Here is a 57,479-nt window from a genome sequence, read left to right as displayed (position 1 = left end):
GCCCGAGCTGCGGAACGAGGAGCGCGTCGATGGCCGTCACGGCAGCGATGTGCATGGCCGTCGGGAAGGTGTCGTTGGAGGATTGGCCCATGTTGACGTCGTCATTGGGCCCGACCGGCTGCTGGGTGCCGAGCGTGCCGCCGAGGAGCTGGATCGCCCGGTTGGAGACCACCTCGTTGACGTTCATGTTGGACTGCGTGCCGGAGCCCGTCTGCCAGACATACAGCGGATAATGGTCATCGAGCTTGCCGGCGATGGTCTCGTCGGCGGCCCGGACAATGGCGTCCTTCTTCCAGTCCGGCAGGCGGCCGGCGGCATGGTTGACGAGGGCACAGGCTTTCTTGACGTAGCCATAGGCATGATAGACCGCCTTGGGCATGCGGTCGTCGCCGATGGAGAAATGCTGGAGGGAGCGCTGGGTCTGGGCGCCCCAGTACCGATCAGCCGGAACCATGACCTGGCCCATGCTGTCGAACTCCTGGCGCTCGCCCGTGGCGTCGATGCCGATCGGCAGGTCGCGGAGAGTGGGAGTGGCGTTTCCGTCCATGGTCATTCCCCCCGGTCAGTCTTATCGACTTACCTACCACTAGCCGCACGCCCTTGCCATCCCCTCGGGGCGGCGGGACGGCGGGTGCAGCACCCGTTGGATCGATTCCGTGCCCGAAAGGCCGCGCGATCCGCCCCGCCGGATCAGGGCTGCAAGTAGAGCGTGAGCCGGGCGGCGGCATTCTTCAGGTGCGTCTCCGCGGCCGCCTGGGCCTTGTCGGGATCGCCGCCGGCCACGGCATCGAAGATCGCCTGGTGCTCGCGCTGCACCGCCTGGGTCAGGCCCTGCATGCGCGCGGTGTTGGAGCGGGCGGCGCGGATGAAGGTCCGCACCCGCCGGTCGAGAAAATCCGAGAGGTCGCGGAAGAAGGGATTGCCGGTCGCCTCGACGATGGCGCGGTGGAAGGCCACATCCTCGTCCACCCCCGGATCGCCCCGGTCGATCGCCGCCTGCATGGCATCGAGCTGCGCCTGGATATGCGTCAGGTCCTCGTCGCTGCGCCGCACGGCAGCATAGGCCGTCGCCCGGGATTCCACCGCCATCAGCAGCTCGACGATGTTGCGCATCTCGTCCTTGTTGCTGAAATCGGAGATGTCGAGACGGAAGGAGGAGATGGCGCTCGGCTCGGCGACGAAGGCGCCCGCGCCCTGGCGGGTCAGCACGAGCCCGTCATGCTTCAGCCGCCCGACCGCCTCGCGCACGATCGGCCGGCTGACGCCATAGGTGCCGGCCAGTTGCAGTTCGGTGGGCAGGCGCTCCCCGGGACGCAGACGGCCCGAGGAGATTTCCTCCCGCAGCCGCTGCGCCAGCACATCGGCGAGGGAAGGACCGCGCCCGATGATGTCCTGCGACCGGCTCATCCTGCTCCCCTGACCATGGCGCGAACCTCCACCGCCGACTCAACTTGCAATATACAACCCTCCGTTGACGTGCACCGTCTCTCCGGTCACGAAGCTGGCCCAGTCCGAGCACAGGAAGGCGACCACCCTGGCCACCTCCTCCGCCGTCCCGAGGCGCTTCATGGGCGTCTGGTCCATCAGTGTATCGCCTTTGCGCGCCATCAGGGGGCGCACCATGGGCGTGTCGATGAGGCCAGGCGAGACCGCATTGACCCTGATGCGTGGTGCCAGTTCGATGGCCAGCGAACGCGAGAAGGACAGCACCGCCCCTTTGGCGGCGGAATAATCCGCGTGGGCATAGCTGCCGCGATGGCCCGCCATGGAGGCGAGGTTGACGATGGCACCCCCCTCCCGCATCAACGGCACCGCCGAGCGGCAGGTGTAGAAGACGCCGTCGAGATTGACCGCGATGCCGGAACGCCAATAGGCGTCGTCCATGTCGGCGGCGAGGCGCTCGCGATAGAGGCCGGCGGAGGTCACCAGCATGTCCACGCCGCCGAAGCGCGCCTTGGCGAGGCCGAGCGCGCGCTCGGCCTCGCCCGGATCGGCGGCATCCTGCCCCGTGCCCACCGCCCGCGTGCCCGACGGATCGAGTTCGGCGGCGAACGCCGCCACCCCCTCGGCATCGAGATCCGTAAGCACGCAATTGGCGCCGAGATCAAAGAAGGTGCGCGCCACCGCCCGCGAGATGCCGCCGTTGGCGCCGGTGAGGAACAGGGTCTTGCCGGAAAAGTCGAACATGGACGCCCCCTGCCTCAGGTCATCAGCCAGCCGCCGGCCACGTCGCACACCTGGCCGGTGACGAAGGCCGCCGCATCGGAGGTCAGAAACAGGCAGACGGAGGCCACTTCCTCCGGCGAGCCGAGCCGGCGCAGGGGCGTGACCGCGCGCACCGCCTCATTGGCTTCCGGCGCCGTGCCGCGCATCAGCGGCGTGTCGATGCGCCCCGGCGCCAGCGCATTCACCGTGATGCCGAACGGGCCGAGCTCGCCCGCCAGATGCTTGGTGAAGCCCACCAGCGCCGCCTTGGAGGCGGCATAGTGCACGGCGACGATGTCGCAATAGGTCCGCCCCGCCACGGAGGAGATGTTGACGACGCGGCCCCGGCCAAGATCGCGCATGCCCGGCAGCACGGAGCGGGTGCAATTGAACGCCCCGGTCAGGTTCACGTCGATCACCCGGCGCCATTCCGCCGGATCCATGGCGAAGGCATCCACCCGGCGGTTGTCGGCGCCGGTCTTGGGCGAGATGCCGGCATTGTTCACCAGCACATCAATGGGCCCGAGGGCGGCAGCCGCCTCGGCGACGGCGGCGGCAACCGCATCGAAATCAGCGACGTCGGCGGACACCGCCACGGCGTTCACGCCGCGGGCGCGCGCCGCCTCGGCGGCGGTGCGGGCGAGGTCGGGATCATGGTCAAGATAGGCGACGGCGGCGCCGGCATCGGCATGGGCGTCGGCCATGGCGCGGCCGATGCCGCGCCCCGCCCCGCTGACAAGGACGACACGGGAAGCGTGGCTGCTCATTTGCCGGTCTCCAGCATGATCTTTCCGAGATGGGCGCTCGATTCCATCAGCGCGTGGGCGGCGCGGGCCTCCGCCAACGGGAACGTCGTATGGATGACCGGCCGCACCGTGCCGGTGTCCAGCATCGGCCAGACATCCCCCCGCAGATGGTCGGCGATCGCCGCCTTGAGCGCGACCGAGCGGGCCCGCAGCGTGGAGCCGGTAAAGGTCAGGCGCTTCAGCATCACCGGCATCAGGTCGATATCCACCCGGCTCGGCTGAAGGAAGGCGATCTGCACCAGCCGGCCCTCCAGGGCGAGGGCGGCAAGATTGCGAGCGATATAGGGGCCGCCCACCATGTCCAGGATCACGTCCACGCCCCGGCCATCGGTGAGCCGCTTCACCTCCGCGACGAAATCGGCGGCCCGGTAATCGATGGCGAAATCGGCGCCGAGAGAGGTGCAGAAGGCGCACTTTTCGGCGGAGCCGGCCGTGGCGTAGACGATGGCGCCGGCCTGCTTGGCGAGTTGGATGGCGGTCGAGCCGATGCCGCTCGACCCGCCATGAACCAGGATGCGTTCACCCGCCTGCAACCGGCCGCGCGTGAAGATGTTGTCGTAGACGGTGTAATAATTCTCCGGCAGCCCCGCCGCCTCCAGGATCGACAACGGCTTCGGCACCGGCAGGCACAGGGCCGCGTCGGCCACGCAATATTCGGCATAGCCGCCGCTGATCACCAGCGCGCACACCGCATCGCCGAGCTTCAATCCCGACACGTCCGGCCCGAGCGCCACCACGCGCCCGCCGATCTCCAGGCCCGGCACGTCGCTCGCCCCGGGCGGCGGCGGATAGCCGCCGGCCCGTTGCAGGCAGTCCGGCCGGTTGACCCCAGCCGCGACCACTTCCACCAGCACCTGGCCTGGCCCCGGCACGGGAAGCGGCGCGCTCTCCAGGCGGATGACCTCCGGCCCGCCGGAGCCGTCGAAGCGCACCTGTCGCATGGTGGGGGGAAGATCGGGCATGGGCGTCTCTCCGATGCGGTTCTTATGGGGATGGGTGACCGCAATGTTGGCGAGCCTAGCGACCTCCAACTTGTCAGGCAACTTGGTTATCTGCACTATCCCTCCCAAGGTCGCGTTCGAGCGGCCACGAACGTCGCCGGCCAAACGGCGTCGCATGGAGGAAACGATGAGGAAGATTGCGCGGGCGGCGCTGGCTGCCGCCGTGGTTCTGGGCGCGTCTCAGCTGGCCGGACTTTCTCCCGCCGCAGCCCAGCAGAACATCAAGTTCGGCGCCCTCTATCCGTTCTCGGGCGGCCTCGCGCTGCTCGGCGACGAGAGCTTCCGCGGGCTGGAAATCGCGGTCGAGGAACGCAATGCCGCCGGCGGCATCAACGGCAAGCCGATCACGCTGGTGAAGGGCGATGCGGTCGATCCCAACCAGGCGGTCGGCGAGGCGCGCCGCCTCACCTCGGTGGACAATGTCTCGGCCATCTTCGGCACCTACTCGTCGTCCTTGTCGCTTGCGGCGACCCAGGTGGCGGAGCTGGCGGGCGTGCCCTATTTCGAGCTCGGCGCGGTCTCCGACCCGATTACTGAGCGTGGTTTCAAGTACGTCTTCCGCACCAATGCCACCGCCAAGGACTTCTCGGTGCGCATGGTCGATTCGGTGGCCGAGGCCATCGCCCCGGCGCAGGGCAAGCAGCCGGGCGAGCTGAAGATCGGTATCATCTATGAGGACTCGCTCTACGGCCAGACCATGTCCGGCTACCAGAAGGCGCGGGCCCAGGAGAAGAAGCTCAACGTCGTCGAGACGCTGCCCTATTCGGCCAAGTCGGTGGACCTGACGCCCGTGATCCTGCGGCTGAAGAGCGCCAACGTGGACGTGGTGCTCCAGACCTCCTACCAGAACGATACCGTGCTGTTCTTCCGCCAGATGAAGGATCAGGGCTTCAAGCCCAAGGCGGTGATCGGTGCCGGCGGCGGCTATTCCCTGCGCGACACCATGCAGGCGGTCGGGCCGGAGAACATGGAAGGCGCGCTGGACGTAGACTTCACGCAATACCGCACCAATCCGAAGGCGGCGCCGGGCATCGAGCAGTTCGTGACCAAGTACAAGGCCAAATACGGCACCGATCCGCGCTCCGGCCACAGCCTCGCCAACTACATGGGCGCCAAGGTGTTCTTCGACGCCATCGCGGCGGCGAAGACGCTGTCGGCGGACGCCATCCGCGCCGAGGTGATGAAGGTGGACCTGCCGGTCGGCAGCACCGCCACCGGCTGGGGCGCCAAATTCTCGGAGCAGGGCCAGAACACCCGGGCGCTGCCGTTCCTCATGCAGTGGCAGAACGGGGACCTCGTGACCGTGTTCCCCGCCGAGGCGGCCGTCGCCAAGATGAAGGTCGGCGTCGGCACCAACTGAGGACGACGGGCCGCCCCGGCGGCGGCCCGTCATCTCGCCCGTCAAGACAGACGTCCGCGCCATCGCGATCGTCCGGCCCGCGCCGGAGCGCGGCCGCGCATCTCATCCTCGCCCTGCCCTGCGCCTGGAGTTCGCGCAATGGACATCTTCATCCAGCTCGTGATCAACGGCATCCTGCTCGGCAGCATGTACGCGATCATCAGCGTCGGCCTGACCCTGATCTTCGGTATCGTCCGGGTCGTGAACTTCGCCCATGGCGAGTTCCTGATGGTCGGCATGTACGGCGCCTATCTGCTCGCCGCCAAGTTCGGCCTTCATCCCTACGTGTCCGCCATTCCCATCGTGCTGCTGCTGTTCGCGCTCGGCGCCATCGTGCAGCGCTTCATCATCCAGCCGCTGCTGTCCGCCGACGAGCACATCCAGATCTTCGCCACCGTCGGCCTGTCCACCGCGCTCATGAACCTTGCCCTCATGGTGTTCGGCGCGGATCTCTATTCCGTGCCGCCCTCCGCCGTGCAGCATTCGATCGCGCTCGGCGGCTTCACCCTGGTGATCGGCCAGGTGGTCATGTTCTTCTGCGCCCTGGCTTTGGTGGCGGGCCTGCATCTCTTCATGCAGGCGACCCCGCTCGGCCGCGCGATCCGCGCCACCGCGCAGAACCGCAACGCCGCCCTGCTCATGGGCGTGCGGGTGGACCGCATCTATGTCATCGCCTTCGGCCTCGGGGCAGCCTGCGTCGGCCTCGCCAGCGCGCTGGTGATGCCGCTCTATCCGGTGTCGCCCACCATCGGCACCTATTTCGTCCTCACCGCCTTCGTGGTGGTGGTGCTGGGCGGCATGCGCAGCATGTACGGCGCCTTCTTCGGCGCCCTGATCATCGGCGTGGTGGACAGCCTGTCCGGCTACTACATCGCGCCCGACCTCAAGGAGGTCGTCTATTTCGCCCTCTTCATCCTGATCCTGATCTTCAAGCCGACGGGCCTGTTCGGGCTCGGCCGCGGGACGGAGTGATCCCATGACCATCGGCGAGACCTCGCTCCCCACCGCCACGGCCAAGCGCCCTTCCCCACTCATGCGCCTCACCCATCCCCGCGTCTACTGCTCGCTGGCCGCGCTGGCCCTGCTGCTGCTCATCCCGCTGGTGTCGGGGTCGCCCTTCGTGGTGCATGTCTTCGTCACCATCTGCGTGTTCGCCGCCCTCTCCACGGCCTGGAACATCGTCGGCGGCTATGCCGGCCAGCTCTCCCTCGGCCACATGGTGTTCTACGGCATCGGCGGCTACACTACGGCGCTGCTGATCCAGCATTTCAGCCTGTCGCCCTGGCTCGGCATGTGCGTCGGCGCCGCCCTTGCGGCGCTGGTCGGCGTCGGCATCGGCTATCCGTGCTTCCGGCTGCGCGGACCGTTCTTCTCGCTCGCCACCATCGCCTTCCTGGAGGTTGTGCGGCTGCTGGCGATCCATTTCAACGGCGTGACCGGCGGCTCCGCCGGCCTCATCGTGCCGCTGAAGCTCGGCTGGACCTGGATGATCTTCCGCGAGAAGATCAATTATCTCTACATCGCCTTCGGATTGCTGCTGCTGTGCGTGGCGGTGTCCTACGTCATCCGCAGCTCCCGCCTCGGCTATTATCTGACGGCCGTGCGCGAGCGCGACGCCGCGGCGCTCGCGGCGGGCGTCAACAATACCAACGTGAAGCTGAAGGCGATTGCCGTCTCCGCCGCCCTCACCGCCATGGTTGGCGCCTTCCACGCCATGTACATGACCTTCCTCGAGCCGGCGACGATGTTCTCGCTGTCCACCTCCATCGAGGTGGCCATGTTCTCGCTCATCGGCGGGCTGGGCACGGTGGCCGGGCCGCTGCTGGGCACCGTGCTGGTGGTGCCGCTGGCGGAACTCGCCCGCGGTTGGCTGGGCTCGGCTGCGAACGGCCTGCACGGCTTCGTCTATGGCAGCGTGCTCGTGCTCATCACCCTCACTTTGCCGGGCGGGCTGGTGGGCACCTTCGGCAAGCGCTTCGCCCGCCTCATCGACGCCCTGCCCGGCGGCGGGGTGCGGGTGCCCGACCGCGCGGCGCCCGAGCCGGCGGCGATCACGGGGACGCCCGGCGAACCCGTGCTGGTCGCGGACGATCTGGTGAAGACCTTCGGCGGTCTGGTCGCCACCGACCATGTCTCCCTCACCCTGCGGCGCGGCGAGATCCTCGGCGTCATCGGCCCGAACGGCGCCGGCAAAACCACGGTCTTCAACCAGCTCTCCGGCTTCCTGGCCCCCAATTCAGGCACCGTCTCCATCGTCGGGCGCAACGGCGCGCGGGCCACGCCCACCACGCCGGACGCCTTCGCCCGCCTCGGCATCGGCCGCACGTTCCAGATCGTGCAGCCGTTCGGCAAGCTGAGCGTGCTGGAGAACATCATGATCGGCGCCTTCCTGCGCCATGCCGGCGTGGAGGATGCCCGCGCGGCGGCGCTGCGCGTGGCCCGCCTGGTGGGACTGGAGGATGTGAAGGACGTGGAGGCCGGCACCTTGCCCATCGGTGGCCTCAAGCGCCTGGAGGTGGCCCGCACCCTGGCCACCGAACCGACCATCCTGCTGCTGGACGAAGTGATGGCCGGGCAGAGCCAGGCCGACACCCAGCGCATGGTGCAGCTCATCCGCACCATCCGCGACCATGGCGTCACCGTCATCGCCATCGAGCACAACATGCAGGCCATCATGAGCCTGTCCGACCGCATCGCCGTCATCGATTCCGGCCGCCTCATCGCCGAGGGCAAGCCGCAGGACGTGGTGCGCGACCGGCGCGTGATCGAGGCCTATCTCGGGGAGGACTTCGTCGATGCTCAAGGTCTCTGACATCTCGGCGGGCTATGGGCGCACGGTCATCCTCCAGGATGTGTCCATCCGCGTCGGCGCGGGCGAGGTGGTGACCATCATCGGCTCGAACGGCGCGGGCAAGACCACCCTGCTGCGCGCCATCTCGGGGCTGGTGAAGCCGAGCCGGGGCGCGATCACCTTCAATGGCGAGCGCATCGACACCCTCGCCCCGGCCGACATCGTCGGGCGCGGGCTGGTGATGGTGCCCGAGGCGCGCCAGCTCTTCCCGGTCATGACCGTGAAGGACAATGTCCTGATGGGCTGCTACCACCCGAAGGCGCGCGAAGGCGCCGCCCGCCGGCTGGAGGAGGTGCTCGACATCTTCCCGCGCGTGCGCGAGCGCCTCGACCAGCTCGCCGGCTCCCTGTCCGGCGGCGAGCAGCAGATGGTGGCCATCGCCCGCGGCCTGATGGCCAACCCCAAGCTGCTGATGCTGGACGAGCCCTCTCTCGGCCTCGCGCCCATCATCGTCCAGCAGATGTTCGACGTGCTCGACCGCATCTGCCGGATGGGCACCACCGTGCTGCTGGTGGAGCAGAAGGCCTTCCACGCCTTGAAGGTGGCCGACCGCGCCTATGTGCTGGAGAGCGGCCACATCGCCATCGAGAACACCGGCCCCGGCCTCCTGGCCGATCCGCACATCAAGACCGTCTACCTCGGCATCTGAGAGGCGCGAGCAAACCCATGAACGAAATCACGGGCCACACCCGGCTCTTCGGCATCCTGGCCGACCCCATCCACCATGTGCGCACGCCCCAGGCTCTCAACGCCCTGATGCAAGCGCGCGGCTACGACGGCGTTCTGGTGCCCCTGCACGTGGCGCCGGACGACCTTGCCACAGCAATTGCCGGACTGCGCCGGCTGCGCAACCTCGGCGGCCTCATCGTCACCGTGCCGCACAAGACCGCCATCCTCGATCTCTGCGACGAGGTCACGGACAATGCCCGCCGCATCGGCGCGGTGAACACCGTCCGCCGCATGCCGGACGGGCGGCTCGTCGGCGAGATGCTGGACGGGAAAGGCTTCGTCGCCGGCCTGCGCAAGGCCGGCATCGAGCCCGCCGGCCGCAGCGCCTATCTGGCCGGCGCCGGCGGGGCGGCCAATGCCATCGCCTTTGCTCTCGCCGAGGCCGGCGTGAGCCGCCTGACCATCGCCAACCGCACCCGCGCCAAGGCCGAGGATCTCGCCGGACGGCTTGCCGGCGCCTTCCCGGCCCTCCCGGTCACCATCGGCACGCCTGACCCCTCCGGCCACGATCTGGTGGCCAACGCCACCTCCCTCGGCCTGAAGGACGGCGATCCCCTCCCGCTCGATGCGGACCGTCTGTCCGACGACCAGATCGTCGCGGAGATCATCATGCAGCCGGAGACCACCGCCCTCCTCGCCGCAGCCTCCGCACGGGGCTGCCGGACCCACCAAGGCCATCCGATGCTGGCCTGCCAGCTCGACCTGATGGCCGATTTCGTGGGCATGCGGCCATGAACCCGACGACCTCCGTCCCCGCCGCAGGACGCCTCGCCGGCCGCTGCGCCCTCATCACCGGCGGCGCGTCGGGCATCGGCCTTGCCGTCTGCCGCGCGCTGCGCGCCGAAGGCGCATCGCTGGTGCTACTCGACCCCGACCCGAAAGCCGAAGACGTCGCTGCCGATCTGGGCGAGACGGTCGCCGTGCATGGCTCGGTCGCCGTGCGCGCCGACGTTGCCGCGGCCTGCGATACGGCCCTCGCCCGCTTCGGCCGGCTCGACATCGCGCTCGCCAATGCGGGCGTATCGCAGAACCAGCCGACGCTGGACGTCACCGATGCCGACTGGCAGCGCGTGATGGACGTGAACCTCACCGGCGTGTTCCTCACCGCGCAGGAGGCGGCACGGCGAATGCTGCCGCAAGGGCGCGGCGTCATCCTGCTCATGGCCTCCATGTATGGCGTCGTCGCAGCGCCCGAGCGCGTGGGCTACTGCGTCTCCAAGGCCGGCGTCGCCATGATGGCGAAGACGCTGGCGGTCGAGTGGGCTGCCCAGGGGGTGCGCGTCAACGCCATCGCGCCCGGCTATGTGCGCACGCCGTTCCTGGACGACCTTGCCGCCCGGGGACGCGTGGACCTGGAGCGGCTGCGGCACCGCACCCCCATGGGGCGGCTCGTCGCCGTCGAGGAGGTGGCGGACGCTGCCGTCTTCCTCGCCTCCGACCAAGCCTCCGCCATCACCGGGCATGTGCTCGGCGTCGACGGCGGCTGGGCCGCCTACGGATATCTCTGAGCGAAAGAGGAGCGCCCACAGCGCTCCGGGAGACGCCATGCCCGACCGCATCGAACTCACCGCCGCCGCGCCCTGGATCGAGTTGCGCAGCACCCAGGCCGACTGGCAGCAGGCCGACCCGGCCCTGCTCGGCGAACTGCTGACGCAGATGAGCCTCATCCGCGCCTTCGAGGAATCCGTGCTGGAACTGGCGGGAGAAGGCCTCGTGCACGGCCCCGCCCATTCCTCCATCGGCCAGGAGGGCGGCGCCGCCGGCTCCATCGTCGGGCTGCGCCCCACGGATCAGGTCAACGGCTCCCACCGCGGCCACCACCAGTTTCTCGCCAAGGCGCTGGCCTATGTGGCGCCGGAGCTGGATCCCAAGGCGGATTTCTCGGAGGCGACGCGCTCCCTGCTCCACCGCTCCCTCGCGGAGATCCTCGGCCTTGAACCGGGCTTCGGCCACGGTCGGGGCGGCTCCATGCACCTGCGCTGGGGCGAGGCCGGCGCCATCGGCACTAACGCCATCGTCGGCGGCGGCGTGCCGCTGGCGGCGGGCGCAGCCATGGCCCACAAGCTCGCCGGCACCGGGGACGTCGCCATCAGCTATTTCGGCGACGGCGCGGTCAATATCGGCGCGGTGCAGGAGACCATGAACCTCGCCGCCGCCTGGTCCCTGCCGCTGATGTTCTTCATCGAGAACAACGGCTACGCCGTGGCGACCACCGTGGCGGAAGCAACGCGCGACCCGCGCCTGTCCGGCCGTGGTCCCGCGTTCGGCATCCCTTCCTGGCGCGTGGACGGCATGGACCCGCTGGCGGTCCACCTCGCCACGCAGGAGGCGCTCGCCCACATGCGGGCGGGCCATGGGCCGACGGTCATCGAAGCCGAGGTCTATCGCTATTTCCACCAGAACGGCCCCCTGCCCGGCTCCGCCTTCGGCTATCGAACGAAGGAGGAAGAGAGCGCCTGGCGGGCTCGCGACCCCATCGACCGCACCGGCCGCGTGCTGGTGCAGCGGGGCGTTCTCAGCCCGGACGAGGTGGACGGGCTGCGCGCGCGCTGCAAGGACATCATGGCCGAGGTGGCCGCCCGGCTCGTGGAGCCGGAGGGCAACAAGCGGCGCATCCGCCCGGCGCTCTGGCCGGACGTGGGCTTCGTCGATGCCGGCATCCGCGGCGATCTCTCGGAACTCGCCGGCGCGCGCCGGCAGGAGGCAGACACCTTCACCGGCCCGTTGGTGGAGCGCAAGTTCGTGGACGCCATCGCCGACGTGCTGCACCGTCGCTTCGAGACCGACGGCCGGCTGGTCATCATGGGTGAGGACATCCACAAGCTGAAGGGCGGCACCAACGGCGCCACCCGCGGGCTCGCCGCGGCCTTTCCCGGCCGGGTATTCGGCACGCCCATCAGCGAGGGCTCGTTCGCGGGCCTTGCCGGCGGCCTCGCGATGGACGGCCGCTACCGGCCGCTGGTGGAATTCATGTATCCGGATTTCATGTGGGTGGCCGCTGATCAGGTGTTCAACCAGATCGGCAAGGCCCGCCACATGTTCGGTGCCGACGTCGATGTGCCGCTGGTGCTGCGCACCAAGATCGCCATGGGCACCGGCTACGGCTCGCAGCACTCCCTCGACCCTGCCGGCATGTTCGCCACTTCCGCCGGCTGGCGCATCGTCGCCCCCTCGACGCCCTTCGATTATGTGGGCCTGATGAACGCGGCCCTCGCCTGCAACGACCCGGTGCTGGTGATCGAGCATGTGGACCTCTACCAGACCATGGGCCAGGTGCCGGTGGACGATCTCGACTATGTCATCCCGCTCGGCCAGGCCCGTGTGGTGCGTGCGGGCTCCGAGCTGACCATTCTCACCTATTCCGCCATGGTGGCGCGAAGCCTGGAGGCGGTGGAACAGCTCGGCCTCGACGCGGAAATCATCGACCTGCGCACCCTCGATCGCGCTTCGCTGGACTGGGACACCATCGGCGAGAGCATCCGCAAGACCAACAATGTCGTCATCGTCGAGCAGGGCTCGGCGGGCACCTCCTACGGCGGCTTCCTCGCCGACGAGATCCAGCGCCGCTATCTGGACTGGCTGGACCAGCCCATCCAGCGGGTGCACGGCAAGGAAGCCTCGCCCACCATCTCCAAGGTGCTGGAGCGCGCGGCCTTCGCCGGCACGCGGGAAGTGGTGGACGGGCTGGCGCTGGCCATGGCGTCCAAGGGCGCGCCGCTGCCGCCAGCCCTCATCGCGGGTGCCGGATCGTGACCGGCCGAGACGGCACGCCACACTGTTTTTACCCGCCTGGGATCGTGTCGGAAGCGCGCGCGTGTCCCAGACGGGCAGTGCGATCCGGGCATGGGTTGCCGGCGGACGCCCTGTGACCGGCCCTTCATACGACGAGCATGAGATGGATACGTTCGACTACATCATCGTCGGCGGCGGCACCGCGGGATGCATCCTGGCGGCGCGGCTCTCGGAAGACAGCCGACGCAGCGTCCTGCTGATCGAGGCGGGCGGCCCGGACAACGGCTTCTGGATTCCGATTCCCGCCGGCTTCGGCAAGCTTCTGAGCGGCTCCGCCTTCAACTGGCGCTTCACCACGGCACCGGAGGCGAATACGGGCAACCGTGAGATCGTAGTGCCGCGCGGCAAGGGCCTCGGCGGCTCGACCCTCATCAACGGCATGATCTTCGTCCGCGGCCAGCCGCAGGACTTCGACGGCTGGGCGCAGATGGGCGCTACCGGCTGGAGCCACGCCGACGTGCTGCCCTACTTCAAGCGGCTAGAGACCTTCGCCGGCCCTGATGCCGACCCCGCCACACGCGGCCTCGACGGCCCCATGAGCGTGGTGCGCGTGGCCGAGCGGCCGGTGCTTTCGGAAGCCTTCCTCGCCGCCGCCCAGCAGGCCGGCTTCCCGCTCAACCCCGACTATAACGGACCGGACCAGAACGGCTTCGGCTACTATCAGGTGAACCAGAAGAACGGCCGGCGCTGGACCGTGATGGACGCCTATCTGCGTCCGGCCATGGGCCGCCCGAACCTCAAGGTGGTGACCCACGCCCATGTGACCCGGCTGGACTTCGACGGCCGGCGCGCCACCGGCGTCGCCTACACGATGGCGGGCTCCGTACGCAGGGCCACGGCACGGGCCGAAGTGATCCTCACCGCGGGTGCGGTCCAGACCCCGCAACTGCTGGAACTCTCCGGCATCGGCGACCCAGCGACGCTGCGCGCGGCCGGCCTGCCGGTGTTCCATGCCCTGCCGGGCGTGGGCAACAATTACCGCGACCACTTCGCCACGCGGATGAACTGGCGCGTGAAGCAGCCCATCACCCTCAACGAACAGACGAGGGGGCTGCATCTGGCCCGCGCCGTCGCGCAATATTTCCTCACCCGCACCGGCATCCTCACCCTCGGCACCGGCCTTGCCCATGGCTTCGTGAAGACGCGGCCGGAACTTGAGACCCCGGATGTCCAATATTTCTTCATGCATGCGAGCTACGCGAACGCAGCCGACCGCGCCCTCGACCGCCTTCCCGGCATGACCATCGGCGTGGCCCAGCTCCGCCCGCAGTCGATCGGCTCGATCCACGCAGTCAGTCCCGACCCCTTGGTGCAACCCGCCATCCGGCCCAATTTCCTTGCCGTCCCGGAAGACCAGGACAGCCTCGTGGGCGGCATGAGGATCGCCCGCTCCATCATCAGGCAGGCAGCCATGGATCCCTACCGGGACCATGAGATGAACCCCGGCGCGGAGGTTGAGAGCGATGCCCAATGGCTCGACTTCGCCCGCCGGACCGGCCAGACCATCTATCACCCCGTCGGCACCTGCGCGATGGGCACGTGTCCGGCTTCGGTCGTCGATCCCCGGCTGCGCGTGCACGGCATCGAGCGCCTGCGGATTGTCGATGCCTCGATCATGCCGACGCTGGTGTCGGCCAACACCCAGGCGGCCGTCATGATGATCGCCGAGAAGGCCGCCGACCTGATCCGCGCCGACGCGTCGGCTTAGGCGGTGTTTTTTGGCGGCTGTGCCATATAGGCTGCATACGGCGCCGAAGGCGCGATCAGCGGCAGCTCGCCATCGCCTGATCGACGAAGCCCTCGGAGCTATAGACCCGAAGCCATGCCGCGACGCGACCGGGCTGAGCCCTGCACAGGTCCGTCAGGCGCTCGCGCGAGACCCAGCGCCAGTCCTCGACCTCGTCCGCATTCATCATCACCTCGCCGTCGAAGCGTCCGGCGAAGCCATGCACGACCTCGTCCTCGGTCAGGCCACGTCCGACGCTGCAACGGTATTGCGTGGTCCCGAACCAATGGAGGCTGGGACTGATCCCAAGCTCCTCGCCGAACCGCCGCTGCATGCAGTCCAAAGCCGCTTCGCCGGGCCGCGGATGCGAGCAGCACGCGTTCGCCCAGAGCCCGCCGCTATGATATTTCGTCGCGGCGCGCTTCTGGATCAGCATCTCGCCCGAGCGCGAGAACAGGAAACCCGAGACCGCGCGATGGCGGGCGCCTTCAAGGTGCGTCCGCAGCTTGTCCATGACGCCCAGCTGGGTGTCGTTCGCGTCCACCAGGACGATCAGGTCTTCGCTTGCCATCACGCGCTCCGTCCCTCCCCGGGCCTCATCACACCCGATGCCACCGCAGAATGCAGCGGTCAGCCTCCCCCGGCACCGGCCGGACGCGGCCACTCTTCCTTGTGTCCGAACCCGGCCGTGTTATCGACCATCTTCACATAGTCCGGCACCAGCGCCCAGATCGGGGCCGGGACCGCGCCCACGTCGGGAAAATCGGCGAGGAAAAGAACTTTCGCGTCGTCCGCCTCCCGCCCTTGCAGCATGGTGGACGCGCCTCTGATCTGCACGCCCTGCACGCCGGCAATGTCCCGCCCCTGCGGCGCCACCGTCGCAACCACGGAAGGGTTCGACAGCGCCAGCCGTCCATGCGTCGTATCCAGGCTGGTGACGTAGAGCAGACGCCGCTGCGCCCTGTCGAATGCATAGAAGACGCAGGCCGCCCAGAGCACACCCTCGCCCGCCACCGCGAGCGACATCACGTTGTGTCGGGCGAGGAAACCGTCGATCGTCGGGGTGAATGCCGTGTCCATGGTTCAGAAGATATATCCCCAAAGCGCCGTGACCGGCATGGCGAAGAGCAGCGCCGGCAGCATGTTGGCGACCGGAAAGCTCTTGATGCCGCAGATCCGGAAGCCCGTCGCCAGCATCAGCGCGCCGCCGACCGCGGAGAAATTATGGTTCATCGCCGTGGTCATGATCGGGACGATGAAGATGGCGCCATAGGTCAAACCCAGCAGAACGATGATCTGGGGTATGCAGATGGCGGCCACCGCGAAGCCGAGCGAGGTCGCGAAGATGCCGGCGGTCAGGAGATCCAGCGACGACTTGGCGATCAGGATCGACGGATCGCCCGTCATGCCTTCCTGCATGGCACCGAAAATACCCGTGCCGCTTGCGCAGAAAAGCACCGTGATCGCCACGTACTTCTCCAGGAAGGCCTCGTTGCTGAGGTCCTTCGGCTTGGGCAGGTATCGCGCCAGAAGCGAGTTCAGCGCCTCTGCGACGGCGCCGATGCCCCGCTCCAGATAGATCAGTTCGCCGAGGATCGCCCCCAGCAGCAGCGAGATCACCATCACGCCGATGGTTTCCACGCGGACGATCAGCACCACGCCCATGGCCATGGACGCCGCCCCGAAGGTCATCGGCATGGCCGTCCTCAGGCGCTCCGGCAGGCGCGTCCCGAGCGCCGCCCCGACCACACCGCCGATGAGGACGGCGCTTGCATTTATGACTGAGCCAATCATCTTGGCTTCCCCTTACTTTTCGAGAGTGAGAGCCGGCACCGTCTCGCCCCAGCGGGGGAGCTCCTGCGTATGGATGCCCAGAAGGCCGATGGCCCGGGCGACGCTGTGCCTGATGATGTCGTCGGTGGTCTTTGGCCCGGCATAGATCGCCGGCACCGGCGGGAATACGATGGCTCCATACTCCGTGACCGCCTGCATGTTGCGCAAGTGACCAAGATGGAGCGGCGTCTCGCGTGCCATCAGGACGAGGCGCCGGCGCTCCTTGAGGACCACGTCCGCGGCGCGCGTCACCAGATTGTCGGTGACGCCGGAGGCAATGGCACCCAGCGTATGCATCGAGCAGGGTGCGATGATCATGCCGAGCGTGCGGAACGAGCCGCTGGAAATCGGCGCGCCCAGCGCCCCCGGCGCATGGCAGTAGGCGGCCATCTGCTCGACCTCGGCGCGCGTCACGCTGGTCTCGTGCTGGCGGGTGAGATCGGCGCCCTTCGACATCACGAGATGCGTCTCGACGCCGGCATCATTCAGCAGGCGAAGGGCTTCCAGGCCGTATTGGAAGCCGCTGGCTCCGGTGATGCCAACGACGACGCGGTCCTTTTCCATTTCGGCTTCTCCTGTCCGTTGGGAATGGGGCGGGGACGCGGCTGCGCGCGGCAGATGGCCCCCGCCCGAAGCTGCTCAGGTTTCCGGGAACAGATCCGGCGCGAAGGGCCGCGGATCGACATCGCGGAACGGCGCCCGGGCGAACTTCTCGCGCATCTTCCAGGGATAGGTGCAGTCGAAGATCGTCTTGCAGGTCACGCCCCTGGCCGGGATCGTGGTGCTGTAGTCGGGCGACTGGGAGGGATCGAGGACATGGCCCGTGACGCCGGGCAGGAACATCGTGTCCATGTCGCCCTGGTAGCGTGTCTGCATCGCCCACAGCACATCGTTGCTGTCGAACGGATCGACATCGTCATCCACGAGGATCACGTTCTTCAGTTCGCGATAGATGGCGAGCGCGATGATCGCCGCCTGCCGGGCACGCCCCTGGTCCAGGGCACTCTTCTGTGAGACCTGGATCACCGCGAGGAACTTTCCCCCGCCCGCCGTGTGGGCGTAGACATTCTTCACGAAGCCCGGAAGCGCCTTCTCGCAAGCGTTGTAGATGCTCGCCTCGGTCGGGATGCCGGCAAGGTTGGTGTGCTCCTCTCCCGGCCCCACCAGGGTTTGCAGGATGGCGTTGTGCCGCATGGTGACGGCCTTCACCTTGATCACCGGCAGCGAGGGATTGGCCGGGCCGTCATAGCCGGGAAACTCCGGCATGGCATGGCCGCTGTCGGTGTTGATGTCTTCCCGGATGCGCCGGCCGGGCAGGATCTCACCCTCGATGACGATCTCGGCGCGCGCGATCGAATGCTGCTTGACCGTCAGAGCCGGCACCAGCTCGACAGGGCGCCCACGCAGGCCGCCGGCGACCGACAGTTCGTCGAAGCCCAAGGGAGTGGTCGGCGCCTCGAAGCAGGAGCCGATGGCGATCGCCGGATCGAGCCCCATGTTGATGGTCACCGGCAAGGGCTGCCCGTTCGCCTCGGCCTTCTCCCGGAAGGCATCGATATGACGGCCGGGCGCGAAGAAGATCGACAGTTCATCTCGCCCCTGCACGCAGAGGCGGTGAATGGTGACGTCCGTATGCCCGTTCTCCGGATCGGACCCCAGCACCAGGCCCAGGCAGAAATACGGGCCGGCATCCTGCTCCGTATTGGTGGGCGCCGGCAGCAGGGTTCGCAGATCGAAGGACGGATCGTCGGCGCGGAACACCTGCTCCTGGCAGGGCGCGCCCTTGCCATCGATGATCACCGGCTGGATCGCGTTGTCGACCGCGGCGCCCATATGCTGGGCCAGTTGCTCAGGCTTGGTGCCGAGCAGGGCCGCCACGCGAGAGCGGTCGGCCATCACGCCGACCAGCACGCGCGACCCGGGAAAGCCCTTGATGTTCTCGAACATCATCGCCGGCCCCGTGCGGGTCGGACGCATCACGGTGCCGCCGGCCCCGATGCGCTTGTAGACCCCCGCCAGCTCCGCATGCGGATCGACGAGATGATCGGTGGTGCGGAACTGGCCCGGCAGGGTCTTCAGCCGCTCGATCGCCGAGCGGAGATCGAGAACCGCGCCCGCGTCCGCCATGGGCATCTTAGTCGGTGCATTCATGGGTCATGCCTCCTTTGCTGCGGCGCACAATGGGAGGCTCTTCTCGCAAGATCGATATACATGATCTCGCATTATTGATAAGTTTACCCTTATGGATTCACGTCTCACCGACGTCTCGCTCCGCCGCCTCCAGGTCTTCCTGGTGGTCTGCGATACGCTGCACATGGCCCAAGCCGCGGAACGACTAGGCGTCGCGCAACCGGCGTTGAGTCAGCAAATCCATGCCCTTGAGCGCGCGCTCGGCGTTGAGCTTTTCCATCGTCGCAAGCGCGGCATCGATCTGACCGCGGCCGGAGAGGCGTGTCGCACGGAAGCCGAACGGCTGTTGTCGCTACATGCTGGCGCCATTGAGACCGTTCGCCGCATCGGGCGGGGCGAGATGGGGCGGCTCACGCTCGGCTATGTGGCCTCGGCCATGTTCGAGCCACGGTTTCCCGCGCAGTTGAAGCGGATGCGCAACGCCTTTCCGGACGTCGAGCTCGATCTTCGGGAGGGCAGCATCTCCGCGCTGCTCGCCGGCGTGGAGGCCGGCGACATCGATGTGGCTCTGGTGCGCGCACCCATCGTCGCCAGCACACTCCTGCGCCACCAGCTTCACTCCGGCCAGGATCTGGTGGTGATCCTCCAGCCCGGACATCCGCTTGCCAAACTGCCGAAGATCCCCATCGCGCGGCTCGCGCCGGAGCCGATGATCGGGTTTCCGGATTCGGAGAAGGTCGGCATCATGCGGGTGGCGCAGCAACTCGCCGCCGCCGAAGGGGCGCAACTGCACGTGCGGTGGAGGGTGGCCGAGATCGGCAGCATCCTGGGCCTGGTCGCCGCCGGTCTCGGCTTCGGCATCGTTCCGAAGAATATCGCCCTGCTCGCCGGCGCCGAGATCGTCTCGCGCCCCCTGGCGACATCCGGCGCGCGGGCGGAACTGTGGCTGGTGTGGCGCGAAGACAGGGAGACACCGGCCCTGCTCCAGTTCCTCAAGATCGCGACACCGCAGGACAAGCCGGAACGCGTCCGGACATGAGCGCCGGGATCGTGGCCGAAGATCGCCTAACCGGACCGGCCGCCCTTCCCCGCGAGGCGCCGGGCGCTCATGGCCCGGCGGCAGCCGCTCAGAACGATACCCGCGCGGACAGCAGCGCCTCCAGCGGATCGCCGATCTCCACGCCCAGGTTGGTGGCTTGCGTCGAGGTGTAATAGGTGGTGTCGAAGATGTTCTTCACGTTCAACTGCACCGTGATCGGGTTCTTGGCCTGGATGGTGTAGGCGATGAGCGCATCGAACACCGTGTAGGCCGGCAGCCAGAAATCATTGGCCGGATCGCCGGGGGCACGGCTGCGGCCATGCATGCCGCCGCCCACCTTGAGGCGGTTGTCGCCCCAGACCTTGCCGAAGTCATAGGTGGCGAACAGCGAGTAGGTATGCCGCGCCACGTTGGTCGGCGTATTGCCCTGGTAGTCGGGATCCTCGACGACGACCGCGTCGGTATAGCCATAGCTGGCGATGAGGTTGATCCTGTCCGTCACCGCGCCGGCGACGTCGAACTCGAAGCCCTGGGAACGCACCTTGCCGGCGGTCCGGGCATAGCTCTCGCCACCGATGACCTCGGTGTAGAGCACATTCTCCTTCTCGATGTCGAACACCGCCGCCGTTGCGGTGAGGCCCTTCAGCATGTCGAATTTCACGCCCGCCTCATAGGAAACGCCGGTCTCCGGCGGCAGGTTGCCGATGTAGCTGGCGATCGAGGTCTGCGGCACGAAGGACGTGGCATAGTTGGCATAGAAGGACAGCTTGTCCGTCGCCTTGTAGACAATGCCCGCCCGCGGCATGAACTCGCTGCCGTCCGCCTCGGTGTTCAGGTTGAACGGGCGGCCCTTGCCGGCCATCTGGTCATAATATTGGAAGCTTCCGCCCGCCACGACGATCCACTGGTCCGTCAGATAGAGCGCATCCTGAGCATAGCCATTATAGACCGATTGCTGGGTCGTCTGGTCGCTGTCGCTGGCCGATACCGTCGTGCAGGGCGAAAGCTGGCCGTAGACCGGCCGGTAGATGTTGAAGCCGGTGCGGTTGGCGCAGCGGATCATGTCGGTGCGCAGCAGGTCGTAATAGTTATAGGAGGCGCCGAACAGCAGCTCGTTCTTGAAGCCGGCGATATTCACCGTGCCGGCGAGATCGGCGCGCACGTTGTGGTCGTACTGGGTGGAATCCTGCGTGGCATCGGCGCGGCGGGTGAGTGCGCCGGTCGTCGCATTGTAGGCGATCACCCGCGACTGGTTGTCGGAATAGATGTCCCGGCTGTAGCCGTAGTTGACCTTCAGCTTCCAGTTGTCACTGAGCTGGCGCTCAGCGTTGATCTGGAACAGATCCGAGGAGCCCTCGGTGACGTTATAGGCCTCGTCGAAGCGGGTGCGGCGGTCCACATTCACCGCCTTGCCGGTATTGAGGTCGAAGATCGTGCCGCGGTCGAACGGCACCGTATAGTCGCGATGGGTGTAGGCGACCGTCACCGTCGCGTCCTCGCCATACCAGCTCACCGAAGGGGCGAAAACATTCTGGCGGGTGGTGCCGAAATTCCGCCAGTAGTCGGTGTCCTGGTATTCGGCGATGAGGCGGTAGGCGAAATTGGTGCCGGCGACGGGCCCGGTGATGTCGAAATCGGCATAGCCGCCGCCGAAGCTGGATAGCGTGCCGCCGAGGGAGCCGCCGAAGGTCTGCTGCGGCGTCTTGGTGATGATGTTGATGATGCCGCCCGGCTCCTGGATGCCATAGAGCGTGGATGCCGGGCCCTTCACCACTTCCACACGGTCGGCGGTGGCATTGAAGCTGCGCGGCCACACGCTGCGCAGGCCGTTGGTCAGCACGGAGCCGTCGCGATTGTCGCCGAACCCGCGCCGGATGAAGGCATCCTGCGTGCCGCCGAGCGTGTTGGCCTGGGTGACATTGCTCACATTCGCCAGCACCTGGTCGAGCGTGCGGGCATTCTGGTCGACGATCACCTCGTTGGTGACGACATTCACCGCCTGGGGAATGTCCAGGATCGGCATTTCGGTCAGCGTCGCGGTGGAGGTGGCGATGGGCTGGAAACCCTTGGTCTCGCCGCCCCCGGCTTCCGCCTGCACCACCAGCGTGGTCAGCATCACCTCATTGTCGCCATTAGCAACGGATGGCGATGGCGCGCTTTGCGCCATCGCCCCGCCGGTCATCGCGACCTGCGCAAGCATCACCGCCGAAAGAGGCAGACGCCAAGACGCCCGGCGCTTCACTACCGAAATAATCATCACCACAGCCTCAATGACACCGCGTGTTCCGGGCGGCCACAGAGGCATCCGCATCCGAATCCACACGAGCCGGATATCCCAGTCGTGGGAACGATGTTTCAAACGGGGCTGTAGTAGTAAAATCTGGAAACAATCCAGGCCAGGCTTCAGGCATTGTTCTATTCGATTCTAAACTAGACGAATGTTGATAAACGCCACATCGCGGGCATGCAGGGATGATTGAAAGGGGCATATGCTGGTCGGCGCGCCGGCGGGCAGAAGCCATCAGATTTACATTAGAATAAATAAAAATAGCGACTAAGATCCACAACCTCCCGATGAAAAATGAACGTATCCATTGCGTAATCGCTGCCGATGGCGATTATCGCGGCGATGCAAAAATTGACTACTACATGCGACCATCACAGAGATAGTCCGGTTCGTGGCGGACCATGCGGACGCGCCGCAGGCGCACCACGACCGCGGGGATAGGCTTCGGTGTTCGCGTTCGGGAAACGCCGGTTTGGAAATGATGCCGTCGCCCCCATGGCCCAACGGCCGCCGGCGCCCGAGGTGGCCTGTATCAGCCTCGCTGTCGACGCGCTCACGGCCGGCTACGGCACCCGCCTCGTCGTCGACGACATCTCCTTCCGCGCCGCGACGGGCCGCATGACGGCGCTCATCGGCCCCAACGGCTCGGGCAAATCCACCTTGCTCTCCGCCATGGCCCGCCTGCTCAAGCCGTTCGGCGGCGCCGTGCGTCTCGACGGCCGCTCGATCCACCACATGCCCACCAAGGCGCTGGCCCGCGAGCTTGGCATCCTGCCGCAGAGCCCGCTCGTACCGGAGGGGCTCACCGCCTACGACCTCGTCTCCCGCGGCCGCTATCCGCACCAAGGAGTGCTAAAGCACTGGAGCGCGGCGGACGAGGCGGCGGTCGAGGCGGCCATGCGCCTGACCGGCACGCTCGATTTCGCCCGCCAGCCGATGGACACGCTCTCGGGCGGGCAGCGCCAGCGCTGCTGGATCGCCATGGCCATGGCCCAGGAGACCCGGGTCATCCTGCTGGACGAACCCACCACCTTTCTCGACCTGCGCTATCAGGTGGAGGTGCTGGAGCTGCTGCGCCACGTCACCCGGGCCCATGCCCGCACCGTGGTCGTGGTGCTGCATGACCTCAACCTTGCCCTCGCTTATGCCGATACTGTGATCTGCCTGAAGGAGGGGCGCATCCGCGCCGTCGCGGAAGGCGGCGTCGGCCTGACGCCGGAGGGCGTGGAAGACATTTTCGGTCTGCCGGTGGCCACCGTCCCACATCCCCAGACGGGGCAGCCGTTGTTCGTGCCGCTGGCAGGGCGGCGGAAGGAGGCCCCGTGACCCTGGCTCGGACCGGCACCTTCGCCCGGCGTCGATCCTCGCCTCTTCGCCTCCTGCGTCACGCCACGCTCGCAGGCGCGCCGGTGTTGCTCGTCGCCCTCGCCATCGCCCATCTTGGCTTCGGCGCGCGCGCCATCGGCCCGCGGACGGTGATCGAGGCCCTCGTCGCCTTCGATCCTGCCAATTTCGACCACAAGGTCGTGGTGGAACTGCGCATGCTGCGGCTGTTGTCCGGCGTGCTGGTCGGCGCGGCGCTCGGCGTCTGCGGCGCGGTCCTCCAGGCTGTCACGCGCAACCCGCTGGGTGAGCCTCACGTGCTGGGGCTCAATGCCGGAGCGACGCTGGCGGTGGTGAGCACCCTCACGCTCGGCCCCTTCCTCGGTGCCCATCTTTCTCCGCTGCTCATCACCCTGGCGCGTCCGCTCGTTGCCGCGGCCGGCGCCGCGGCCATGTTCGGCCTCGTCATCGCGCTGGCCTCGGCGGGGCGGCACGGCCTCACCCCGCTCAAGGTGACGCTGTGCGGCGTCGCCTTGTCCAGCTTCGCCGCAGCGCTGACCTCGGTGCAGCTCATCCTTGACGACCAGACCCTGGCCACCATGCGCCTATGGCTCGCCGGCGACCTGTCGGGATTGTCCTATGGCGCGCTCGTCGGCGCCCTGCCCGCGGTGCTCGTCGGCCTGTCCATCGTCTTCGCTTTGGCCGGGCGCTTCAATGCCATGGCCCTTGGCGACGGCGTTGCGAGCGGGCTCGGCGTCGATCTCGTGCGCACGCGGCGCGCCGGCCTCGCGGCGGCGGGCCTCCTGTGCGGCGCCGCCGTGTCGCTGGCGGGACCGATCGGCTTCGTGGGCCTCGTCGTCCCGCACGTGGTGCGCAGCTTCATCTCCCGTGACCTGCGCCTGCTCATCCCGCTCTCGGCCGTGCTGGGCGCGAGCCTCCTGCTCGCCGCCGATCTCGCGGCCCGCAGCCTCGTTGCCCCGCGCGAACTCGCCACCGGCGCCGTCACCGCCCTCGTCGGCGTGCCGGTGTTCCTCGCCCTGGCCGCACGGAGCCGCTGATGCCCGCGCCCGCGCAGATTGCCGGCTATCGGCGGATCGTTCTCGGGCCGCTCAGCTTGCGCATCCGGCCCCGCCCTCTGTTCGCTTGCGGCGTGCTTGCCCTCGCTCTGCTCGCCGCCGCCACCTGGGCGCTGATGCGAGGCAGCCTGCCGCTGCCGGCCGGTGACGTCCTGGCGGCCCTGACCGGCGGGCGAGCCACGCCGCAGGCCGTCCACATCGTTCGCGAGGTGCGGCTGCCGCGCGTGCTCCTGGCGATGCTGGTGGGCGCGATGCTGGGCCTTGCCGGCGCGGCCATGCAGACGCTGACCCGCAACGGCCTGGCCGATCCCGGCCTCATCGGCGTGAAAGAAGGCGCCAGCATCGCCGTTCTCATCGTCGTTTTCGGTGCCCCGGGCCTTGCCCTTGTCTGGCGCCCGCTGGCGGGAATGGCTGGCGGGCTCGGGGCAGCGCTCGCCGTGTGCCTTCTGGCCCGCGACCTCTCCGGCCTGCGTTTCGTGCTCGTGGGCATCGGCTTGTCGTGGCTGCTCTCCGCGGCCCTGCTCGTCTTCCTCACCACGGCGGACATCAACGACGTGGAAACCGCACTCGTCTGGCTGGCGGGCAGCCTTCACGCCGCCGCGTGGCCGGCTCTGCCCGGCGTCGCGCTGTGGGGCACGGTGGGAGCGCTCGCGCTGGCCTTCACCGCCCGCGCGGCCGACACCGCCTTGCTGGGCGATGCCGCCGCCCGTGGCCTCGGCGTCCGGCTGAACGGGCTGAATGTCGTCCGGCTTGGCAGCTCGGTGCTGATGACCGCCGCCGCCGTCTCCTGCGCCGGCAGCCTCGGCTTCGTGGGGTTGATGGCGCCGCACATGGCCCGCCTCGCCGTCGGCGGCAGCCAGACGGCGCTTCTGGCCGGCAGCGCGCTCATGGGCGGCGTCATGGTGCTTGCCGCCGATACGGCGGGGCGCCTCGCCTTCGCGCCGCTGCAGATCCCCGCCGGCATCGTCATGGCGGTGTTCGGCGTCCCCGCCTTCCTTCTGATGCTGTGGCACCGGCGCGACCGGCTGTGACACAAACCGACGAGGCCCTCATGGCTCGCATGCTCCTTCGCCTGTCCGCGCACGCCCTTGCGGCAGCGACGCTGGTCCTTGCCTTCGGTGCCGCCGCCATGGGACAGACACGGCCGTTCACCGACGATCTCGGCCGCACCGTCGCGGTGCCGGAGCACCCGCTGCGCATCGTCTCGCTGCACGATCTCGACATCACCCTGCCGCTGATCGAACTGGGCGTGCTGCCGGTGGCAAGCCACGGCCGGGTGCGCCCCGACGGCACACGCGTCCTGCGCTCGGGCGCCCTGCTGACCGGCGTGGACTTCGACACCGCCCCCATCGCCTTCATCGGTGCCAATGCCGTCGATCTCGAAGCGGTGGCCGCCGCCCGGCCCGACCTCATCATCACCCTCACCACCCGCGACACACCCGTGGAACAGTTGGAGCGGATCGCGCCGACGGTGAGTCTCGACCACCTCAAGGGCGGGCCCGACCGCCTCTACGGCAAGCTTGCCGAACTCACCGGCACCCAGGCCCGCCTTGCCGCGCTCCAGCGTCGCTACCAGACCCAGATCGCGCAGTTGCGGACGTTGGTGGACACCTCGCGCATCACGGTCTCCACCCTGCAGGCCAATCAGGGCAAGCTCACCGTCTTCCACACCGACCGCGCGCTGGGCCAGGTGCTGCGCGATGCCGGCTTCCGCTTCCCGAAGCTCCAGGACGGTATCCCGGCGGGCGGCCGCATGGACGTCAGTGCCGAGCGCCTGCCCGACCTCGATGCCGACCTCGTCTTCAACACCTTCCGCTCCGACCGCCCCGGCGGCCCGGCGGAGGAGACGGCCGCCATGGAGAAGGTCATGCCCGGCTTCTGCCAGGTGCTCAAGGCCTGCCGGGAGGGCCGCTATGTCCTGCTGCCGCGGGACGAGACCATCTCCAACACCTATTCCGCGCTCAATCTCCTGGTGCCGGTGGTGCAGGCCCAGGCGCTCCGCCTGAAGCCGGCTTGGCGGTGAGGTTGGAGCCGCCCTCCGCCTGTGCCAGCATGCCGGCGGACCAGCCGGGAGCGGGCACGAGCCGCATGACGATGCCGTCGCACAGTCGCAAGGGGAAGGTGGACCGCTTCGGCGAGCGCCTGCGGACCAGGGGCGCGGGCCTCTCGCCCAGCCTGAAGGCGGTGGTCGATTATATCGACGAGAACCGCCGCACCATCCTGCGCAAGTCCGCACTGGAGATCGCCGCCGACACCGGCACCTCGGACGCGACCGTCATCCGCGCCATCCAGGCACTGGGTTTCGAGGGCCTGCGCGACCTCAAGCGCACCCTGTCGGGCTTTCTCGGCGAGGTGGTGTCCTCGGTGGACAAGATGTCGTCCACCACCGAGCAGCTCAAGCAGAGCATCGACACCTCCATCGATTTCGTGCGCGACGGCCATCTGGCGGGCATCGAGAAGATCACCGCGCCGGAGAACCGCGCCGCCATCGCCGCCGCCATCGAGCTGATGCGCGGGGCCGAGGGCATCGGCCTGTTCGGCATCGGCGCCTCCGCCATCCTGGCGGACTATGTGGCGCGCCTGCTGGTGCGCAACGGGCGGCATGCCTATGCGCTCAACCGCACCGGCATCGGCCTCGGCGAGCAGTTGCTGGCCATGCGCGGCGGCGACATGCTGATCATGATGGGGCAGGCCAACGCCCACCGCGAAGGCGCGGCAACGCTGGAGGAGGCGCGCAGATTGGGGGTTCCGATGGTCCTCCTGACCGGCTCGGCCTCTCCCGCCTTCGGCAAGCAGGCGCAGGTGATCATCAAGGTGCCGCGCGGCAGGTCGGAGCTGGTGCCGCTGCACGGGCTGGTGCTCATGACCTTGGAAATGCTGGTGATCGGCCTTGCCGCCAGCGAGCCGGAGCGCTCCACGCGCTCGCTGGAGCGGCTGCACGGGCTCTATGAGGACATCCGCAAGCCGCCGCGCGGATGAAAGGATCGCCGCGCGGATGCGTGTGAAAACCCCCGTTTGGCTCCGAAATTCACCGATTTACACTACACATCCGCCGACGGCGGCGACGCCCCCTCCTCCGCCGGCCGGGCGGGGGCCAGCAGGCGGGCGGAGTTCATCAGGAAGGCCAGCTCCGACCCCACGTGGATGGAGGCGGCCAGCAGCGGATTGAGGTATCCGAATGCGGCCAGCCCGATGCCCAGCGCGTCCACGGCCAGGGTGCCGGAAAAGTTCTGCCAGATGATCGCCCGGGTCTTCTGGGCGATCCGCAGCGTCTCCACCAGCTTGAACAGGTCGTTGCCAATCAGCACGATGTCCGCGCTCTCCTGGGCGATGTCGGTGCCCGAGCCCATGGCGATGCCGAGGCTGGCCGCCGTCAGCGCCGGGGCGTCGTTCACCCCGTCGCCCACCATGGCCACCACGCGCCGGTCGGCCACCAGCTTGCGGATCCGCGCCAGCTTGTCCTCCGGCAGCATGTCGGCCACCACCTCGCCGATCCCCAGCTCCCGCCCCACATGCTCCGCCACCGCCCGGGTATCCCCGGTCAGGAGGATGGTGCGCACCCCCATGGCGTGCAAAGCGGCGATCGCCGCCTGGGCCTCGGCGCGGATCGGATCGGCGACGATGATCTCGCCGAGATAGCGCCCGTCCGCCGCTACCACGATGTCGGAGCCGACATGGTCCTGGGTCCGGGCCGGCGCGGCGATGCCGGCATCCGCCAGCAGCTTGCGGTTGCCCACCAGGACGGCGCGGCCCTCCACCTGCGCGGCGATGCCGCGCGCCACCGTATAGGTGAAGGCCTGCGCCTCGGGCGGGGCAAGGCCCCGCCGCTCGGCCTCCGCCACCACCGCATGGCCGAGCGGATGCTCCGAGCGCGCCTCGGCCGCCGCCGCCAGCCGCAGCAGGTCGGCCGCGTCCGCGCCCTCCGCCGGCCGGAGCGCGGTGACCATGGGCTGGCCCATGGTGAGGGTGCCGGTCTTGTCGAGCACCACCGTGTCCACCCGCCCCAGCGTCTCCAGATGGATGCCGCCCTTGATGATGGAGCCGAGCTTGGCGGCGCGGCCGATGCCGCCGAGGATGGCCAGCGGGGTCCCGGCCGCGATGCCGCAGGCGCCGGCGACGATGATGACCGAGATGGTGTCGCGGACATTGTGGGTCAGCAGATAGGTCAGCGCAGCGGCGGCGAAGGCCACGTAGACGAGGTAGCCGGCCAGCCGGTCGGCCAGCTTCTGCACCGGCGCCCGGGTCTGCTCCGCCTGCTCCACCGCATCGATGATGCGGCCGTAGCTGGTGTCGCGGCCCACCCGCTCGACGCGGATCTCCAGCAGCCCCATCTGGTTGATGGAGCCGGCGAAGACGGCCGCCCCCTCCCCCTTTTCCGCCGGCATGGATTCGCCGGTGATGCGCGACTGGTCCAGGTAGGAATGGCCGGCGGCCACGGTCCCGTCCACCGGCACCTTCTCGCCCGGACTGACCAGCACGAGGTCGCCCGCCGTCACCTGCTCCAGCGGCAAAGCGAGAACCGCGCCGCCGCGCCGCACGCGGGCGATCTTGGGCACGAAGTCCACCAGATCGCGGATCGCGCCGCGCCCGCGCGCCACCGTGAGGTGCTCCAGCTCCTCGGCCACGAGGACGAAGACGCTCACCACCAGCGCCGTGAAGAATTCCGAGATGGCCGCCGCCGCGAGGATGGCGATGGCCATGGACAGTTCCATGGTCATCCGCCGGGCATAGAGGTTCCGCAGCGCCTCGCTGAAGATGGGCCAGCCGGCGAAGGCCAGCGTGAGAACGCCGATGAGGCTCACCTGCGGGATGGGCTCGTAGACCTTGAACCACACCGCCGCCGCGCCGAGGATGGCGACCGCGATGCGCAGCACAGCCAGGCGCTCGAACGGGCGATGGTCATGCACGGTCTCGCCGTGCGGCGCCGGGGGATCGGCCCGCCCCGCCGCCGGTTGGCGGTTCGCCATGCTGTCGAGCGTGCTCATGGGTGCTCCCTGTTTCGCGCACAGGTAGCACAGTCTTTAGACGAGTTCTAACCTAAGCTCCCGGCCAACGGAGCGGGCCCCGGCGGCGGATGCCGCCTCTTTCTTAAGCCCTCGGCGGATGCCGCCTCCTCCCCAAGCGGGCGGCGCATGCCGCCTCCCCTCAAGCCGGCGGCGGGGCCAGCAGGGGGCGGATGCGCCACAGCCCCAGCAGGGCGAGGGCGGTGAAGGCGGCGCCGGCCAGGAAGGTGGCCTGCGGGCCGTAGGCGTCCCACAGCCCGCCGGCCGCCACGCTGGCCGCCAGCATCATCACGCCGCCGGCCAGATTGAACAGGCCGAAGGCGGTGCCGCGCAGGTCGGCGGGCGCGGTGTCGGCCACCAGCGAGGCGAACAGCCCCTGGGTGAAGCCCATGTGCAGCCCCCAGAACGCCACGCCGAGCAGGGCGAGGGGGATGGTGTCCCCCAGCGCCAGGACGAGGTCGGCGACGATCAGGAAGGCGACGCCCACCGCCAGCACCCCGCCGCGGCCGAGCTTGTCGGACAGCACGCCGGCCGGATAGGCGGCCAGCGCATAGACCACGTTCATCACCACCATGATGGCCGGGATCAGCGCCAGGGACAGCCCGACATTCTGCGCCCGCAGCACCAGGAAGGCCTCGGAGAAGCGCGCCAGCGTCAGCACCGAGGACACCGCCACCACGGCCCAGAAGGCCGGCGGCAGCCGCCCGGCATCGGCGAAGCGCAGCCGCGCCTTGCGCTCCGCAACATGGCGCGCCGGCTCCTCGACGCCGAGCACCAGCAGGGCCACCGCCGCGAAGGCCGGAATGACGGCGATCCAGAACACCAGCTTGAAATTGTCCGACGACAGCGCCATCAGGGCGATGGCGGCGAGCGGGCCGACGAAGGCGCCGATGGTGTCGAGCGACTGGCGCAGGCCGAAGCTCGCGCCCCGCACCTCGGGCGGCGTGAGGTCCGCCACCAGGGCGTCGCGCGGCGCGCCGCGAATGCCCTTGCCCACGCGGTCCACGAAGCGGGCGGCGACCAGCCACCCCACGGTGCCGGCCAGCGGGAACACCGGCTTGGTGACGGCGGCGAGGCCATAGCCGATGGCCGCCAGCAGCTTGCGGCGGCCGAGCCAGTCGGACAGAGCGCCGGAGAACACCTTGGTGATGCTCGCCGTGGCCTCCGCGATGCCTTCGATGATCCCGACCGTCAGGGTGGAGGTGCCGAGCACGGCGACCAGATAGACCGGCAGGAGGGCGTGGATCATCTCCGAGGAGATGTCCATGAACATGGACACGAAGCCGAGCATCCACACGCCACGGGGGATGCGCGACAGGCGGGAGGGACGATCGACGCGTGCCATGGACGTCACCTCGGGGCGGGCGGGACTGGGGCGGGCGGAGAGCGGCGGAAGCAGCGACCGCACGCCGGCTTGGTCCCGGCGCGCGTCTCCCGTCCGGCGACGGGTATAGCCTCCGGCGGCGCCGTCCGCACCCCGCCGTGCCCCTCGCCCGCGCGGCTATCCACCGCGCCGGCCCTCCAGCGGTGCGCGCCCCGGCGGCCCTTGGCCTGAGCAGCCCTTGGCCTGAGCAGCCCTTGGCCTCAGCAGTCCTCGGTCTCAGCAGCCCTCGGCCTCGGCGTCTCCCGTCCTCAGCGTCCCTTCTCTTGCCGCCAGGCGGCAAAATCCACCTTGGTCTGCTCTTCCGTCGCCGGGTAGAGGCCGACGATGGCGCGTCCCTCCAGCACCTTCTCGGTGACGAAATCCTCGAACGCGGTCATCTCGGTGGCCTCGTCCGCCAGTTCGTCGGCCAGATGCGCGGGGAGGATGATGACCCCCTCCCCGTCGCCCACCACGACGTCGCCGGGAAACACCGGGGCATCGCCGCAGCCGATGGGCACGTTGATGTCGATGGCCTGGTGCACGGTGAGGTTGGTCGGGGCGGCGGGGCGCTGGTGATAGGAGGGGATGGCGAGCGCGGCGATCTCCGGGCTGTCGCGGAAGCCGCCGTCGGTGACGATGCCGGCCACCCCGCGCATCATCAGCCGCGCCACCAGGATCGACCCCGCCGAGGCGGCCCGCGCATCCTTGCGGCTGTCCACCACGAACACCGCGCCGGGCGGGCAGTCCTCCACCGCCTTGCGCTGGGGATGGGCGCGGTCAAGGAAGACGGTGATGGGGTTCAGGTCCTCGCGCGCCGGCATGTAGCGCAAGGTGAAGGCCGGGCCGACCATGTTCTCGCCCTTGAAGCCCAGCGGGTGGACGTTCTGGATGTACTGGTTGCGGAAGCCGCGCTTGAACAGAGCGGTGGCCAGCGTGGCGGTGCTGACGTGCTTCAGCTTCTCGCGGGTCTCGGGGGAGAGCATCGGTTTCACTCCGGGTTCGGCGGATGCGGGATCAGAAGACGGGAGATCGGAAGACGGGGGATCAGAAGATGACGGGCTCGGGCACCGGCGGGCCGAAATCGGTGCGCAGGAAATCGAAGTCGCAGCCCTGGTCGGCCTGGGAGATGTGCTGGGAGAACATCCAGCCATAGCCCCGCCCGTAGCGCGGCGCGGGCGGCGGCAGCGCGGCGCGGCGGCGGGCCAGTTCGGCCTCCGGAACCTCCAGCGAGATGGTGCGGTTGGGCACGTCCACGGAAATGATGTCGCCGGTCTCCACCAGCGCCAGCGGCCCGCCCACGTAGGATTCCGGCGAGACGTGCAGGATGCAGGCGCCGTAGGAGGTGCCGCTCATGCGCGCGTCCGAGATGCGCACCATGTCGCGCACGCCCTGCTTCACCAGCTTCTTCGGGATCGGCAGCATGCCCCATTCCGGCATGCCCGGCCCGCCCAGCGGCCCGGCGTTGCGCAGCACCAATACGGTGTCCGCCGTCACGTCGAGGTCGTCTCGGTCGATATTGGCCTTGAGCGCGGGATAATCGTCAAACACCAGCGCCGGCCCGGAATGGGTGAGCAGGTGCGCGGCGGCGGCGGAAGGCTTCATCACGCAGCCGTCGGGAGCAAGATTGCCCTTCAGCAGCGCCAGCGCGCCTTCCGCATAGATGGGGTTGTCCAGCGGGCGGATGACGTCGTCATGATAGACCTCCGCCCCTTCCAGGCACTCCGCCCAGGTCTTGCCCGAGACGTTGATGAGCGACAGGTCGAGATGGGGCTTCAGCCGCGTCAGCAGGCCCAGCAAGCCGCCGGCATAATAGAAATCCTCCATCAGGTAGCGCTCGCCGCTGGGGCGGATGTTGGCGATCACCGGCACCTTGCGGCTGGCGGCGTCGAAATCCTCCAGACCGATGGGGTGGCCGGCGCGGCGGGCCATGGCGATGATGTGGATGACCGCATTGGTGGAGCAGCCCATGGCCATGGCCACATTGATGGCGTTGCGGAACGCGCCCTCGGTCTGGATCCTGTCCGGTGTGAGGTCCTCCCACACCATCTCCACGCTGCGCCTTCCTGCCGCCGCGCACATGCGGATGTGGTTGGCGTCCGCCGCCGGGATGGACGAGGCCCCCGGCAGCGTCATGCCGATGGCGTCGGCCAGCGCGGTCATGGTGGAGGCGGTGCCCATGGTCATGCACACGCCGTAGGAGCGGGCGATGCCCACCTCCATCTCCGCCCAGTCCTTGTCGGAGATATTGCCCGCCCGGCGCTCGTCCCAGTATTTGAAGGCGTCCGAGCCGGAGCCCAGCACCTTGCCGTGCCAGTTGCCGCGCAGCATGGGGCCGGCGGGCACATAGATGGCCGGCACGCCGGCGCTGGTGGCGCCCAAAAGCAGGCCCGGCGTGGTCTTGTCGCAGCCGCCCATGAGCACCGCGCCGTCCACCGGATGGGAGCGGATCAGCTCCTCCGTCTCCATGGCCAGGAAGTTGCGGTAGAGCATGGTGGTGGGCTTCACCTTGCTCTCGGACAGCGAGATGGCGGGCAGTTCCACCGGAAAGCCGCCGGCCTGGAGGATGCCGCGCTTCACATCCTCCACCCGCTGCTTGAAATGGGCGTGGCACTGGTTGAGATCGGACCAGGTGTTGATGATCGCGATCACCGGCTTGCCGCGATATTCCTCGGGCGCGTAGCCCATCTGGCTCATGCGCGAGCGGTGGCCGAAGGAGCGGAAATCGTCGGGCTCGAAATAGCGCGCGCTCCGCAGCTGGTCGGGCGTCTTGGTCATGGCGATGCTCGTGTCTGGAGTGTTCGGGCGCTCAGTGCTGGAGGCCCCATTTGAGGACCGTGCGGCGCTCGATGGTGCGGAAGATGAGGTTCTCCACCACCAGGCCGATGAGGATGACGGTGAGCAGGCCGGCGAAGACGGCGGGGATTTCCAAGAGGTTGCGGTTCTCGAAGATGAACCAGCCGAGCCCGCCCTGGCCGGAGGAGACGCCGAACACCAGCTCGGCCGCCACCAGCGTGCGCCAGGCGAAGGCCCAGCCGATTTTCAGCCCGGTGAGGATGGAGGGGAAGGCCGCCGGAATGAGGATCTTGCGGATGTAAGCGAAGCCCGTGAGGCCGTAGTTGCGCCCCACCATGCGCAGCGTCTCCGACACCGCGCGGAAGCCGGAATGGGTGTTGAGCGCCACCGGCCACAGCACCGAATGCACCAGGATGAACACCAGGCTGCCGTTGCCGAGGCCGAACCAGATCAGCGCCAGCGGCAGGAGCGCGATGGCCGGCAGCGGGCTCAGCATGGCGGTGACGGTTTCGAGGAAATCCGAGCCGGTGCGGGTGTTGATGGCGAGGATGGTGAGCAGCCCCGCCAGCACCACGCCGACCGAATAGCCCATCAGCAGCACCTTCAGCGACGCCCACGCCCGCGCCGGCAGGATGCCGTTGGCGATGTTCTCGGCCAGCGCCTGCACGGTCTCGGTGAGGGTCGGGAACAGCAGCGGGTTGTCGAGCCAGCGCCCGTAGATCTCCCAGATCAGCGCCAGGACGAGGATGATCGTGGTCTTGCGCACCACGCTCATGTCCCAGGCGGCTTCCAGCACGCCGACCTTGCGCTGCACCTCGGCGGTGGCGGGGCCGGCGGCTTCGCGCAGGATGATGCGCGGGGCGGCGGGGGTGGTGGAGGTGACGGACATGTTGCTCACTCCCCGTGGCCGGTTTCGGCGAACAGAAGCGCGTGGATCTCGCGCTCCAGCCGGCCGGCGCTGCCGTCGGCCACGCTGGCCTTGTCCACGTCCACCACCTCCGCCTTGACCCGGCCGGGATGGGGCGAGAGCAGCAGGATGCGATTGCCGATGCGGATCGCCTCGGCGATGGAATGGGTGACGAACATCACCGTGAAGCGCGTCTCCTCCCAGAGCTGGATCAGCTCGTCCTGGCAGGTGCGCCGGGTCAGCGCGTCGAGCGCGGCGAACGGCTCGTCCATGAGCAGGATGTCCGGCTCCATGGCCATGCCGCGGGCAATCGCCACGCGCTGCTTCATGCCGCCGGACAAAGTGTGCGGATAGCTGTCGAGCGCGCGGGTGAGGTTGACCTTCTCGATATAGTGGCGGGCCTTCTCCTCCGCCTCCCTGCGCGGCAGGCGGCGGGCGTCGGTGAGCGGGAACATGACGTTCTCCAGCACCGTCTTCCAGGGCAGCAGCTGGTCGAACTCCTGGAACACCATCATCCGGTCCGGCCCCGGCGCGGTGACGCGGCGGCCCTTGATGGTGATGGCGCCCTCGCTCGGCGCGATATAGCCGCCCACCGCCTTCAGCAACGTGGACTTGCCGCAGCCGGAGGGGCCGAGCAGCACGAAGCGGTCCGACGTGTTGACCTGGAACGAGACGCGCTCGGTGGCGGTGATGACGAGGCCGGGCGTCTTGTAGCGCAGGGTCACGGACGCGACGTCGAGCAGCGGTTCGGCCATGGAGCGGTCCTGGGCATGAGGCCGGGCGCGGCCTTCAACGCGGTCTTCCGGGGCACGGCCGGCGCGCGGCGCGGGGCCGGTGCGCGCCAGCTCAGCTGCCGGGGAGGTCATGGGCCACCGGCAGGTAATAGTCCTTCCAGGACGCCGCCTGGGTCTTGACCGCGCCGATGCGGTTGAGGTGCTGGGCGAATTTCATCGTGCCCTGGGGATAGATGTTCCACTCCATCATCCCCGGCTGCTTCAGCACCTCCAGCAGCTCTTCCTTCGAGGTCTTGTCGCCGGTGACCTCGCGATAGATCTCCACCGCCTCGCCGGTATGGGTTTCGATGAAGGCCTTGGCCTCCTCGGCGGCGTTGCGCAGCGCCTGGATGATCTTCGGATTGGCCTCGGCGAAGGCCGTGGTGGTCATGAACTGGCCCTGGCTCAGCGGCGAGCCGATGATGTCGGCCGAATTGGCGACGATGTGCGCCTCGGGGATCTGCTTGAGCTCATAGGTCTGGAACGGCGGCGCGGCGAAATGGGTCTTCACCTCGTGGCTGGCGTTTTTCATGGCGATGAAAGCGTCGGGATGGCCGAGCTGGACGGTGAGCGGGTCGAACCTGTTCCAGTTCTCCGGCCCGTAAAGCTGGCTCGCGGCGAGCTGGAGCAGGATCGCCTGGGTGGAGACGCGCACGGTGGGCACGGCGATCTTGTCGCCGGGCTCGAAATCCTTCAGCGACTTGATGCGCGGATCGCGGCTGATCAGCAGCAGCGGCTGGGCGGAGCTGGCCACCACGCCCTTCACCTTGCCGCGCGTCTTGTCCCACAGCACCAGCAGCGGGCCGGTGCCGGTGTTGATGATGTCCACCCCGCCGGAGAGCAGCGCGTCCTGCTGCGCGCCGCCGTTGGAGAACGACATCCACTTGGCGGTGACGCCGGGCACGCCGAGCTTCTCCGCATGCTTCTCCAGCAGCTTCTGCTTCTCGATCACGTGGGTCGGCATGTAGAGGATGCCGGGCTGGCGGCTGATGGACACCTCGGTCTTGGCCTGGGCCATCGCGCCGCGTGGGGCGATGGCGAATGCCGCGCCGAGGGCGAGCGCATGCCTGCGGGAGATCATCTGGCGGTCCTCCTTGGTCCACGGCGTCTTGGCGCGCCGCCGCTGCGGAACTGGCGTCCCGCCCCCGCCCATGCGCCGGGTCCTCCGCCCGGAAACCGGGCGGCGGCCTCACGCAGGCTGCGGCAATGGGCTGGGAACGATGGCGTTTCCTCGAATGCGGCTCTGCGGCCGCCGACGGTCGATGCCGCCGGTTTGATGCCTGGACTGAAGCACTAATGCATTAGTGCGTCAAGCACGCCTGTGCTATGAACCGGCGGGAGAACGGAAGGATGTGGCCGGAAGGATGTGGCCAGGAGGGCGAGGACGATGGTGGAATTCTTGGCGGGCCTGCCGGCCCGGTCGCGGGACGGCTCGAAAAGCGGGGCGAGCTTCGTGTGCGAGGTGCTGCGCGCGGAGATCATCTCGCTCGCCCTGGCGCCCGGCGCCGTGCTGTCGCGGCAGGATCTCCAGGCGCGCTTCGGCTTCTCCTCCACGCCGATCCGCGATGCGCTGATGCGCCTCCAGGAGGAGGCCCTGGTGGATGTCTTCCCCCAGCACGCCACCGTGGTCAGCCCCATCGACATCGACCGGGCGCGGCAGGGCCAGTTCCTGCGTCGCTCCATCGAGCTGGAGCTGGTGCGCACGCTGGCGCTGGCGCCGGACGCGGCGCTGGTGGAGAAGCTGCGCAGCCTGATCCGCCAGCAGACCGCCTTCTGCGACCTCGGCGAGCATGTGGCCTTCGCCGCCGCCGACCACGCCTTCCACCGCACCATGTACGACACGCTGGGCATGACCGAGCTGTGGCATCTGGTGCGGCGCCAGAGCGGCCATATCGACCGGCTGCGCAACCTGCATCTGCCCAAGGCGGGCAAGATGCGCGAGATCCTGGCCGCCCACGCCGCCATCGTCGATGCCATCGCCGCCGGCCAGCCGGAGGCGGCCCAGGCGAGCCTGCGCGACCACCTGTCCCGCTCGCTGGAATTCGTCGACAAGCTGCGCCAGTCCCACCCGGACTATTTCAGGGCCTGAGCGACCGCGAGCGGTCGGTCTCTGCGCGGGCGCATCCCCAGGAGGATGGCATTGCCGTTTCGAGGACGGCTGCAAGGCTGATGAAAGCGCGCCGCCGGGCGGGGGAGAAGCAGGAAGCCAGTCATAAAGCGCCCGCCGCACCGGGAAGGCTTGATCCGCGCGCGCCTTCAGGCCACTTTCCCCCCGCTTCACGAGGCATCGGCGGACTTTCGTCGGGGCGCAACCGGCCGATCCACACGGCGCACCACAGGAGCTGACGTGTCAGGAAAGCCAGTGTCCCGCCAAGGACCCAACCGCCAGCAGCGGCCATTGCGCATCACCGGAAGACGAGCATGACGGAAGCTTTCAAGCCCATCGCGGTGCGTCCCCCGGAGGACAATAGGGCGTTGTTCTGGGCGCGCTGCCTGGTGGACCTGCAATTGTGGACCATCGTGCATTTCCTGCGGGAACCGCTCGGCGCGGTGCGCGGCAAAGTGCTCGATGTGGGCGCCGGCCAGGCCCCGTGGAGGGGAATGCTGGCCAAGGAGGTCGACTATACCGGCGTCGATGTGGAGAAGGCCGACGAGTTCGGCATGCTGCGGGTGCCCGGCGTCGTCTATTATGACGGCTCGAAACTACCCATGGCCGACGATAGCTTCGACGCCTTAATGTGCATCGAGGTGCTGGAACATGTCCCCGACCCCGCCGCGCTGCTGGCGGACATGTGGCGGGTCCTGAAGCCCGGCGGGCAGCTGATCCTGACGGTTCCCTGGTCAGCACGCATTCATCACATCCCCCATGACTACAGCCGGTTCACCCGGTTCGGACTGGCCCGGCGCCTCGCCACCGCCGGCTTCGTCGCCCCCGAGATCCGGGAGCGCGGCAACGACATCGCCGCCATCGCCAACAAATTGATCATCCTGACCTTGCGTCTTGTGCGGCCGAAGCCCGCCACGCGGGCTCTCTGGTCGCTGCCGCTCGCGCTGCTGCTGGCACCAGCTACCCTCGGCTTCGTCTTTGCGGCGCATGTCGCGCTCCGCTGCGGCCTTGGGTCCAGGGAGGACCCGCTCGGCTACGGCGTGATTGCATTCAAGCCGAAACCCTCGGCATGAATGACCTCCCCGCACCGAAGACAGTGGCGTGTTATCCGCGCGAGAGAGCGTCGCAGACCTCATGCTGAAATTATGGAACAACCGCATCATCCGCTACGTATTCGTCGGCGGCATGAACACGGTGTTCGGCTTCACCGTCTACACGGTGCTGGCTTTCACCAGCCTTTCCACCTGGATCATTCTCATCATCGCGAACATCGCGGCCATCTCGTTCAACTTTGCCACCACCGGAGGCATCGTGTTCCGCGATCTTCAGCTGCGACGCGCGCCGCGGTTCCTCGCCATCTATGGCATCATCTTCCTGACCTACCTGACGCTCATCCAATGGCTCTCGCCCATGGTCGGCGGGCGCATATGGGCCATGGCCATCATCGTGGTGCCGGTGGCGGCGCTCAACTACGTCCTGCAATCGGCCTTCGTCTTCGGCCGGCGCGCCGGCTAGCGTTTTCCGATAGGCCTGCGACGCAAGCTGCTCAGCGCGCGCCCTGGAGGGGGCAGGCATGAATGGAGAGCGTCTCGCCATTCAAATGGAAATGCCATTTGAACGGCATGCGCGCTGACCACCCCTGATCCAGGGATCAGTCGCCGCGAGCCGTCCATGGGCACGGCAAAGCCGAGCGCACGCACCCGCAACACAAAGCGCGGATCACAGGGGGGCGAACCCCGCGGTCATGGTGTTGCCGACATTGATCGCCAGCTTGATCCGATCCAAGCCTGTCCCGGCGCTGAACGACCGGACAGATGCCTTGGCCGCCGCCGGAATCGGCGCCAGGCGCAGCCAATATTTCAGGCTATACTTGTTGTAAAATGGCCGCACGCTGATGTCCTGAAAGCCGCAGCGGCTGAACAACTGGCGAATGCTGGCGCCGGAAAATATCTGCATGTGCTCGATGTCGATGATCGGAGACTTCTTGCCGAGCAGGCGATTGACCAGACTGGTATAATCATGCGTGACCGTGACGAAGGCCCCGCCGGGGCGCAGCAGGCGGCGGGCCGCCATGGCCGTGGCCATCGGGTCCTGCACATGCTCCATGGTCATGAAGCAGCAGATGAGATCGAACGAGGCCGGTTCGAAGTCGCTTTCGACGAAGATGCCCTCGCGCAGCCACGGGCGACGATGCGCCGGAGCAGCGCCGATGGCCGCGGACGACGGCTCCACCCCGACCAGCGTCGTGAAGCCCTCGGACTTCAGCAATTCGAGCAGAACCCCGGTGCCGGCGCCGATCTCCAATACCTGCGTCTTCTGGCGCAGCTTGGCGAGGATCGGCCGCATGGCGGCGATATAGGCGATGGCGGCGTCGGCGGCCTCCTCCGAACTGTCGTAGTCGGAGACGTGATAGGCCTCGGCAAGCTCATCCTGGCCCGGCGGATCGCTGACATAGACGAGATCGCACCGCGAGCAGCGCATCAGCCGGTGACACATGTATTCCGGCTCCTTGCGCGAGGCAAAGCTGAAGCCGGAGATCCGCGCCGGGTCGATATTCTCCTCGACAAAAACCGTGGCCTCCGAGACCGGAGCCGCGCAAACAGGGCAGGATCGAGCTAAGCGCATTACCACACCTCAGAAGCACCAAGACCCGAAGATCCGGCGATCAATGGAGATCCTTGCCATCAGGCAACATGTCCGTGGACCGCCCGTTGCGGATCAACGCAGCGCGGATCAGGCGCGGCCGCTGCTTCACCTCCGCCATGATCTTGGCGACGTATTCACCGACGATGCCGATGGCGAACACGTTGAGAGAACCGAATGCGATCACCGCCAGCAGCAGCGTGGTGACGCCCCTCGGGGCGATATCGGGCACGAAGACCTTCAGCAGGATCGTCACCACCGATGCCAGGAAGGACAATCCGAGGAGCGCGACACCGGCCGCCGTCAGCATGGTCAAAGGCGTATTGCTGAAGGAAAAGATGCCCTTCTTCGCCCATTCTATATTTTTCAGGAAGTTGTTCGTCGATCGGCCGAACATCCGCTCCGGGCGGACGTAATCCACCCCCACCTGACGAAAGCCGACATAAGCCCGGATGCCCCGCATGAACAGGTCTCGCTCCGGACAATTCAGCATCCATCCGACCACGCGGCGGTCGATGAGCGAGAAGTCACCGGCATCCAGCGGAATGCGGATATAGCTGAAGGCCGCGAAGACACGGTAGAACAGCTTGTAGAGCAATCCCCAATGCCACGGCATCTCGCGCCTGACGCGGCGGCCATAGACCACGTCGAAGCCTTGCTCCCAATGGGGATAGAACTGCTCGATCAGTTCCGGGGGGTCCTGAAGATCACCGTCCAGCAGCACCACGCCCTGCTTGGTGGACAGCTCCATCCCGCTGCGGAACGCCATCTGCGACCCGAAGTTGCGGGAATGCGAGATGCCGATCACTCGGCTGTCCTGCGCGCTGAGCTCCTGAATGACAGCCGCGCTGTCATCCGGGCTACAGTCGTTCACGAAGATGATTTCATAATCGATTTCGAGCCGACGGAAGGTTTCCGTCAGGCGCCGATACATATGGGGAATCGCCTCTCCATCCTTGTAGCAGGCGATGATCGCGGAAATGCTTCGGCGCCGGTTCAGGAAATTGCGCTTCGTCCCCTGCTCGAACTCCTCGTCGCTCAGCGTGGCGACCCAGCCGGCGGTGGCGCGCAGGCCCGCCGCCAGATCGGTGCGGGCCTCCCAGCCCAGCAGGGCCCGCGCCTTGGAAGGATCGCCATACCAGTCCGCCAGATCCCACCGGCGCCCTTCCATCGCGCCGAAGCTCGGCTCCTGCGCGATGCCGAAGGTGGATCGGGCGACGGCGGCAAGATCCGCAATGGTCGTCTTGTCGCCGGATGCGATATTGAAGCTCTCGCCATAAAGGTCCGGCTGCATCTTCGCCGCGGCAATGATGAATGCGGCGCAGGCATCCTCGACATAGAGGAAGTCGCGCGACGTATCGGGGTCGACGAATGGCGGCAACCCGCCCGCGAGCGCCCGCCGCACAAGGGTCGGGATCAGCCGCGAGGTATCCTCAAGCGGCCCATAGACCGAGTACAGCCGGAGATTGACCACGGGAAAGGCGCGGAATTTTCCCATGTAGTAAAGAAATGTCGCGGCATTTACCTTGGATACCGCGTAATGGCTGTTGGGTTGACAGACATCATCTTCACGCGGGCCGGCGCTGTTGGAGCCATATTCCGAGGAGCTGCCGGCGTGGATGTAAGCGGAGATGGGCGTCTCGGACAGGCCGTGAACGAACTCCACCAGCGACTGGACGTTGGTCTTGTAGATTCGCGAGGGGTCTTCCTCGAACGAATAAGCGCCATAGGCGACGCAATCGAACACCGTTCGCGGCGCCAGCGACGCGATGAGGTTCTTGGCCGCCGCCGAATCGCTGAGGTCGACGGCGACGATATGCTCATCGCCAACCTCGGCCAGGCGCCAGCCCTTCTCGCGCTGGACGCAGGCGAACACGTCCCGGCGATGCGCGGCGATCGCCTTGAACAGATTGGCGCCGATGAAACCGGACGCGCCGGTCACCAGGATCGGTCCATCCAGGGCGCGAATGTGCGATGCGAGCGACATGAGCCGGTATCCCTGGTTATTCTTTTCCGATCACGGCAAGGACGGTTTCCACATCGAGGCCGGACTGCCCCCGCAGGAATGTCTGCGAACCATAAGTGGGGAAATGGTGCGCCCGGGCGTGGAAGTGGTGGAAGGCCGCCGGGGCGATGCCCTGCGAGGCCATGAACAGGGCGATCTCCGATCCGAGCCCGCCGCGACGGACGTGCTCCTCGATCACGCAAAGGCTGCCCGCCGAGCGGATCTGCTCCAGCAGGGCCGCCGGCATGGGGTTGTGCTCCAGGGGCAGCTCGCAGACCACCCAGAAATTCGGACGCAGCCGCTCCGGCAGGGACAGGAAGGCCGAAAGATACGTCCCGGCGATCGGTCCGGCGGCGATCACGGTCCGGCCGCCGCCGTGCACGAGCTGGCGCCAGGGAGCGTATGCCGGCACCGCGTAGCCGGGCGGGATCTCGCCCCGGCCAAGCCGGACATAGGCCGGGTTCGGCACAGTCCCGGCCCGATCGATGGTGGCGTCGAGGTCTTCATCGAAGACCGGGATGAAGGCGCGCATGTTCGGCAGCGTCAGCAATACGCCGTAGTCCTCGATGGCATGGTGCGTCGGCCCCATGACGCCGTAGGCGTAGCCGCCGCCATTGCCGATGAGCTTCACCGGCAGGTTGTGGAAGGCGACATCGTTGCGGATCTGCTCGAACGGCCGCGCATAGCAGAACGGCGCGATGCTGTAGACCCAGGCCTCCAGGCCTTCCCGCGCCATGGCGGCGGCAACGGAAACCATGTTCTGTTCGGCGACCCCGGCGTTGATGAACCGCTCCTGCATGGCGTCCTGCAGCGGCTCCAGAGCCATGAAGCCGAGGTCGCCCGTCAGGAACACCATCTCGGGCCGCGGGGCGCGCAGCACAAGCGCGTCGCAGAGCTGCTTTCTCATTGCGCCTCGATCTCCAGAAGCGCCCGGCGATAATCCTGCTCGTTCAGGGGCAGATAATGCCACTCCATGCGGTCCTGCATGAAACTCACGCCATGCCCCTTCCGGGTTTCGAGGACGATGACGCGGCACGTGTTGCCGGGAACCTCGAGCGCGGCCCGGATCGCCTCGGGATCGTGGCCGTCCACGGTCTGGAGCGCCACGTCGAAGCCGCCGAGCTTCACGCCCAGCGGCGACATGGAGGCGACATCGGCGGTCCGGCCGAAGCCCTGGAGATTGTTATGGTCGACGAGGATCGTCAGATTGTGCAGCCGATGGTGGGCGGCGAAGATGAGCGCCTCCCACGTGGCCCCTTCCTGCCATTCCCCGTCGGATGTCAGGCAATAAACCATGCCCGTCTCGCGCTTGAGCTTCAAGGCAAGCGCGGTGCCGGCGGCGAGCGACAGTCCGTGCCCGAGGCTGCCGGTGGCAAAGCGGATACCGGGCAGGCCCGCCGCGGGCGGATGACCGGCAAGCAGCGTATCGTCGCGATGGAATTGCGCCAGCTGGGCGTCGGACACCAGACCACGGCTCCAGAGCGCCACGTAAAGCGCGCCGGCGGAGTGACCTTTGGACAGGATGAAGCGTTCAGAAGCGCCGATATATTCGTGATGCAAAATCAGCAAAGCATCGAGACAGGACAGATTGCCCCCGATATGACCGACACCGCTTTCAAAGTGCATCTTCAGCAGCCTCTTGCGGGCTGATCTGAACGTGTCGTCAGCGATCTTCATGAGCTGTTCATATCTTCATCAAGGAAGCCGGCCAATGAGAACGGCCCAAACCGGCGGAGAATCACCGCCTGTTCTGCCAGCTTTTCCCCTTTGGGCCCGCCGGTGAATCCCGCGTGACGCCTGCTCTAACCTACCCCAAAAGCCGAGGCCATAGGGTGGGGCAAAAAACGCTGCAAAGCCTCACCCGCGCTCCTCCTTCCCCGTGGCGGCCAGGCGACGACGGGGCTGGCCCCAAATGGGGCAGAATGTCGCAGCGCACGGGCGGCGGCGGGGCCGGGTCCGGCGCAAAGGCGGCTCCGCAGCGGCTCCCAGCCACGGCCCGCCCTTGGGCCCATCGCCAGCCTCGCCCCCACTGCCGTCCCGGCCGTCCGCTGCGACGTCACACCTGCGAGTGTGTATATGTGTCCCCCGGTGGGCGCCGCGCCCTCGAGTGCGGTTGAGGCGGAGAGAGATTGTGAACGACCGGGCAAGGCCAGCGGGATCCGGGGGATCAGGCCGCATCCAACACCTCTCCCATGCCTGTCCACGCCGCCATTGCTCACCGACAGCGCCAAAGAGCTGGCGCATCGCCGCGTCGTGCTGAAATGACCCCGATGCACCCGCAGCCCGTCAGGACCGGCGTGTTCGCCGCCGCCCTCAGAGACAAGCTCCCCCTGCTCTTCGCCGCCGTGAACCTGGCGCTCCTGGCGTGGATGCTCGCTGGGCTGCGCCACACCAATCACGACGACATCTATTTCGAGATTGTCGCGAACGATCCGCAGCTGTCCTGGCCTGATTTCACCCTCTGGGCGGCCATGCTGCAGCAGCGGACAACCCACCTCTTCAACATCCCGATCTCCATGATGGGAGTGAAGATCGGGTCGTCTTGGTATTCCGAATGGGTCTACCAAGCCCAGCTCTTGGGCACCGGCATCCTGGCGTTCCTGACGCTGCGGCGGCTGGTGGGAGAGACTGTGGCGGCCGGATGGCTGTCGTTCACATGCGGCACCTTTGCGATCCATGCCTATTTTACGGCCCCTCCCGGCTATCCCGTCATCGGCCTTGCCTCCCCTGGCCTGTTCCTGATCTCGATATATTTTCTGCTCAGGCATTTCGATCATCCGACACGGACATCCCTGGCCGTATCCGTTCTGTCCTCGATGGTGGCGGTCGCATGGCCCGAGTATGATTTCATCATCTTCACGATACCGATCATTGGCCTTGTGGCCTGGAAGACCTCCGGGGCGCGCCGCCGCCGGCTTCTGGCGGTCTATGTCACGGCGTGGCTGGTCGCCGCCGCCTTCTATGCCTCCGGCAAGCTGTTTTTCCCGCCCGGAGCCGACGCGGGGCGGGTGACCCCGTCGTTCCACCTGCTGCCCTGGGGGCAGACGTTCCTTGCGCTCTGGCTGAAGGCGATCCTGCCCTTCGGCCTGGCAGACGGCATCATCCTGCCCCAGCAACTCATCCCCGGCGCGCCGGCGTTGCCCGCCGTCGTGAGCTTCGGCACGCTGGGACGCTCGATGATGTCCGACCCATCGTTCGTCGCGGCCTTTCTGGCATGGGCCAGCGGATTCTGGATGGTGCTGCGCCGTGTATCGGCGCACCGGGAGCCTTTATGGGCGCTCATCGTCATGGGCATGGTGTTCCTGGTCATTCCGCTCGCGGTCGTATCGCTCTCGGCGGCGTACCAATGGATGGTCCTCGCGGGATATATTCAGGGACATCTGTCCAGCGCCGCGGCGCAGGTCGGTTTTGCGACGGTGGTGTTCGCCGGGTGCGCGATGGCCGCCGGCCGCTGGCGGTCGAACCTGCTCCGTGCCGCCCTCTCGGCCCTCCTCGCCGCCGTCTGCGTCTTGAGCCTCGGCTACAACCTGCTGATGCGCGATGTCATGGCCGCCAACCAGCAGCGCTGGCAGGCCTTCCACCTCCTGGCGCAGGCGGTGCCATCCGGCGCACGGATCTCCGCCCCCACATTCTGGGGCCGCAACGGGGTATCGTCCATCCCCACCAACCTGCCACCGGGCATGTCCAACTATTGGACCGAATGGTCGCGCATCATGGAAGGCCGCCCCTTGAACGTCCGACCCGCCGGGGAGGCGCCCGAGAGCGGCGACGTGATCGCGGCCTATGCCCCCTCGCCGTCAGGATCGCCCTTGGTGCTGCTCAAGGACGCCCAGGGGCTGGCGCTGCTGTCACGGGCGCCCCGCGATCTGCGCGGCTGGCCCCATCCGGACTGGGACTGCACGTCCATCTGCCGTCTGCGCCTTCCGGAAGGCTCCAGCTTCGAGGATGGTGAGAAATGGCTGTGGCCCGCGTATGGCGGCCCCAGACGGCTGTGGGGAAGGCTCACGCTCGACCGCAGCGGCGCCTTCGGACGCATGCCTTGAGGCGCGCTTCGTCATGTCCGCCACGCCAATGCCGATGACGCCCGCACCCGCCCCTCAGGCGTAATAGTCCCACGCTTCGCTGTTCACCCAGTCACAGAAGGCCTTCACCGCTTCCAAGCGCCGGTGGCCGCGCGGAACGACGAGGTAGAAGCCCGGGATCTCCGCGCTGTCCATGTCCGACAGCACGTCGATCCCCAGCGGCGCCACCAGCCGCCCCGCCTGGAGGTCGTCCAGCACATCGGCGCGGGAGACCAGCCCCACGCCGATGCCGGAGATGACCGCGCGCTTCATGGTCTCGGCATCGTGCAGCTCGATCCCGCCCGCCGTGCGGCCGGCCCGCTGGCCGAGGTGCCGGAGCACCCGCTCCCACAGCGTCGGGGCGATCACCGGATGCAGCAGCGTCGCCGTCGCCAGGTCTTCCGGCGTGCGGATGCCCGCCGCCAGCGACGGCGCGCAGCAGATGATCTTGGGGTCGCGCACCAGCAGCGTCGTCTCGTATTCGCTCCACGTGCCGAAGCCCCATTGAATGGAGACGTCCACCTCGTCGAGCGAGAAATCCGGCATCTCGACACGGGTGGTGAGCCGCAGGTCCGCGGACGGCATCCGGTCGTGGAAGCGGCCCAGGCGCTGGATCAGGAAGCGGGTGGCGAAATAGGGGCTGACATTGATGTTGATGCGGTCGCGGCGCGCCGCGCCGGTGACCCGCCGCACCCCCTCGGCGAATTCATCGAACCCCGCCGCAACGAAGTGGGACAGCAGGATCGCCTGCTCGGTTGGCACGATCGCATGGCCCTTGCGCTCGAACAGCCGGACCGCGAGGGCGTCTTCCAGGATCCTGATCTGCTGGCTCACGGCCTGGGGCGACACCGACAGCTCGTCCGCCGCCGCGCGGAAGCTGCCCTGCCGCATCACGGCCCAGAAGGCGCGCATGGCGTTCAGCGGCGGCAGGCGGACGGGTCGAGACGGCATCTGGCACCCCCATGGGAGCGGCGAGGATTTCATCGCGGGCATCGCCCATCCGCCTCCTCGGGCGCCGCGCGAGGCCGGAACCGCCGCGACGGCACCGCGTGCGGACCGCCTGACGGAAACGGGGCCCCGGCCCCGCCTCCGTCAGGCCTCCGCGATCTACGTCATTCCGGCGCGTCCGTCACATAGTCCTTGAGCCGGTCGTCCGCCTTCGCCTCCGGCGCACGCTCCGCCGGATCGCCGAAGCCGCCGCCGCCCGGCAGATGCAGCACGAGGCGGCGGCCGGCGGGCACGTGCTGCCAGCCCTTGGGCCGCAGCAGCGTGCCGTCGTCCAGCGCCACCCGGCCGGGCGCGCCCGGCCCGCCCCCGTCGCGCCCGCGCGCCGGGGTGCGCACGCGGTCGAACATGGCGGAGAAGTCGAACTCATGCCCCTCCGCCGGGGCGATCTCGATCACCTGGCCGAGGCCGCCGCGATATTGCCCGGCGCCGCCGGAGCCGGGACGCAGCTCCTTGCGCCAGATCACGATCGGGCCGGTCTGCTCGGTGGCTTCGATGGGCATGGTCTGCACGCCCGAAGGGAAGGCGGTCGCCGACAGGCCATCGAGGCCAGGGCGCGCGCCCATGCCGCCGGAATTGAACATCAGCACTTCGGCGCGGCGTCCCGCCTGCCCCGCCGCCGGGCGCACCGAGATATGCACGTTCCACAGCGAGGCGGCGCCCTCCGCCAGGATGCGGCCGGGCAGCGCCTTGGCGAGCGCGCCGAGCACCAGATCGGGCACCATGTGGCCGATCACGTGGCGCAGCGACACCGGCGCGGGCCGCTCGGCATTGAGGATGTTGCCCGGCGAGGCGATGCTGAAGGCGGCGAGCGAGGCCGAGTTGTTGGGAATGTCCGGCGCCACCACGCACTTGATGGCGTAGCAGGCATAGGCCTTGGTGTAGATGATCGGCACGTTGATGCCCCAGCGGCTCACCGGGGCGGAGCCGTCGAAGTCCACATGCACGTTGCCTTCGCCGATGGTCACGCGGGCGGCGAGATTGATGGGCTCGTCATAGCCGTCGGTGAGCATCTCATTGGCCCAGGTCCCCTTCGGCAGAGCGGCGATGCGCTCCATCATCGCCGCATGGGTGCGCGCGAAGATGAAGGCGGCCAGTTCGTCCAGATTGCCGAGCCCCACCTCGCCCAGCATGGCGACGAGCCGGCGGTGGCCGACATCGTTGCAGGCGGCGAGCGAATAGAAGTCGCCGATCACCTGGTTGGGCTCGCGCACGTTGGCGCGCAGCAGATCCTTGTTCACGACGCCGCGCTCGGCGAACTTCATGATCGGGATCTGGATGCCCTCTTCATAGACCGACTTGCCGTCGGCGCCGAAGCCGCGCCCGCCCACGTCCACCACATGGGCGGTGCAGGCGAAGAAGCCCACCAGCTCGCCATCCTTGAAGGAAGGCGAGACCATGGTGATGTCGTGCAGGTGGCCGGTGCCCTTCCAGGGGTCGTTGGTGACGTAGGTGTCGCCCTCGAACATCTCCGCGCGCGGGATCTCGGCGATGAAATGCGGCACCGCCTCGGCCATGGTGTTGACGTGCCCCGGCGTGCCCGTGACCGCCTGGGCGAGCATGCGCCCCTCGCGGTCGAACACGCCGGCGGAGAGGTCGCCCGCCTCGCGCACCGAGGTGGAGAAGGCGGTGCGGATCAGCGTGAGCGCCTGCTCCTCCACCACCGAGATGAGGCGGTTCCACATCACCTGCATGCGGATGTCATCGATCTGGCTCATGCTGCGGCTCCCTTCCGCACGAGGAGAATGGCGCCGTCCGCCTGGATGACGGCATCGAAACGGGTGGTGACGATGGTGGAGGTCTCGCGCTCCACGATCACCGCCGGGCCGCTCACCCGCGCGCCGTGGGCGAGCGTGTCGCGGGCGACGATGGCGGTCGGCTGCTCCGCCCCGGTGGCCGGATCGAACACCGCCCGGCTCTCGCCCGCCACGATTGGCGTGCCGGCCAGGGTGAGCGGATATTTCGCTCCCTCCGGGCGGGTGTCCTGCGCCTTCACCGACCAGGTGACGAACTCGATCTCCAGCCCTTCCACCGCGCGGCCGAAGAACTGGGCGTAGCGGGCGCGGAAGGCCTGCTCGATCATCGCCCGGTCATCCGCCGCGAAGGCGCGGTCGGGCAGCGGCACGGGGATCTCCCAGCCCTGCCCTGCATAGCGCATGAAGGCGGTGACCTCGCACAGGATCTCGCCGTCCGTGCCGGAGCGCACGAAGCCCATGGCGGTGTCCCGCAGGCGCGCCAGAAGTGTGTTGAGCGGCGCCGCATCGAACGCCGACAGGCGCATCACCTGGGAGGCCACGGCCTCATAGCCGAACGGCGCCTTGAGGAAGCCGATGGCCGAGCCGACGCCCGCGCCCTGGGGGACGAGGCAGCGCTCGATGCCCAGCTTCTCGCACAGCCGTGCCGCGTGGAGCGGGGCGGCGCCGCCGAAGGCGATCATCACGTTTTCCGCGATGTCCTTGCCATTCTCCACCGCATGGACGCGGGCGGCATTGGCCATGTTCTCGTCCACCACCTCGCAGATGCCGAAAGCCGCCGCCTGGGGGGCGAGGCCGAGGCGCGTGCCCACGTCGCGGGTGATGGCGGCATCGGCATCGGCAACAGAGAGCCGGATCTGCCCGCCGGCGAAATTGTCCGGGTCCAGCTTGCCGAGGAGAAGGTCGGCATCGGTGATGGCCGGCCGCGTGCCGCCGTGCCCGTAGCAGGCCGGCCCAGGCTCGGAGCCCGCCGATTCCGGGCCCGCCTGGATGCGCCCCATGGCATCGACCCAGGCGATGGAGCCGCCGCCGGCGCCGATCTCGATCATCTCGATCACCGGGATGGAGATGGGCATGCCCGAGCCCTTGCTGAAGCGATAGGTGCGCGCCACCTCGAAGGTGCGGGCGGTCTGCGGCTGGAACTGCTCGATGAGGCAGATCTTCGCCGTGGTGCCGCCCATGTCGTAGGAGACCACCCGCTCCAGGCCGAACCGCCGGGCGATGTCGGCGGCGAAGATCGCGCCCCCCGCCGGCCCCGATTCCACCAGCCGCACGGGAAATTCCGCCGCCGTCTCCACCGAGACCAGCCCGCCGCCGGAATGGATCATGAAGACCGGGCAGGTCAGGCCCATGCCCTTCAGGCGCTCCTGCAGGCGCAGCAGGTAGTCGGCCATCTGCGGGCGCACATAGGCATTGGCGCAGACGGTGTTGAAGCGCTCGAACTCGCGCATCTGCGGCGAGACTTCGGACGAGATGGAGATGGGCAGCTTGAGCACCCGGGCGAGGATGTCGCGGGCGCGCTGCTCATGGGCCGGGTTCATGTAGGAGTGGATGAAGCCGATGGCGACCGCGCCGAAGCCCCCGGCGGCGATGCGCGCGGCGATCTCCTCCAGCGCCGCCGCGTCGAGGGGCTGGAGTTCCTGCCCCTGCGCGCCGATCCGCCCCTTCACCGTGAAGCGGTCCTGGCGCGGGATCAGCGGCTGCGGCAGCACGATGTCGAGGTCATACTGCTCGAAGCGGTTTTCCGTGCGCATCTCGATCACGTCGCGGAAGCCCTCGGTGGTCACGAAGGCGGTGCGCGCGCCGCGCCGGGCGATCAGGGCATTGGTGGCCAGCGTCGTGCCGTGGATGACGATGTCGATCTCGGCCGGCGCGATGCCGGCGTCACGGGCGACGATCTCGATGCCGTCGAGGATGGCCTGTTCGGGCGCCGCATAATTGGTGAGAACCTTGGTGGAAAAGAGCGTGCCGCGAAGGTCCAGCGCGATGTCGGTGAAGGTGCCGCCGATATCCGCGCCCAAACGCACATCCTGACCTGTCGTCATTCCCCGTCCTTTGCTGGCGGCGCCGCGCGCCTCTCCTCCTCCACCCCGGCGCGCGGGCGCGCGGGGCGGCGGAAGGGCGTGCGGCGCCCCGGTTTTCCTGAGCCTGGTCGCCCCCGGACCGTGGCATCAGTCGCCCGCGCCACCAATCAAGAAAATCCGCCGCTCGACAAGAATTTCTTGTCCTAGGCCGAAGGCGGCCCAGGCGGCGGGAGCAGCGGCAGGAAGCCGCGGCCGTCGGTGATGAAGAAGTCCCGCAGGGCGGCGGCGGCCGGGATCAGCTGGCGCTGGCGCAAGCTCACCGCATACCACTGCCGCACGATGGGCAGGCCATCCACCTTGAGCACCACCAGCCGCCCGGTGCCCACCTCCGCCTCCACCGTGTGGGCGGAGATGAAGGCGATGCCCAGCCCGGCGATGACCGCCTGCTTGATGGTCTCGTTGCTGCCGATCTGCATGCCGATCTTCGGGGCGATGCCAGCATCGGCGAAGAAGCGCTCCATCAGGCTGCGGGTGCCGCTGCCCGGCTCGCGCACCAGGAAGGTGGCGCCCTCCAGCTTGGCCGGGGAAATCTCAGCGCAGCCCGCCAGCGGATGCTCGGGCGGGGCCACCACGACATGGGGATGGTCGCCAATCACATGGGCTTCGGCGATGGGCTCCTCCGGCGGGCGGCCCATCACCGCGATGTCGAGGTCATATTGCTGGAGGCCGGCGACAATCTCGGCCCGGTTGCCGACGCTGATGCGCAGCTCGACGCCGGGGCGGGTCCGGGCGAAGGCGGCGAGCGCCCGGGGGGCGAAATATTTCGCCGTGCTGATGACCCCCACCGATACCGTCCCGCGCTCCGTGCCCGCCAAGGCGGCGAGCCGCGCCCCGGCTTCCTCCAGCGTCACTTCGACGCGCTGGATGGCCGCCAGCAGGTCCTGGCCGGCCTCCGTGAGGCGCATGCCGCTGGGCAGGCGCTCCAGCAGCGGCAGCCCCACCTGCTCCTGGAGCAGCTGCATCTGGAGGGTGATGGCGGGCGGCGAGACGTTCAGCGCCTGGGCCGCGGCGGCCATGGAGCCGCCCCGCGCCACGGCGGCGAAGACCCGGCATTGCTTGAGGGTGAGATTGCGCAACAGCATGTCATTCAGTTTATCTGAATTGCCCCGTAACCAAATTCAAATTTACTTAGCATCCCACGCCGCCATCATGACCGTCAAAGGCGTCCGCACGGCGGGCGCCACAGAGGGGCAGCCGATCGAGCGCCCCCGACGGGAGGAGCCACGGCATGGTCACCAGCGTGACGCTCGACGACGTTCTTGATGGCCTCGCGCTCCGCAACGGGCGCCAGGGCGAGGCGGTCGCCGCCACCGTGCGCGCGCTCGCCGCCGCCGCCATCGGCCTTGCCGACCTGATCGGCGCCGGACCGCTCTCCGGGCCGCTGGGCGCGGTGCGCGGCGAGGCCGCCTCCGGCGACATCCAGAAGCAGCTGGACGTGGAGGCCGACGCTCTGGTCACGGCGGCGCTGCGCGGCGCGCCGGTGGCCGTCGTCGGCTCCGAGGAGATGGACGCGCCGCTGGTGCTCGATCCCGGCGCGCCGCTGGCGGTGGCGATCGACCCGCTGGACGGCTCGTCCAACATCGACACCAACGCCCCGGTGGGCACCATCTTCTCGCTCCTGCCCATGCCGCAGGAGGCCGGTGCCCTGCCCGTCTGCGCCTTCCAGCAGAGCGGCCGGCGGCAGCTGGCGGCGGGCTTCTTCATCTACGGCCCGCAGACCGCCCTGGTGCTCACCCTCGGCGAGGGCACGCAGGCCTTCACCCTGGACCGCACCTGCGGCGTCTTCCGCATGACCGCCCATCGCCTCAAGGTGCCGGAGGAGACGCGCGAATTCGCCATCAACGCCTCCAACCGGCGCCATTGGGACGAGGCGGTGCAGCTCTATGTGCAGGATTGCCAGCAGGGCCGCGACGGCCCGCGCGGCAGCGACTTCAACATGCGCTGGATCGCCTCCATGGTGGCGGAAGCCTACCGCATCCTGGTGCGCGGCGGGGTCTATCTCTATCCGGCCGACGCGCGCCAGGGCTACCATCAGGGCCGGCTGCGGCTGGTCTACGAGGCCCACCCCGTCGCCTTCCTGATGGAGCAGGCCGGGGCCTCCGCAACCGACGGCCGCGTGTCCATCCTCGACCTTGCGGCCACCAGCCTGCACCAGCGCGTGCCGCTGGTGTTCGGCTCGGTCGGCGAGGTGCGGCGCGTGGCGCGCTATCACACCACGCCCTCCGCCCTTCCCGAGCGTGCGCCGCTGTTCGGCGCGCGCGGCCTGTTCCGGGCGTGAGGGGCAACGGCATGTCGGTCAAGCACCCCATCATCTCCGTCACCGGCTCGTCGGGCGCCGGCACCACCTCGGTGCGCGCCACCTTCGAGCAGATCTTCCGGCGCGAGCAGATCACCGCCGCTTATATCGAGGGCGACGCCTTCCACCGCTACAACCGATTGGAAATGAAGCAGAAGATGGAGGAGGAAGCGGATCGCGGGAACCGCAACTTCAGCCATTTCGGCGCCGCAGCCAACCTCCTGGCGGAACTGGAGGCGGTGTTCGCGCAATATGCCGAGCACGGCACCGGGCGCACCCGCCACTATGTGCACGACGCCAAGGAGGCCGAGCATTTCAAGGCCCCGCCCGGCACCTTCACCGACTGGGAGGCGTTTCCCGAGCCCACGGACCTCCTGTTCTACGAGGGCCTGCACGGCGCGGTGAAGAGCGACGGCATCGACATCGCCCGGCATGCGGACGTGCGCATCGGCGTTGTTCCGGTGATCAATCTCGAATGGATCCAGAAGATCCATCGCGACCGCTCCACGCGCGGCTATTCCACCGAGGCGGTGATGGACACCATCCTGCGCCGCATGCCGGACTATGTGCAGTACATCTGCCCGCAGTTCACCGAGACCGACATCAATTTCCAGCGCGTGCCGACGGTGGACACCTCCAACCCGTTCATCGCCCGCTGGATTCCCACCCCCGACGAATCCCTGGTGGTGATCCGCTTCCGCAACCCGCGCGGCATCGATTTTCCCTACCTGCTGTCGATGATCCGCGACAGCTTCATGTCGCGGCCGAACTCCATCGTCATCCCCGGCAACAAGCTGGACCTGGCGATGCAGCTCCTGCTCACCCCCATCATCCTGCAACTGATCGAACGCACCCGGAGGGCGTCATGACCGCGTCGTTCCCCGCCGCCGCCCTGAGATCCGCCGAACGCGCCGACGTGAGCCCGCGCGACATGGCCAACGCGATCCGTGCCCTCGCCATGGATGCGGTGGAGGCGGCCAATTCCGGCCACCCCGGCCTGCCCATGGGCATGGCCGACGTCGCCGCCGTGCTGTTCTCGCGCTTCCTGAAGTTCGACCCCGCCGACCCCGCCTGGCCCGACCGGGACCGCTTCGTGCTCTCCGCCGGCCATGGCTCCATGCTGCTCTATGCCCTGCTGCACCTGACCAGCTATCCCGGCATGACGAGCGAGGAACTGCGCCGCTTCCGCCAATGGGGGGCGCTGACGCCGGGCCATCCCGAATACGGCCACACGCCGGGGGTGGAGACCACCACCGGGCCGCTGGGCCAGGGCCTCGCCACCGCCGTCGGCATGGCGCTCGCCGAGCGCCTTTTGGCGGCGCGCTTCTCCGGCGCGCTGGTGGACCACTACACCTATGTGCTGGCCGGCGACGGCTGCCTGATGGAGGGCATCAGCCACGAGGCGATCTCGCTCGCCGGGCACCTCGGGCTCGGCAAGCTCATCGTCCTGTTCGACGACAATGCCATCTCCATCGACGGACCGACGTCGCTCTCCTGTTCCGACGACCAGCTGGCGCGCTTTGCCGCCTCCGGCTGGTCGGTGCGGCGGGTGGACGGGCACGATGCGGACGCGGTGGCGGAGGCCATCGACGCCGAGCGCCGCACCGACCGGCCCTCGCTGATCGCCTGCCGCACCATCATCGGCTTCGGCGCGCCACACCGGCAGGGCACGGAAAAGGCCCATGGCGCGCCGCTGGGCGCGGACGAGATCGCCGCCGCGCGGCACGAGCTGGGCTGGCCGCACGCTCCCTTCGAAGTGCCACCGAGGGTGCGTGCGGCCTGGTGCGCGGCGGGCGAGCGCGGCTCAGAGCTCAACCGCATCTGGCGCGAGCGGCTCGCCGCCGCCCCGGCCGACGTGCGGGCGCGTTTTGCCGCCGCCATCGGCGGCGCGATCGACGAGGAGGCCCGCGCGGCGCTGGCCCGGACCCGCGCGACCTTTCTCGCCGAAGCGCCGAAGATCGCCACGCGCCAGGCCTCCCAACGCGTGCTGGAGGCGCTCGCCCCGGCCATGGCGAACCTGCTGGGCGGCTCGGCCGACCTCACCCATTCCAACCTCACCCACGCCAAGGCGCAGGCGCCGGTGCGGCCGGGGGACTTCGCCGGCGGCTATGTGCATTACGGCATCCGCGAGCATGCCATGGCGGCGGCCATGAACGGCCTCGCGCTGCATGGCGGCTTCGTGCCCTATGGCGGCACCTTCCTGGTGTTCTCGGACTATTCCCGCCCGGCGATCCGCCTCGCCGCGCTGATGGGGGTGCGGGTCATCCATGTGATGACGCACGATTCCATCGGCCTCGGCGAGGACGGCCCGACCCATCAGCCGGTGGAGCATCTGGCGAGCCTCAGGGTGATCCCCAACCTGCTGGTGTTCCGCCCCGCCGATGCGGTGGAGACGGCGGAAGCCTGGACCTGCGCGCTCGATGCCGAGCGCACGCCCTCCATCCTCTGCCTGTCCCGCCAGGCCCTGCCCACCCTGCCCCGCACGGACGGAGCCGCCGGCGTCGCCCAGGGCGCCTATGTGCTGCGCGAGCCGGACGGCGGGCGCGACGTGACCCTGGTCGCCACCGGCTCGGAAGTGAGCCTGGCGCTCGCCGCCGCCGACCGGCTGGCCTCGGGCGGCGTCAAGGCGGCGGTGGTCTCCGCCCCCTGCTTCGAATTGTTCCGCGCCCAGCCGGAGGCGCTGCGCGAACGGGTGCTGGGCGCAGCGCCACGCATCGGCATCGAAGCGGCGGTGGAAGGCGGCTGGGCCCGCTGGCTCGGACCCGGCGGTGTGTTCATCGGCATGGACGGCTTCGGCGCCTCGGCGCCGGCCGAGGTGCTGTTCCAGCAATTCGGCCTCACGGCGGACAGGGTGGCCGAAGCCGCCCGCGCCCGCCTCGGCCACTAAGGGAGGGACCGGACATGGCCCGCATCACATTGCGCGAACTCCTCGACCATGCCGCCGAGCACGGCTACGGCGTGCCCGCCTTCAACATCAACAATATGGAGCAGGTGCTCGCCATCCTGGCGGCGGCTGAGGCCTGCGACGCCCCGGTGATCCTCCAGGCCTCGCGGGGCGCCCGCAGCTATGCCGGCGACATCATGCTGGCCAAGATGGTGGAAGCGGCCGAGGCCATGCATCCCGCCATCCCCATCTGCCTGCACCAGGACCACGGCAATGACGAGGGCACCTGCTTCTCGGCCATCCAGCACGGCTTCACCAGCGTGATGATGGACGGCTCGCTGGAGGCCGACGCCAAGACTCCGGCGGCCTACGACTACAATGTCGCCATCACCCGCCGCGTCACCGAGATGGCGCACAAGGTGGGCGTCTCGGTGGAGGGCGAGCTCGGCGTGCTCGGCTCGCTGGAGAGCGGCCAGGGCGAGGCCGAGGACGGCCACGGGGCCGAGGGCACGCTCTCGCATGAGCAATTGCTCACCGACCCCGAACAGGCGGTGGCGTTCGTGCGCGCCACCGGGGTGGACGCGCTGGCGGTGGCCATGGGCACCTCCCACGGCGCCTACAAATTCTCCCGCAAGCCGGACGGCGACATCCTCGCCATGCACGTCATCCGCGCCATCAACGCGCGCATGCCGGGCCTGCACCTCGTCATGCACGGCTCGTCCTCGGTGCCGGAGGCGCTGCAGGAGATGTTCAACCGCTACGGCGGGCAGATGCCGAAGACCTGGGGCGTGCCGGTGGAGGAGATCCAGGCTGGCATCCGCCACGGCGTGCGCAAGGTGAACATCGACACCGACTGCCGCCTCGCCATGGCGGCGGCGTTCCGCAAGGTGGCGGCGGAGGCGCCGGGCGAATTCGACCCCCGCAAGTTCCTCAGCCCCGCCATGAAGGCCCTGGAAGGCCTGTGCCGCGAGCGCTTCGAGGCGTTCGGCACGGCGGGCCATGCCGCATCCATCAAGCCTTCCTCGCTCGCCGACATGGCCAAGCGCTACCGCTCCGGCGCCCTCGACCCCGCCTTGGCGGTGGACCGCGCCGCCTGACGCCCGACCCAACCCTTTGGAGGACTGCCGCCATGAGCCCCAACGTGACCTCGCTCGATCCCAGGTCTGCCGCCAGCCCCGCCGCCACCGTGCGCGGCAAGGACCGCTACAAGGCGGGCGTGATGGAATATCGCAAGATGGGCTATTGGGAGCCCGACTACACGCCGAAGGACACCGACGTCATCGCCTTGTTCCGGGTGACGCCGCAGGACGGTGTGGACCCGATCGAGGCCTCCGCCGCCGTGGCCGGGGAAAGCTCCACCGCCACCTGGACGGTGGTGTGGACCGACCGCCTCACCGCCTGCGAGAAATACCGCGCCAAATGCTACCGGGTGGACCCGGTGCCCAACGCGCCGGGGCAGTATTTCGCTTATATCGCCTATGACCTCGACCTGTTCGAGAACGGCTCCATCGCCAACCTCTCGGCCTCGATCATCGGCAACGTGTTCGGATTCAAGCCGCTGAAGGCGCTCCGACTGGAGGACATGCGCCTGCCGGTGGCCTATG

The 57,479-nt window shown here is 68.3% G+C and carries 49 protein-coding genes (2 of these 49 cut by a window edge); 23 read left to right on the top strand and 26 right to left on the bottom strand.

From position 1 onward, the window contains the following. The 5 genes from fumC to YU1_RS0105910 all read right to left on the bottom strand — a co-directional run. Positions 1–553, bottom strand: the 5' portion of a protein-coding gene (gene fumC, locus YU1_RS0105930) for a class II fumarate hydratase (protein WP_029003280.1). It extends 908 nt beyond the left edge of the window; 553 of the gene's 1,461 nt are visible here — the first part of the coding sequence; it begins with the start codon at positions 551–553; its stop codon lies off the left edge, out of view. Positions 554–690: 137 nt separating this feature from the next. Continuing rightward, entirely contained in the window at positions 691–1,407 is a 717-nt protein-coding gene (locus tag YU1_RS0105925) for a FadR/GntR family transcriptional regulator (protein WP_029003279.1), read from the bottom strand. A 39-nt stretch (positions 1,408–1,446) separates the two neighbouring features. Next, on the bottom strand, positions 1,447–2,187 hold the full coding sequence (locus YU1_RS0105920) for an SDR family NAD(P)-dependent oxidoreductase (RefSeq protein WP_029003278.1): 741 nt from the start codon (positions 2,185–2,187) through the stop codon (positions 1,447–1,449). A 14-nt stretch (positions 2,188–2,201) separates the two neighbouring features. Beyond that, positions 2,202–2,972: an SDR family oxidoreductase gene (locus YU1_RS0105915; protein ID WP_029003277.1), complete on the bottom strand. Its 771-nt coding sequence runs from the start codon at positions 2,970–2,972 to the stop codon at positions 2,202–2,204. Beyond that, positions 2,969–3,973 carry an NAD(P)H-quinone oxidoreductase gene (locus YU1_RS0105910; RefSeq protein ID WP_029003276.1) on the bottom strand — a complete coding sequence of 335 codons (1,005 nt, stop codon included), beginning with the start codon at positions 3,971–3,973 and terminating at the stop codon, positions 2,969–2,971. Before YU1_RS0105910 ends, YU1_RS0105915 begins: the two co-directional genes overlap by 4 nt. 166 nt (positions 3,974–4,139) lie before the next feature. Here YU1_RS0105910 and YU1_RS0105905 point away from each other — a divergent pair, with 166 nt between their 5' ends. From YU1_RS0105905 to YU1_RS0105870, 8 genes are all read left to right on the top strand, one after another. Then, positions 4,140–5,372 (top strand): ABC transporter substrate-binding protein, encoded by a 1,233-nt coding sequence (locus YU1_RS0105905; protein WP_029003275.1) that lies wholly within the window; start codon positions 4,140–4,142, stop codon positions 5,370–5,372. Between the two features lie 138 nt (positions 5,373–5,510). After that, positions 5,511–6,383 carry a branched-chain amino acid ABC transporter permease gene (locus tag YU1_RS0105900; protein WP_029003274.1) on the top strand — a complete coding sequence of 291 codons (873 nt, stop codon included), beginning with the start codon at positions 5,511–5,513 and terminating at the stop codon, positions 6,381–6,383. Between the two features lie 4 nt (positions 6,384–6,387). Beyond that, positions 6,388–8,223, top strand: coding sequence for a branched-chain amino acid ABC transporter ATP-binding protein/permease (locus YU1_RS0105895; protein WP_084539690.1), 1,836 nt, complete (start codon positions 6,388–6,390; stop codon positions 8,221–8,223). Continuing rightward, the gene (locus tag YU1_RS0105890; RefSeq protein ID WP_029003272.1) at positions 8,207–8,911 is read left to right on the top strand and encodes an ABC transporter ATP-binding protein; all 705 of its coding nucleotides are present in this window, start codon (positions 8,207–8,209) and stop codon (positions 8,909–8,911) included. The genes YU1_RS0105895 and YU1_RS0105890 overlap by 17 nt, the downstream gene beginning before the upstream one ends. 17 nt (positions 8,912–8,928) lie before the next feature. Beyond that, positions 8,929–9,726: a shikimate dehydrogenase family protein gene (locus YU1_RS0105885; RefSeq protein ID WP_029003271.1), complete on the top strand. Its 798-nt coding sequence runs from the start codon at positions 8,929–8,931 to the stop codon at positions 9,724–9,726. Further along, positions 9,723–10,499 (top strand): SDR family NAD(P)-dependent oxidoreductase, encoded by a 777-nt coding sequence (locus YU1_RS0105880; protein WP_029003270.1) that lies wholly within the window; start codon positions 9,723–9,725, stop codon positions 10,497–10,499. Before YU1_RS0105885 ends, YU1_RS0105880 begins: the two co-directional genes overlap by 4 nt. A 37-nt stretch (positions 10,500–10,536) precedes the next feature. Continuing rightward, the gene (locus tag YU1_RS0105875) at positions 10,537–12,744 is read left to right on the top strand and encodes an alpha-ketoacid dehydrogenase subunit alpha/beta (protein ID WP_029003269.1); all 2,208 of its coding nucleotides are present in this window, start codon (positions 10,537–10,539) and stop codon (positions 12,742–12,744) included. Between the two features lie 142 nt (positions 12,745–12,886). Next, a complete protein-coding gene (locus YU1_RS0105870) occupies positions 12,887–14,491 on the top strand; it encodes a GMC family oxidoreductase (RefSeq protein ID WP_029003268.1) in 1,605 nt (534 codons plus the stop codon). Positions 14,492–14,546: 55 nt separating this feature from the next. Here YU1_RS0105870 and idi read toward each other — a convergent pair whose 3' ends face one another. The 5 genes from idi to YU1_RS0105845 all read right to left on the bottom strand — a co-directional run bounded on the left by idi (position 14,547) and on the right by YU1_RS0105845 (position 18,493). Further along, complete coding sequence (gene idi / locus YU1_RS0105865; protein ID WP_035714152.1) at positions 14,547–15,080, bottom strand: isopentenyl-diphosphate Delta-isomerase; 534 nt, start codon at positions 15,078–15,080, stop codon at positions 14,547–14,549. 59 nt (positions 15,081–15,139) lie between these two features. Then, entirely contained in the window at positions 15,140–15,589 is a 450-nt protein-coding gene (locus tag YU1_RS0105860) for a PNPOx family protein (RefSeq protein ID WP_029003266.1), read from the bottom strand. A 3-nt stretch (positions 15,590–15,592) separates the two neighbouring features. Next, positions 15,593–16,303, bottom strand: coding sequence for a DUF554 domain-containing protein (locus YU1_RS0105855; RefSeq protein ID WP_029003265.1), 711 nt, complete (start codon positions 16,301–16,303; stop codon positions 15,593–15,595). A 12-nt stretch (positions 16,304–16,315) separates the two neighbouring features. Then, positions 16,316–16,906, bottom strand: a complete 591-nt coding sequence (locus YU1_RS0105850) for a UbiX family flavin prenyltransferase (protein WP_029003264.1) — start codon at positions 16,904–16,906, stop codon at positions 16,316–16,318. 75 nt (positions 16,907–16,981) lie between these two features. After that, a complete protein-coding gene (locus YU1_RS0105845) occupies positions 16,982–18,493 on the bottom strand; it encodes a UbiD family decarboxylase (protein ID WP_198018849.1) in 1,512 nt (503 codons plus the stop codon). A gap of 91 nt (positions 18,494–18,584) precedes the next feature. Here YU1_RS0105845 and YU1_RS31790 point away from each other — a divergent pair, with 91 nt between their 5' ends. Continuing rightward, complete coding sequence (locus YU1_RS31790) at positions 18,585–19,511, top strand: LysR family transcriptional regulator (protein WP_084539689.1); 927 nt, start codon at positions 18,585–18,587, stop codon at positions 19,509–19,511. 88 nt (positions 19,512–19,599) lie between these two features. Here the strand turns inward: YU1_RS31790 and YU1_RS28190 are convergent, their stop codons facing one another. After that, positions 19,600–21,627 (bottom strand): TonB-dependent siderophore receptor, encoded by a 2,028-nt coding sequence (locus YU1_RS28190; RefSeq protein WP_051356543.1) that lies wholly within the window; start codon positions 21,625–21,627, stop codon positions 19,600–19,602. A 666-nt stretch (positions 21,628–22,293) separates the two neighbouring features. Here YU1_RS28190 and YU1_RS0105830 point away from each other — a divergent pair. From YU1_RS0105830 to YU1_RS0105810, 5 genes are all read left to right on the top strand, one after another. Next, positions 22,294–23,124: an ABC transporter ATP-binding protein gene (locus YU1_RS0105830; protein WP_029003262.1), complete on the top strand. Its 831-nt coding sequence runs from the start codon at positions 22,294–22,296 to the stop codon at positions 23,122–23,124. Then, positions 23,121–24,179: a FecCD family ABC transporter permease gene (locus YU1_RS0105825; protein ID WP_029003261.1), complete on the top strand. Its 1,059-nt coding sequence runs from the start codon at positions 23,121–23,123 to the stop codon at positions 24,177–24,179. The genes YU1_RS0105830 and YU1_RS0105825 overlap by 4 nt, the downstream gene beginning before the upstream one ends. Continuing rightward, on the top strand, positions 24,179–25,228 hold the full coding sequence (locus tag YU1_RS0105820; protein ID WP_029003260.1) for a FecCD family ABC transporter permease: 1,050 nt from the start codon (positions 24,179–24,181) through the stop codon (positions 25,226–25,228). Before YU1_RS0105825 ends, YU1_RS0105820 begins: the two co-directional genes overlap by 1 nt. 20 nt (positions 25,229–25,248) lie before the next feature. Beyond that, positions 25,249–26,220, top strand: a complete 972-nt coding sequence (locus YU1_RS0105815) for an ABC transporter substrate-binding protein (RefSeq protein ID WP_084539687.1) — start codon at positions 25,249–25,251, stop codon at positions 26,218–26,220. 71 nt (positions 26,221–26,291) lie between these two features. After that, complete coding sequence (locus YU1_RS0105810; RefSeq protein WP_245263235.1) at positions 26,292–27,176, top strand: MurR/RpiR family transcriptional regulator; 885 nt, start codon at positions 26,292–26,294, stop codon at positions 27,174–27,176. A 62-nt stretch (positions 27,177–27,238) separates the two neighbouring features. Here the strand turns inward: YU1_RS0105810 and YU1_RS28185 are convergent, their stop codons facing one another. The 7 genes from YU1_RS28185 to YU1_RS0105775 all read right to left on the bottom strand — a co-directional run bounded on the left by YU1_RS28185 (position 27,239) and on the right by YU1_RS0105775 (position 36,117). Continuing rightward, positions 27,239–29,182: a heavy metal translocating P-type ATPase gene (locus YU1_RS28185; RefSeq protein WP_198018848.1), complete on the bottom strand. Its 1,944-nt coding sequence runs from the start codon at positions 29,180–29,182 to the stop codon at positions 27,239–27,241. A 160-nt stretch (positions 29,183–29,342) separates the two neighbouring features. Continuing rightward, complete coding sequence (locus YU1_RS28180) at positions 29,343–30,545, bottom strand: MFS transporter (protein WP_035714029.1); 1,203 nt, start codon at positions 30,543–30,545, stop codon at positions 29,343–29,345. A 287-nt stretch (positions 30,546–30,832) separates the two neighbouring features. Next, positions 30,833–31,546, bottom strand: coding sequence for a ribonuclease activity regulator RraA (locus tag YU1_RS0105795; RefSeq protein ID WP_035714026.1), 714 nt, complete (start codon positions 31,544–31,546; stop codon positions 30,833–30,835). Positions 31,547–31,607: 61 nt separating this feature from the next. Then, positions 31,608–33,338, bottom strand: coding sequence for an L-arabinonate dehydratase (gene araD, locus YU1_RS0105790; protein WP_035714023.1), 1,731 nt, complete (start codon positions 33,336–33,338; stop codon positions 31,608–31,610). A 31-nt stretch (positions 33,339–33,369) separates the two neighbouring features. After that, positions 33,370–34,245 (bottom strand): ABC transporter permease, encoded by an 876-nt coding sequence (locus YU1_RS0105785; protein ID WP_035714135.1) that lies wholly within the window; start codon positions 34,243–34,245, stop codon positions 33,370–33,372. 5 nt (positions 34,246–34,250) lie between these two features. Then, the gene (locus YU1_RS0105780; protein WP_029003254.1) at positions 34,251–35,018 is read right to left on the bottom strand and encodes an ABC transporter ATP-binding protein; all 768 of its coding nucleotides are present in this window, start codon (positions 35,016–35,018) and stop codon (positions 34,251–34,253) included. A 91-nt stretch (positions 35,019–35,109) separates the two neighbouring features. Further along, positions 35,110–36,117 (bottom strand): ABC transporter substrate-binding protein, encoded by a 1,008-nt coding sequence (locus YU1_RS0105775; RefSeq protein ID WP_029003253.1) that lies wholly within the window; start codon positions 36,115–36,117, stop codon positions 35,110–35,112. A gap of 306 nt (positions 36,118–36,423) precedes the next feature. On the opposite strand from YU1_RS0105775, the gene YU1_RS0105770 reads away from it, so the two are divergent. The 3 genes from YU1_RS0105770 (at position 36,424) to YU1_RS0105760 (ending at position 38,658) form a co-directional block, all read left to right on the top strand. Next, positions 36,424–37,125, top strand: a complete 702-nt coding sequence (locus YU1_RS0105770) for a GntR family transcriptional regulator (protein ID WP_051356542.1) — start codon at positions 36,424–36,426, stop codon at positions 37,123–37,125. Positions 37,126–37,457: 332 nt separating this feature from the next. Continuing rightward, entirely contained in the window at positions 37,458–38,216 is a 759-nt protein-coding gene (locus YU1_RS0105765; protein ID WP_035714021.1) for a class I SAM-dependent methyltransferase, read from the top strand. A 61-nt stretch (positions 38,217–38,277) separates the two neighbouring features. Continuing rightward, positions 38,278–38,658, top strand: coding sequence for a GtrA family protein (locus YU1_RS0105760; RefSeq protein WP_029003250.1), 381 nt, complete (start codon positions 38,278–38,280; stop codon positions 38,656–38,658). 204 nt (positions 38,659–38,862) lie between these two features. Here YU1_RS0105760 and YU1_RS0105755 read toward each other — a convergent pair whose 3' ends face one another. The 4 genes from YU1_RS0105755 to YU1_RS0105740 form a co-directional block, all read right to left on the bottom strand. Further along, entirely contained in the window at positions 38,863–39,639 is a 777-nt protein-coding gene (locus YU1_RS0105755; RefSeq protein ID WP_029003249.1) for a class I SAM-dependent methyltransferase, read from the bottom strand. 169 nt (positions 39,640–39,808) lie between these two features. Continuing rightward, complete coding sequence (locus YU1_RS0105750; RefSeq protein WP_029003248.1) at positions 39,809–41,773, bottom strand: NAD-dependent epimerase/dehydratase family protein; 1,965 nt, start codon at positions 41,771–41,773, stop codon at positions 39,809–39,811. A 16-nt stretch (positions 41,774–41,789) separates the two neighbouring features. Continuing rightward, complete coding sequence (locus YU1_RS0105745; protein ID WP_029003247.1) at positions 41,790–42,698, bottom strand: transketolase family protein; 909 nt, start codon at positions 42,696–42,698, stop codon at positions 41,790–41,792. Next, a complete protein-coding gene (locus YU1_RS0105740) occupies positions 42,695–43,468 on the bottom strand; it encodes a transketolase (RefSeq protein ID WP_029003246.1) in 774 nt (257 codons plus the stop codon). The genes YU1_RS0105745 and YU1_RS0105740 overlap by 4 nt, the downstream gene beginning before the upstream one ends. 620 nt (positions 43,469–44,088) lie before the next feature. On the opposite strand from YU1_RS0105740, the gene YU1_RS0105735 reads away from it, so the two are divergent. After that, entirely contained in the window at positions 44,089–45,834 is a 1,746-nt protein-coding gene (locus tag YU1_RS0105735; protein WP_210163755.1) for a hypothetical protein, read from the top strand. 54 nt (positions 45,835–45,888) lie between these two features. On the opposite strand, the gene YU1_RS0105730 is transcribed toward YU1_RS0105735, so the two are convergent. From YU1_RS0105730 to YU1_RS0105715, 4 genes are all read right to left on the bottom strand, one after another. Next, the gene (locus YU1_RS0105730; RefSeq protein WP_029003244.1) at positions 45,889–46,803 is read right to left on the bottom strand and encodes a LysR substrate-binding domain-containing protein; all 915 of its coding nucleotides are present in this window, start codon (positions 46,801–46,803) and stop codon (positions 45,889–45,891) included. 161 nt (positions 46,804–46,964) lie between these two features. Then, on the bottom strand, positions 46,965–48,575 hold the full coding sequence (locus YU1_RS0105725) for a hydantoinase B/oxoprolinase family protein (protein WP_029003243.1): 1,611 nt from the start codon (positions 48,573–48,575) through the stop codon (positions 46,965–46,967). Beyond that, on the bottom strand, positions 48,572–50,656 hold the full coding sequence (locus tag YU1_RS0105720) for a hydantoinase/oxoprolinase family protein (RefSeq protein WP_029003242.1): 2,085 nt from the start codon (positions 50,654–50,656) through the stop codon (positions 48,572–48,574). Before YU1_RS0105720 ends, YU1_RS0105725 begins: the two co-directional genes overlap by 4 nt. A gap of 182 nt (positions 50,657–50,838) precedes the next feature. Then, positions 50,839–51,777, bottom strand: coding sequence for a LysR family transcriptional regulator (locus YU1_RS0105715; RefSeq protein ID WP_156921977.1), 939 nt, complete (start codon positions 51,775–51,777; stop codon positions 50,839–50,841). 146 nt (positions 51,778–51,923) lie between these two features. Between YU1_RS0105715 and YU1_RS0105710 the strand changes: the two genes are divergently transcribed. The 5 genes in view from YU1_RS0105710 to YU1_RS0105690 are tightly spaced (at most 32 nt apart) and all read left to right on the top strand, a layout consistent with a single transcriptional unit that may run on beyond the window. Beyond that, positions 51,924–52,973 carry a class 1 fructose-bisphosphatase gene (locus YU1_RS0105710; protein WP_029003240.1) on the top strand — a complete coding sequence of 350 codons (1,050 nt, stop codon included), beginning with the start codon at positions 51,924–51,926 and terminating at the stop codon, positions 52,971–52,973. 11 nt (positions 52,974–52,984) lie between these two features. Continuing rightward, complete coding sequence (locus YU1_RS0105705) at positions 52,985–53,860, top strand: phosphoribulokinase (RefSeq protein WP_029003239.1); 876 nt, start codon at positions 52,985–52,987, stop codon at positions 53,858–53,860. Further along, complete coding sequence (tkt, locus tag YU1_RS0105700) at positions 53,857–55,878, top strand: transketolase (protein WP_051356540.1); 2,022 nt, start codon at positions 53,857–53,859, stop codon at positions 55,876–55,878. The genes YU1_RS0105705 and tkt overlap by 4 nt, the downstream gene beginning before the upstream one ends. Before the next feature lie 14 nt (positions 55,879–55,892). Continuing rightward, positions 55,893–56,972: a class II fructose-bisphosphate aldolase gene (gene fba, locus YU1_RS0105695; protein WP_029003237.1), complete on the top strand. Its 1,080-nt coding sequence runs from the start codon at positions 55,893–55,895 to the stop codon at positions 56,970–56,972. A gap of 32 nt (positions 56,973–57,004) precedes the next feature. Next, positions 57,005–57,479, top strand: partial view of a form I ribulose bisphosphate carboxylase large subunit gene (locus YU1_RS0105690; protein ID WP_051356539.1) — the beginning only. It continues 1,022 nt past the right edge of the window; only the first 475 of its 1,497 coding nucleotides appear in the window; its start codon is at positions 57,005–57,007; its stop codon lies beyond the right edge, outside the window.

Source organism: Azorhizobium doebereinerae UFLA1-100, assembly GCF_000473085.1.
Classification (GTDB): domain Bacteria; phylum Pseudomonadota; class Alphaproteobacteria; order Rhizobiales; family Xanthobacteraceae; genus Azorhizobium; species Azorhizobium doebereinerae.
The sequence above is the reverse complement of the archived record's forward strand: the minus strand, read 5'-3'. Positions and strand labels throughout refer to the sequence as shown.

Coding starts and splice junctions, on each gene's coding strand:
- YU1_RS0105895 (WP_084539690.1), top strand. CDS start 6,388: ATGACCATCGGCGAGACCTCGCTCCCCACCGCCACGGCCAAGCGCCCT.
- YU1_RS0105775 (WP_029003253.1), bottom strand. CDS start 36,117: ATGATCTCCCGCAGGCATGCGCTCGCCCTCGGCGCGGCATTCGCCATC.
- YU1_RS0105785 (WP_035714135.1), bottom strand. CDS start 34,245: ATGTCCGTCACCTCCACCACCCCCGCCGCCCCGCGCATCATCCTGCGC.
- YU1_RS28190 (WP_051356543.1), bottom strand. CDS start 21,627: ATGCTGACCACGCTGGTGGTGCAGGCGGAAGCCGGGGGCGGCGAGACC.
- tkt (WP_051356540.1), top strand. CDS start 53,857: ATGACCGCGTCGTTCCCCGCCGCCGCCCTGAGATCCGCCGAACGCGCC.
- YU1_RS0105820 (WP_029003260.1), top strand. CDS start 24,179: ATGCCCGCGCCCGCGCAGATTGCCGGCTATCGGCGGATCGTTCTCGGG.
- YU1_RS0105880 (WP_029003270.1), top strand. CDS start 9,723: ATGAACCCGACGACCTCCGTCCCCGCCGCAGGACGCCTCGCCGGCCGC.
- YU1_RS0105760 (WP_029003250.1), top strand. CDS start 38,278: ATGCTGAAATTATGGAACAACCGCATCATCCGCTACGTATTCGTCGGC.
- YU1_RS0105705 (WP_029003239.1), top strand. CDS start 52,985: ATGTCGGTCAAGCACCCCATCATCTCCGTCACCGGCTCGTCGGGCGCC.
- YU1_RS0105740 (WP_029003246.1), bottom strand. CDS start 43,468: ATGAAGATCGCTGACGACACGTTCAGATCAGCCCGCAAGAGGCTGCTG.
- YU1_RS0105710 (WP_029003240.1), top strand. CDS start 51,924: ATGGTCACCAGCGTGACGCTCGACGACGTTCTTGATGGCCTCGCGCTC.
- YU1_RS0105715 (WP_156921977.1), bottom strand. CDS start 51,777: ATGCTGTTGCGCAATCTCACCCTCAAGCAATGCCGGGTCTTCGCCGCC.
- YU1_RS0105855 (WP_029003265.1), bottom strand. CDS start 16,303: ATGATTGGCTCAGTCATAAATGCAAGCGCCGTCCTCATCGGCGGTGTG.
- YU1_RS0105815 (WP_084539687.1), top strand. CDS start 25,249: ATGGCTCGCATGCTCCTTCGCCTGTCCGCGCACGCCCTTGCGGCAGCG.
- YU1_RS0105875 (WP_029003269.1), top strand. CDS start 10,537: ATGCCCGACCGCATCGAACTCACCGCCGCCGCGCCCTGGATCGAGTTG.
- YU1_RS0105795 (WP_035714026.1), bottom strand. CDS start 31,546: ATGCTCTCCCCCGAGACCCGCGAGAAGCTGAAGCACGTCAGCACCGCC.
- YU1_RS0105885 (WP_029003271.1), top strand. CDS start 8,929: ATGAACGAAATCACGGGCCACACCCGGCTCTTCGGCATCCTGGCCGAC.
- YU1_RS0105900 (WP_029003274.1), top strand. CDS start 5,511: ATGGACATCTTCATCCAGCTCGTGATCAACGGCATCCTGCTCGGCAGC.
- YU1_RS28185 (WP_198018848.1), bottom strand. CDS start 29,182: ATGAGCACGCTCGACAGCATGGCGAACCGCCAACCGGCGGCGGGGCGG.
- YU1_RS0105765 (WP_035714021.1), top strand. CDS start 37,458: ATGACGGAAGCTTTCAAGCCCATCGCGGTGCGTCCCCCGGAGGACAAT.
- YU1_RS0105745 (WP_029003247.1), bottom strand. CDS start 42,698: ATGAGAAAGCAGCTCTGCGACGCGCTTGTGCTGCGCGCCCCGCGGCCC.
- YU1_RS0105725 (WP_029003243.1), bottom strand. CDS start 48,575: ATGAGCCAGATCGATGACATCCGCATGCAGGTGATGTGGAACCGCCTC.
- idi (WP_035714152.1), bottom strand. CDS start 15,080: ATGGCAAGCGAAGACCTGATCGTCCTGGTGGACGCGAACGACACCCAG.
- YU1_RS0105870 (WP_029003268.1), top strand. CDS start 12,887: ATGGATACGTTCGACTACATCATCGTCGGCGGCGGCACCGCGGGATGC.
- YU1_RS0105755 (WP_029003249.1), bottom strand. CDS start 39,639: ATGTGTCACCGGCTGATGCGCTGCTCGCGGTGCGATCTCGTCTATGTC.
- YU1_RS0105915 (WP_029003277.1), bottom strand. CDS start 2,972: ATGAGCAGCCACGCTTCCCGTGTCGTCCTTGTCAGCGGGGCGGGGCGC.
- YU1_RS0105730 (WP_029003244.1), bottom strand. CDS start 46,803: ATGCCGTCTCGACCCGTCCGCCTGCCGCCGCTGAACGCCATGCGCGCC.
- YU1_RS0105905 (WP_029003275.1), top strand. CDS start 4,140: ATGAGGAAGATTGCGCGGGCGGCGCTGGCTGCCGCCGTGGTTCTGGGC.
- YU1_RS0105750 (WP_029003248.1), bottom strand. CDS start 41,773: ATGTCGCTCGCATCGCACATTCGCGCCCTGGATGGACCGATCCTGGTG.
- YU1_RS0105830 (WP_029003262.1), top strand. CDS start 22,294: ATGGCCCAACGGCCGCCGGCGCCCGAGGTGGCCTGTATCAGCCTCGCT.
- fba (WP_029003237.1), top strand. CDS start 55,893: ATGGCCCGCATCACATTGCGCGAACTCCTCGACCATGCCGCCGAGCAC.
- YU1_RS0105860 (WP_029003266.1), bottom strand. CDS start 15,589: ATGGACACGGCATTCACCCCGACGATCGACGGTTTCCTCGCCCGACAC.
- YU1_RS0105910 (WP_029003276.1), bottom strand. CDS start 3,973: ATGCCCGATCTTCCCCCCACCATGCGACAGGTGCGCTTCGACGGCTCC.
- YU1_RS0105920 (WP_029003278.1), bottom strand. CDS start 2,187: ATGTTCGACTTTTCCGGCAAGACCCTGTTCCTCACCGGCGCCAACGGC.
- YU1_RS0105780 (WP_029003254.1), bottom strand. CDS start 35,018: ATGGCCGAACCGCTGCTCGACGTCGCGTCCGTGACCCTGCGCTACAAG.
- YU1_RS0105850 (WP_029003264.1), bottom strand. CDS start 16,906: ATGGAAAAGGACCGCGTCGTCGTTGGCATCACCGGAGCCAGCGGCTTC.
- YU1_RS0105890 (WP_029003272.1), top strand. CDS start 8,207: ATGCTCAAGGTCTCTGACATCTCGGCGGGCTATGGGCGCACGGTCATC.
- YU1_RS0105925 (WP_029003279.1), bottom strand. CDS start 1,407: ATGAGCCGGTCGCAGGACATCATCGGGCGCGGTCCTTCCCTCGCCGAT.
- YU1_RS31790 (WP_084539689.1), top strand. CDS start 18,585: ATGGATTCACGTCTCACCGACGTCTCGCTCCGCCGCCTCCAGGTCTTC.
- YU1_RS0105720 (WP_029003242.1), bottom strand. CDS start 50,656: ATGACGACAGGTCAGGATGTGCGTTTGGGCGCGGATATCGGCGGCACC.
- YU1_RS0105770 (WP_051356542.1), top strand. CDS start 36,424: ATGGTGGAATTCTTGGCGGGCCTGCCGGCCCGGTCGCGGGACGGCTCG.
- YU1_RS0105845 (WP_198018849.1), bottom strand. CDS start 18,493: ATGAATGCACCGACTAAGATGCCCATGGCGGACGCGGGCGCGGTTCTC.
- araD (WP_035714023.1), bottom strand. CDS start 33,338: ATGACCAAGACGCCCGACCAGCTGCGGAGCGCGCGCTATTTCGAGCCC.
- YU1_RS0105810 (WP_245263235.1), top strand. CDS start 26,292: ATGCCGTCGCACAGTCGCAAGGGGAAGGTGGACCGCTTCGGCGAGCGC.
- YU1_RS28180 (WP_035714029.1), bottom strand. CDS start 30,545: ATGGCACGCGTCGATCGTCCCTCCCGCCTGTCGCGCATCCCCCGTGGC.